Source organism: Desulfuromonas acetexigens (assembly GCF_900111775.1).
In the GTDB taxonomy this organism is placed as follows: domain Bacteria; phylum Desulfobacterota; class Desulfuromonadia; order Desulfuromonadales; family Trichloromonadaceae; genus Trichloromonas; species Trichloromonas acetexigens.
On the sequence record NZ_FOJJ01000008.1, the window covers coordinates 1 to 55344 of the forward strand.

Annotated in this window: 55 protein-coding genes and 1 pseudogene (1 of these 56 only partly in view); 38 read left to right on the forward strand and 18 right to left on the reverse strand. The window is 62.5% G+C overall.

The window, feature by feature from the left end; translation table 11 throughout:
* Window positions 1-314, forward strand: a pseudogene (locus BQ4888_RS17955) (IS4 family transposase); the annotation flags it as partial.
* Between the two features lie 305 nt (window positions 315-619).
* On the opposite strand, the gene tdh reads toward BQ4888_RS17955, so the two are convergent.
* The gene (tdh, locus tag BQ4888_RS05560) at window positions 620-1645 is read right to left on the reverse strand and encodes an L-threonine 3-dehydrogenase (RefSeq protein WP_092054748.1); all 1026 of its coding nucleotides are present in this window, start codon (window positions 1643-1645) and stop codon (window positions 620-622) included.
* Window positions 1646-1656: 11 nt separating this feature from the next.
* Entirely contained in the window at window positions 1657-2847 is a 1191-nt protein-coding gene (locus BQ4888_RS05565) for a glycine C-acetyltransferase (RefSeq protein ID WP_092054751.1), read from the reverse strand.
* A 171-nt stretch (window positions 2848-3018) separates the two neighbouring features.
* Between BQ4888_RS05565 and BQ4888_RS05570 the strand changes: the two genes are divergently transcribed.
* Genes BQ4888_RS05570 through BQ4888_RS05580 form a run of 3 tightly spaced genes read left to right on the forward strand, consistent with a single transcriptional unit; the run spans window position 3019 to window position 6752 of the window.
* Complete coding sequence (locus tag BQ4888_RS05570) at window positions 3019-4263, forward strand: ChaN family lipoprotein (protein WP_092054754.1); 1245 nt, start codon at window positions 3019-3021, stop codon at window positions 4261-4263.
* A 25-nt stretch (window positions 4264-4288) separates the two neighbouring features.
* On the forward strand, window positions 4289-6232 hold the full coding sequence (locus tag BQ4888_RS05575) for an aspartyl protease family protein (protein WP_092054757.1): 1944 nt from the start codon (window positions 4289-4291) through the stop codon (window positions 6230-6232).
* Window positions 6233-6284: 52 nt separating this feature from the next.
* Window positions 6285-6752 (forward strand): LEA/WHy family protein, encoded by a 468-nt coding sequence (locus BQ4888_RS05580; RefSeq protein ID WP_092054760.1) that lies wholly within the window; start codon window positions 6285-6287, stop codon window positions 6750-6752.
* 4 nt (window positions 6753-6756) lie between these two features.
* Here the strand turns inward: BQ4888_RS05580 and BQ4888_RS05585 are convergent, their stop codons facing one another.
* The 4 genes from BQ4888_RS05585 to BQ4888_RS05600 form a co-directional block, all read right to left on the reverse strand.
* Complete coding sequence (locus BQ4888_RS05585; protein ID WP_092054763.1) at window positions 6757-8169, reverse strand: GTPase/DUF3482 domain-containing protein; 1413 nt, start codon at window positions 8167-8169, stop codon at window positions 6757-6759.
* A complete protein-coding gene (locus tag BQ4888_RS05590; RefSeq protein WP_092054766.1) occupies window positions 8162-9688 on the reverse strand; it encodes a DUF2868 domain-containing protein in 1527 nt (508 codons plus the stop codon). Before BQ4888_RS05590 ends, BQ4888_RS05585 begins: the two co-directional genes overlap by 8 nt.
* A gap of 83 nt (window positions 9689-9771) precedes the next feature.
* Window positions 9772-11964 carry a replication restart helicase PriA gene (gene priA / locus BQ4888_RS05595; protein WP_092054769.1) on the reverse strand — a complete coding sequence of 731 codons (2193 nt, stop codon included), beginning with the start codon at window positions 11962-11964 and terminating at the stop codon, window positions 9772-9774.
* A gap of 655 nt (window positions 11965-12619) precedes the next feature.
* Complete coding sequence (locus BQ4888_RS05600; RefSeq protein ID WP_092054771.1) at window positions 12620-13816, reverse strand: FprA family A-type flavoprotein; 1197 nt, start codon at window positions 13814-13816, stop codon at window positions 12620-12622.
* Window positions 13817-13918: 102 nt separating this feature from the next.
* Between BQ4888_RS05600 and BQ4888_RS05605 the strand changes: the two genes are divergently transcribed.
* Complete coding sequence (locus BQ4888_RS05605) at window positions 13919-14776, forward strand: metallophosphoesterase (RefSeq protein WP_170232967.1); 858 nt, start codon at window positions 13919-13921, stop codon at window positions 14774-14776.
* A gap of 10 nt (window positions 14777-14786) precedes the next feature.
* Here the strand turns inward: BQ4888_RS05605 and aroF are convergent, their stop codons facing one another.
* Complete coding sequence (gene aroF, locus BQ4888_RS05610) at window positions 14787-15797, reverse strand: 3-deoxy-7-phosphoheptulonate synthase (RefSeq protein WP_092054776.1); 1011 nt, start codon at window positions 15795-15797, stop codon at window positions 14787-14789.
* Window positions 15798-15967: 170 nt separating this feature from the next.
* On the opposite strand from aroF, the gene BQ4888_RS05615 reads away from it, so the two are divergent.
* Genes BQ4888_RS05615 through BQ4888_RS05640 form a run of 6 tightly spaced genes read left to right on the forward strand, consistent with a single transcriptional unit; the run spans window position 15968 to window position 20994 of the window.
* The gene (locus BQ4888_RS05615; protein ID WP_170232968.1) at window positions 15968-16282 is read left to right on the forward strand and encodes a c-type cytochrome; all 315 of its coding nucleotides are present in this window, start codon (window positions 15968-15970) and stop codon (window positions 16280-16282) included.
* 54 nt (window positions 16283-16336) lie between these two features.
* On the forward strand, window positions 16337-17041 hold the full coding sequence (gene trmB / locus BQ4888_RS05620; RefSeq protein WP_092054781.1) for a tRNA (guanosine(46)-N7)-methyltransferase TrmB: 705 nt from the start codon (window positions 16337-16339) through the stop codon (window positions 17039-17041).
* On the forward strand, window positions 17034-18230 hold the full coding sequence (truD, locus tag BQ4888_RS05625; RefSeq protein ID WP_092054784.1) for a tRNA pseudouridine(13) synthase TruD: 1197 nt from the start codon (window positions 17034-17036) through the stop codon (window positions 18228-18230). The genes trmB and truD overlap by 8 nt, the downstream gene beginning before the upstream one ends.
* Before the next feature lie 60 nt (window positions 18231-18290).
* Window positions 18291-18623, forward strand: a complete 333-nt coding sequence (locus BQ4888_RS05630; RefSeq protein ID WP_092054786.1) for a DUF4212 domain-containing protein — start codon at window positions 18291-18293, stop codon at window positions 18621-18623.
* Between the two features lie 9 nt (window positions 18624-18632).
* Entirely contained in the window at window positions 18633-20156 is a 1524-nt protein-coding gene (locus BQ4888_RS05635) for a sodium:solute symporter family transporter (protein ID WP_092054789.1), read from the forward strand.
* 49 nt (window positions 20157-20205) lie between these two features.
* Complete coding sequence (locus BQ4888_RS05640; protein WP_092054791.1) at window positions 20206-20994, forward strand: sugar phosphate isomerase/epimerase family protein; 789 nt, start codon at window positions 20206-20208, stop codon at window positions 20992-20994.
* Window positions 20995-21204: 210 nt separating this feature from the next.
* Here the strand turns inward: BQ4888_RS05640 and BQ4888_RS05645 are convergent, their stop codons facing one another.
* A complete protein-coding gene (locus BQ4888_RS05645; RefSeq protein WP_092054794.1) occupies window positions 21205-21657 on the reverse strand; it encodes a universal stress protein in 453 nt (150 codons plus the stop codon).
* A gap of 290 nt (window positions 21658-21947) precedes the next feature.
* Between BQ4888_RS05645 and BQ4888_RS05650 the strand changes: the two genes are divergently transcribed.
* Window positions 21948-22730, forward strand: coding sequence for an IclR family transcriptional regulator (locus BQ4888_RS05650; protein ID WP_092054795.1), 783 nt, complete (start codon window positions 21948-21950; stop codon window positions 22728-22730).
* Between the two features lie 126 nt (window positions 22731-22856).
* On the forward strand, window positions 22857-23654 hold the full coding sequence (locus tag BQ4888_RS05655; protein WP_170232969.1) for an alpha/beta hydrolase: 798 nt from the start codon (window positions 22857-22859) through the stop codon (window positions 23652-23654).
* Here BQ4888_RS05655 and coaE read toward each other — a convergent pair.
* Entirely contained in the window at window positions 23629-24222 is a 594-nt protein-coding gene (gene coaE, locus BQ4888_RS05660) for a dephospho-CoA kinase (RefSeq protein WP_092054800.1), read from the reverse strand. The two genes, BQ4888_RS05655 and coaE, sit on opposite strands and share 26 nt — an antisense overlap.
* A 138-nt stretch (window positions 24223-24360) precedes the next feature.
* On the opposite strand from coaE, the gene BQ4888_RS05665 reads away from it, so the two are divergent.
* The 3 genes from BQ4888_RS05665 (at window position 24361) to BQ4888_RS05675 (ending at window position 27929) form a co-directional block, all read left to right on the forward strand.
* On the forward strand, window positions 24361-24933 hold the full coding sequence (locus BQ4888_RS05665) for an isochorismatase family protein (protein WP_092054803.1): 573 nt from the start codon (window positions 24361-24363) through the stop codon (window positions 24931-24933).
* Between the two features lie 67 nt (window positions 24934-25000).
* Window positions 25001-26599 (forward strand): HEAT repeat domain-containing protein, encoded by a 1599-nt coding sequence (locus BQ4888_RS05670; RefSeq protein ID WP_092054806.1) that lies wholly within the window; start codon window positions 25001-25003, stop codon window positions 26597-26599.
* Entirely contained in the window at window positions 26589-27929 is a 1341-nt protein-coding gene (locus BQ4888_RS05675) for an HD-GYP domain-containing protein (protein WP_092054808.1), read from the forward strand. The genes BQ4888_RS05670 and BQ4888_RS05675 overlap by 11 nt, the downstream gene beginning before the upstream one ends.
* Before the next feature lie 81 nt (window positions 27930-28010).
* Here BQ4888_RS05675 and BQ4888_RS05680 read toward each other — a convergent pair whose 3' ends face one another.
* Both BQ4888_RS05680 and BQ4888_RS05685 read right to left on the reverse strand, forming a co-directional pair.
* Entirely contained in the window at window positions 28011-28577 is a 567-nt protein-coding gene (locus BQ4888_RS05680) for a HEAT repeat domain-containing protein (RefSeq protein WP_092054811.1), read from the reverse strand.
* Between the two features lie 94 nt (window positions 28578-28671).
* The gene (locus tag BQ4888_RS05685; RefSeq protein ID WP_092054814.1) at window positions 28672-29100 is read right to left on the reverse strand and encodes a PAS domain-containing protein; all 429 of its coding nucleotides are present in this window, start codon (window positions 29098-29100) and stop codon (window positions 28672-28674) included.
* A gap of 203 nt (window positions 29101-29303) precedes the next feature.
* Here BQ4888_RS05685 and BQ4888_RS05690 point away from each other — a divergent pair, with 203 nt between their 5' ends.
* The 10 genes from BQ4888_RS05690 to BQ4888_RS05735 all read left to right on the forward strand — a co-directional run bounded on the left by BQ4888_RS05690 (window position 29304) and on the right by BQ4888_RS05735 (window position 35831).
* Window positions 29304-29525 carry a hypothetical protein gene (locus BQ4888_RS05690; protein WP_092054816.1) on the forward strand — a complete coding sequence of 74 codons (222 nt, stop codon included), beginning with the start codon at window positions 29304-29306 and terminating at the stop codon, window positions 29523-29525.
* A 12-nt stretch (window positions 29526-29537) separates the two neighbouring features.
* On the forward strand, window positions 29538-29996 hold the full coding sequence (locus BQ4888_RS05695) for an iron-sulfur cluster-binding oxidoreductase (protein ID WP_092054819.1): 459 nt from the start codon (window positions 29538-29540) through the stop codon (window positions 29994-29996).
* Between the two features lie 2 nt (window positions 29997-29998).
* Window positions 29999-30550, forward strand: coding sequence for a hemerythrin domain-containing protein (locus tag BQ4888_RS05700; protein WP_092054821.1), 552 nt, complete (start codon window positions 29999-30001; stop codon window positions 30548-30550).
* Window positions 30550-31230 (forward strand): hypothetical protein, encoded by a 681-nt coding sequence (locus tag BQ4888_RS05705; protein WP_092054824.1) that lies wholly within the window; start codon window positions 30550-30552, stop codon window positions 31228-31230. Before BQ4888_RS05700 ends, BQ4888_RS05705 begins: the two co-directional genes overlap by 1 nt.
* A 163-nt stretch (window positions 31231-31393) precedes the next feature.
* Window positions 31394-33028 (forward strand): ABC-F family ATP-binding cassette domain-containing protein, encoded by a 1635-nt coding sequence (locus BQ4888_RS05710; RefSeq protein WP_092054827.1) that lies wholly within the window; start codon window positions 31394-31396, stop codon window positions 33026-33028.
* A gap of 3 nt (window positions 33029-33031) precedes the next feature.
* Window positions 33032-33232 carry a YwbE family protein gene (locus BQ4888_RS05715; RefSeq protein ID WP_092054829.1) on the forward strand — a complete coding sequence of 67 codons (201 nt, stop codon included), beginning with the start codon at window positions 33032-33034 and terminating at the stop codon, window positions 33230-33232.
* 1 nt (window position 33233) lies between these two features.
* Window positions 33234-33890, forward strand: coding sequence for a methyltransferase (locus tag BQ4888_RS05720; RefSeq protein ID WP_092054832.1), 657 nt, complete (start codon window positions 33234-33236; stop codon window positions 33888-33890).
* 327 nt (window positions 33891-34217) lie between these two features.
* Entirely contained in the window at window positions 34218-34622 is a 405-nt protein-coding gene (locus BQ4888_RS05725; protein WP_092054835.1) for a hypothetical protein, read from the forward strand.
* Between the two features lie 41 nt (window positions 34623-34663).
* Window positions 34664-34876, forward strand: coding sequence for a hypothetical protein (locus BQ4888_RS05730; RefSeq protein WP_092054838.1), 213 nt, complete (start codon window positions 34664-34666; stop codon window positions 34874-34876).
* Window positions 34877-35054: 178 nt separating this feature from the next.
* Window positions 35055-35831: a carbonic anhydrase gene (locus BQ4888_RS05735; protein ID WP_092054841.1), complete on the forward strand. Its 777-nt coding sequence runs from the start codon at window positions 35055-35057 to the stop codon at window positions 35829-35831.
* A gap of 164 nt (window positions 35832-35995) precedes the next feature.
* On the opposite strand, the gene BQ4888_RS05740 is transcribed toward BQ4888_RS05735, so the two are convergent.
* The gene (locus BQ4888_RS05740; RefSeq protein WP_092054843.1) at window positions 35996-36487 is read right to left on the reverse strand and encodes a single-stranded DNA-binding protein; all 492 of its coding nucleotides are present in this window, start codon (window positions 36485-36487) and stop codon (window positions 35996-35998) included.
* 257 nt (window positions 36488-36744) lie between these two features.
* On the opposite strand from BQ4888_RS05740, the gene BQ4888_RS05745 reads away from it, so the two are divergent.
* The 5 genes from BQ4888_RS05745 to BQ4888_RS05765 all read left to right on the forward strand — a co-directional run bounded on the left by BQ4888_RS05745 (window position 36745) and on the right by BQ4888_RS05765 (window position 44691).
* Window positions 36745-37446 (forward strand): lysophospholipid acyltransferase family protein, encoded by a 702-nt coding sequence (locus BQ4888_RS05745; RefSeq protein WP_092054846.1) that lies wholly within the window; start codon window positions 36745-36747, stop codon window positions 37444-37446.
* Window positions 37443-39134 carry a ribonuclease J gene (locus BQ4888_RS05750; protein ID WP_092054849.1) on the forward strand — a complete coding sequence of 564 codons (1692 nt, stop codon included), beginning with the start codon at window positions 37443-37445 and terminating at the stop codon, window positions 39132-39134. Before BQ4888_RS05745 ends, BQ4888_RS05750 begins: the two co-directional genes overlap by 4 nt.
* 185 nt (window positions 39135-39319) lie before the next feature.
* Window positions 39320-40111, forward strand: a complete 792-nt coding sequence (uppP, locus tag BQ4888_RS05755) for an undecaprenyl-diphosphatase UppP (protein ID WP_092054852.1) — start codon at window positions 39320-39322, stop codon at window positions 40109-40111.
* 12 nt (window positions 40112-40123) lie between these two features.
* Window positions 40124-42409: a DNA translocase FtsK gene (locus BQ4888_RS05760; RefSeq protein ID WP_092054855.1), complete on the forward strand. Its 2286-nt coding sequence runs from the start codon at window positions 40124-40126 to the stop codon at window positions 42407-42409.
* Between the two features lie 2 nt (window positions 42410-42411).
* Window positions 42412-44691, forward strand: coding sequence for a GspE/PulE family protein (locus BQ4888_RS05765; protein ID WP_092054858.1), 2280 nt, complete (start codon window positions 42412-42414; stop codon window positions 44689-44691).
* Window positions 44692-44929: 238 nt separating this feature from the next.
* On the opposite strand, the gene BQ4888_RS05770 is transcribed toward BQ4888_RS05765, so the two are convergent.
* The gene (locus tag BQ4888_RS05770; protein WP_092054861.1) at window positions 44930-45463 is read right to left on the reverse strand and encodes a hypothetical protein; all 534 of its coding nucleotides are present in this window, start codon (window positions 45461-45463) and stop codon (window positions 44930-44932) included.
* A gap of 404 nt (window positions 45464-45867) precedes the next feature.
* On the opposite strand from BQ4888_RS05770, the gene BQ4888_RS05775 reads away from it, so the two are divergent.
* The 7 genes from BQ4888_RS05775 (at window position 45868) to BQ4888_RS05805 (ending at window position 53027) form a co-directional block, all read left to right on the forward strand.
* On the forward strand, window positions 45868-46452 hold the full coding sequence (locus BQ4888_RS05775) for a 4Fe-4S dicluster domain-containing protein (RefSeq protein ID WP_092054864.1): 585 nt from the start codon (window positions 45868-45870) through the stop codon (window positions 46450-46452).
* A complete protein-coding gene (locus BQ4888_RS05780; RefSeq protein WP_092054867.1) occupies window positions 46449-47339 on the forward strand; it encodes a CoB--CoM heterodisulfide reductase iron-sulfur subunit B family protein in 891 nt (296 codons plus the stop codon). The genes BQ4888_RS05775 and BQ4888_RS05780 overlap by 4 nt, the downstream gene beginning before the upstream one ends.
* A 95-nt stretch (window positions 47340-47434) precedes the next feature.
* Entirely contained in the window at window positions 47435-49432 is a 1998-nt protein-coding gene (locus BQ4888_RS05785) for a CoB--CoM heterodisulfide reductase iron-sulfur subunit A family protein (RefSeq protein WP_092054870.1), read from the forward strand.
* Between the two features lie 85 nt (window positions 49433-49517).
* A complete protein-coding gene (locus BQ4888_RS05790) occupies window positions 49518-50021 on the forward strand; it encodes a hydrogenase iron-sulfur subunit (RefSeq protein ID WP_092054900.1) in 504 nt (167 codons plus the stop codon).
* An 84-nt stretch (window positions 50022-50105) separates the two neighbouring features.
* Window positions 50106-51053 carry a 4Fe-4S dicluster domain-containing protein gene (locus BQ4888_RS05795; protein ID WP_092054873.1) on the forward strand — a complete coding sequence of 316 codons (948 nt, stop codon included), beginning with the start codon at window positions 50106-50108 and terminating at the stop codon, window positions 51051-51053.
* Window positions 51054-51102: 49 nt separating this feature from the next.
* A complete protein-coding gene (locus tag BQ4888_RS05800; protein WP_092054903.1) occupies window positions 51103-52110 on the forward strand; it encodes a 4Fe-4S dicluster domain-containing protein in 1008 nt (335 codons plus the stop codon).
* Window positions 52111-52181: 71 nt separating this feature from the next.
* Window positions 52182-53027 (forward strand): FAD/NAD(P)-binding protein, encoded by an 846-nt coding sequence (locus BQ4888_RS05805; RefSeq protein WP_092054876.1) that lies wholly within the window; start codon window positions 52182-52184, stop codon window positions 53025-53027.
* An 88-nt stretch (window positions 53028-53115) separates the two neighbouring features.
* On the opposite strand, the gene BQ4888_RS05810 is transcribed toward BQ4888_RS05805, so the two are convergent.
* From BQ4888_RS05810 to BQ4888_RS05830, 5 genes are all read right to left on the reverse strand, one after another.
* Window positions 53116-53370, reverse strand: coding sequence for a Txe/YoeB family addiction module toxin (locus tag BQ4888_RS05810; RefSeq protein ID WP_092054879.1), 255 nt, complete (start codon window positions 53368-53370; stop codon window positions 53116-53118).
* Complete coding sequence (locus tag BQ4888_RS05815) at window positions 53367-53621, reverse strand: type II toxin-antitoxin system Phd/YefM family antitoxin (RefSeq protein ID WP_092054882.1); 255 nt, start codon at window positions 53619-53621, stop codon at window positions 53367-53369. Before BQ4888_RS05815 ends, BQ4888_RS05810 begins: the two co-directional genes overlap by 4 nt.
* A 97-nt stretch (window positions 53622-53718) precedes the next feature.
* Window positions 53719-54117: a type II toxin-antitoxin system VapC family toxin gene (locus tag BQ4888_RS05820; RefSeq protein ID WP_205748050.1), complete on the reverse strand. Its 399-nt coding sequence runs from the start codon at window positions 54115-54117 to the stop codon at window positions 53719-53721.
* Window positions 54105-54329: a type II toxin-antitoxin system Phd/YefM family antitoxin gene (locus tag BQ4888_RS05825; RefSeq protein WP_092054885.1), complete on the reverse strand. Its 225-nt coding sequence runs from the start codon at window positions 54327-54329 to the stop codon at window positions 54105-54107. Before BQ4888_RS05825 ends, BQ4888_RS05820 begins: the two co-directional genes overlap by 13 nt.
* Before the next feature lie 96 nt (window positions 54330-54425).
* Window positions 54426-55344, reverse strand: the 3' portion of a protein-coding gene (locus tag BQ4888_RS05830) for a TPM domain-containing protein (protein ID WP_170232970.1). It continues 104 nt past the right edge of the window; the window shows 919 of its 1023 coding nt (coding positions 105-1023); its start codon lies off the right edge, out of view — the gene reads right to left on this strand; it ends in the stop codon at window positions 54426-54428.

A 55344-nucleotide genomic window follows, 5' to 3' on the forward strand; every position in this document is an offset into this window, starting at 1 on the left:
TTCAGAGCCGCAGCTACGATGCGCTGGTCGCCCATACGACGATTGTTTTCTCCCGCTATATCATGCTGGAGGTTGCCCGGCGCACGCACAACGATCCGCGCACCCTGGGAACCTTGTTTCATGCCGGATGCGATGAGTTGAGGCAGGTCAGTTTTGCCGAAGCACTCCGACTGCTCTTGAGCCATCTGGAGCAGGGATTGAAGGCCTTCGCCGAACTCCCGACCGCCTCGCTAAGGGGGATGCTGGAGGACTTCATGGCCCAGATACCGGCCTTGTTACGACGAGCAACGCTACTTCCGGCCCATGTCTTTTGAAAGATCATCTTGATTTCAGGGCCTTAGGCCCTGTCATACTGCTGCGAAAGTTGAGTTACTTATCTCCCTACCCTTCGGCCCCGACTTGCCCCATTTAGCCGCAGAAAGCCAAGGCTACAATTTTTTTACCACGCGAGTCAGGTCAATTCTCAAGCAGTCCCGATTTTCGACCTATCCCCCCGCAACGCATAAGCCCACGCCAATCTATCCCGGCCGGCATAGCCCGTCAAGTCGGGGATTTACCTAATTTTTATCCTCCCCCTTCCATGCGGTTCGCTTCGCTCACCGGCATCCTACAGACCTCCTCACTCCCACTCCAGCACGACCTTCCCCGATTCTCCCGAGCGCATGACCGCGAAGCCTTTTGCGAAGTCGTCGATGGCGAAGCGGTGGGTGATGATGGGGGTGGGGTCGAGGCCGGCTTGGACGAGGCTGGCCATTTTGTACCAGGTTTCGAACATCTCGCGGCCGTAGATGCCTTTGAGGGTCAATCCCTTAAAAACGACCTGGCTCCAGTCGACGGCCATGGTGCCGGGGGGGATGCCGAGCAGGGCGAGTTTGCCGCCGTGGTTGATGGTGTCGAGCATCTGCGCCAACGCCGCCGGGGCGCCGGACATCTCCAGGCCGACATCGAAGCCTTCGCTCATGCCGAGGTTGGCCATCACCTCGCGCAGGGATTCCCGATCGACCCGCACCGTGCGGGTGGCGCCGAGGCGTTCGGCCAGGGCCAGGCGGTAGGGGTTGACGTCGGTGACGACCACATGCCGGGCACCGGCGTGGCGGGCGACGGCGGCGGCCATGGCGCCGATGGGACCGGCGCCGGTGATGAGCACGTCCTCGCCGACCAGATCGAAGGAGAGCGCGGTGTGTACGGCGTTGCCGAGGGGATCGAAGATCACCGCCTGCTCGTCGCTGATGGAGTCGGGCAGTTTGAAGGCGTTGACCGCCGGGATCACCAGATATTCGGCGAAGGCGCCGGGGCGGTTGACGCCGACGCCGACGCTGTTGCGGCAGAGGTGGCGGCGTCCGGCCCGGCAGTTGCGGCAGTGGCCGCAGGTGACATGCCCCTCGCCGGTGACCCGGTCGCCGAGTTCGAAGCCGCTCACCTCCTGGCCGATGCCGGCGACGACGCCGACGTATTCGTGGCCGATGATCATCGGCACCGGGATGGTCTTGCGCGCCCACTCGTCCCAGCCATCGATATGCACGTCGGTGCCGCAGATGGCGGTTTTACGGATTTTGATGAGCAGGTCGTTGTGCCCCATTTCCGGCAGCGGCGCCCGGTGCAGTTCCAGTCCCGGCCCCGGGGCGAGCTTGCCGAGGGCCTTCATCGTCGTTGGCGTCATGAAATCACCCCCAGTTCCCGGCCGACGCGGGCAAAGGCGGCGACGGCGGCATCGAGTTGTTCGCGGTTGTGGGCGGCGGACATCTGGGTACGAATGCGCGCCTGCCCTTTCGGCACCACGGGAAAGGAAAAAGCGACGACAAAAATTCCCTCCTCCAGCAGCCGCGCCGCCATCCGGCTCGCCAGATGCGCGTCGCCGATCAGCACCGGGATGATCGGGTGCTCGGCCCCGGCCAAAGAGAAACCGGCCGCCTGCATCCGCTCGCGGAAATAGCGGCTGTTCTCGCGCAGGCGCAGCCGCAGGTCGTCGCCGTCTTCGAGCAGATCGAGCACCCGCAGCGAGGCGGCAACGACCGCCGGGGCCAGAGCGTTGGAGAAGAGATGGGGGCGGGAGCGCTGCCGCAGCCAGTCGACCAGCTCCCGTCGTCCGGCGGTGTAGCCCCCGCTCGCCCCGCCCAGGGCCTTGCCGAGGGTGCCGGTGAGGATGTCGATACGCCCGAGCAGGCCGTGGTGCTCGTGGCTGCCGCGTCCCTTGGCGCCGAGGACGCCGACGCCGTGGGAGTCGTCGACCATCAGCAGGGCATCGTAGCGCTCGGCCAGGTCGACCAGGCACGGCAACTCGGCGATGTCGCCGTCCATGGAGAAGACCCCGTCCGTGGCAATGAGCCGGAAGCGGGCGTCGCGGCTCTGGCGCAGGGCTTCTTCGAGCTCAGCCAGGTCGTTGTGGGCATAGCGCAGCCGTTTCGCCCGGCAGAGGCGAATACCGTCGATGATGCTGGCGTGGTTGAGGGCGTCGCTGATGACCGCGTCTCGCTCATCGAGCAGGGTCTCGAAGAGGCCGCCGTTGGCGTCGAAGCAGGAGGAATAGAGGATGGCCGCCTCGCAGCCGAGAAAGGCGGCGAGGCGCCGCTCCAGTTCCAGGTGAGCATCCTGGGTGCCGCAGATGAAGCGCACCGAGGCCATACCGAAGCCGCGTTCGTCGAGGCCCCGTTTGGCCGCCGCGAGCAGTTCGGGATGATCGGCCAGCCCCAGATAGTTGTTGGCACAGAGGTTGAGCAGTTCCCCCCCGCCGCCGATCCGGACCCGCGCCGCCTGGGGGGAAGCCAGAGGGCGTTCCTCCTTGTACAGCCCCTCCCCCCGCAAATCCTCAAGCTGATTATGGAGATATTCGTAGAATGAGTGACTCATGAGCCCTCCCCTTCGCGTGTGCCGTCAATCTTAACCGAGGATGGCGCTCTGACAAGAAGCGATCGCGAGCCACGGCCGGCTCCCCTCGCCGCTCCGGCGGAGGTTGGCAGAACCCTCCTTTTGTGGTCTAATCCTTCCAGTCGATTTCGCCACACTTTTGAGGAGACCCGCATGTTTTCTATCCGTAGCCTCTCTCTTTTGCTGCTCACCCTTGCCCTTTGCGCCTGCGCGCCGAAAACCATGACCGCCAATCCCGAACAGCCCTATCCCCTGCCCCGGGAACCGCAACTGGGGCAAATCGTGCACCTGCCCACCGGCGTTCTCGTCGACGAGGCGCGCATGCAGGCCATCGCCGGCGACGCCCGTATCGTCTATGTCGGCGAAACCCACGACAACCCCGCTTCACACCGCCAGCAGGTGGCGCTGCTGCGTGCTCTGGCCGAGCGCCATCCGGGGAAGATCGCCCTCGGCATGGAGATGTTCGTCCCCTCCCAGCAGCCGATTCTCGACCGCTGGAGCGCCGGGAAACTTTCGGAGAAGGAGTTTCTCAAGGAATCGCGCTGGTACGAAACCTGGCGCATGGATTTCGACTATTACCGGGAACTGCTCGAACTCGCCCGGGATCTGCGGATTCCGCTGATCGGACTCAACGCCGAGAAGAGCCTGGTCGCGGCGGTGCGGGCCAAGCCGACGGCGGAACTGACGGAGGCAGAGCAACGGCAGGTGCCGGAGATGGATCTTGACGATCCCTACCAGAAGGCCATGACCGAGGCGATTCTCGGCGACCACGGCAAGCACGGCGCGATTCCGGCGGACGGCTTTCATCGCGTCCAAACCCTGTGGGACGAAACCATGGCAGCAAGCGTTGTCCGCTACCTGAGCGACCCGGATCACGCCGACCACCGATTGATGGTGGTCGCCGGGGGGAACCATGTGCGCTACGGCTTCGGCATCCCGCGCCGAGTCTTTCGCCGCCTGCCGACCTCCTACGTCCTCGTCGGCAGCACCGAAATCGTCGTCCCCGCGGATAAAAAAGACCGGCTGATGAATGTCAAAAAGCCCAAATTCCCCATGGTTCCCTACGATTTTCTCCTCTTCACCGAATACGAGGATCTCGGCAAGCAGGAGGTCAAGCTCGGGGTGATGCTCGGGGAGGGAGAAGACGGCGTGGTCGTCGAGGGGGTCATGCCCGCCTCGGTGGGGGAAACTGCCGGGCTGCAAAAAGACGACCGGATTCTCGCCATCGACGGCGAGCCCGTGGCGGAAAATTTCGACCTTATTTATGAGGTAAAACGCAAAAAGCCGGGGGATCGCTCGACCCTGAAGATTCGACGCGGCGAGGAAGAGCTGGACGTCCCCGTGGAATTCGTGCTGCCTCCGGCAGGCGATCCGCACGGGGGAATGCCGAAAAAATAGAGGTATCCCGCCGTAGGGGCGCAGCATGCTGCGCCCCTACAAAACAACGCCCACCCATGCCTCATCACACCCCGATGCGGTTCCTGTCGTCACCGCATCCTACACCGGGGAAATCATGCCGACGCTACCGCGCCGCCTCATCCTTGGCCTGCTCCTGATCCTCTTCGTCGCCTGGCCCGTTTGCGCCGAAGAGGTGATTGATCCTTATCGTTTCTTCGCCGCCCACTACGAGGCGATGGGCGGGTTGGAGCGCTTCAAGCGGATCAACTCCGGCTGGAGCGTCGGCACGGTCCGCTACGATGGGCTGGAGGGTACTTTTGAGGCATGGGCGGAGAAACCGCTGCGTTACCGGCTCGATGAGGATTTCGGCATCATCCGCCAGAGCGAGGGGGATGACGGCAATCTGCGCTGGCGCCGGGATACCAACGGCCAGGTCGAGGAAGTGCGGGATGAGGAGACCCTGAAGCGCCGCCGGATCGCCGAACTGCTGGAAAATTTCGAACATCTGAACCCCGACTCCCCCTGGTTCACCCTGAGCGACGCAGGGCTCGCCGAGGTGGAGGGCGTGCCCTGTCGGGTGTTTCGCCTGGAGAACCGCATCAACAGCGACGTCAGCCGCTTCTTCATCGCTCTCGACGATCTGCGGGTGGTGAAGACCGTCGACACGGAGCCGGACGTGGAGGTTCACACCCGTTACCACGACTACCGGCGCATCGACGGCCTGCGCCTCCCCTTCCGCCAGGTCGCGGATATCCACCCCCGCAACAAGCGACGGGAAATCGCCATCACCGCCCAGCGCATCAATCCAACCGTGGACCGGCGGCGCTTCGCCAAACCCGCGCCGGCAACGGGCGCCATCGGCTTTCCCGCCGACGACCGGGCCGAAAATATCCCCTTTCACTTCAGCGAAAATCTCATCTACCTGCCGGTCACCCTTAATGGCGACACCCGCTGGTGGATTCTCGACAGCGGCGCCTCCATGTCGGTGATCGACGCCGAATACGCCGAAAGTCTCGGCCTCAAACTTGTGGGGAGCATCGGCGGCTTCGGCTTCGGCGACCTCTTCACCCTCGCCTTCGTGCGCCTGCCTCCCTGCCGGGTGGGGAAACTCACCCTGCCGGCGCAGACCATCCACGCCTACAAGGGACTCGCCGAAAGCAGTTACGAGCCGGTACGCGTCGGCATTCTCGGCTACGATTTCCTCTCCCGCTTCGTCACCCGCATCGATTACGCCCGCCGCACGGTCTCCTTCTATCGCCCGGAAAGCTTCGTCTACCGGGGCACCGGCAAAGTCGTCGACGCCCCCCTCAAGTACCGCACCTTCTCCCTGCCGGCGAGGGTCGACGATCTTCCCGAGGGCCGTTTCAGCCTCGACCTCGGTTCCCATCGCAGTTCGCTGCACCATCCCTTCGCCGCCCGCCACGGCCTGCTGAAACGGCCGGGGGTGGAGACGGTCAGCAAAGGGATGGCGGGTTTCAGTTTCGAAACCTTGAGTGCTTTCGAGCGGATGGAGATCGCCGGCTTCGTCATCGACCGGCCGCTCCTGACCATCCCCGACGAGGCCGGGCCGGGGACGGCGGCGGTGGGGGAGTTGGCCGGCAACCTCGGCAACTCGCTGCTGCGCCATTTCGTCCTCACCCTCGATTACGGCAAGCAGCAGGTGATGATCGAACCGGGCACCGAGTTCAACGGGACCTTTCCCGAAGATCGCAGCGGGCTGCTCGTCGGCCAGGGGGAGGACGGCGGGCCGATGGTCTCTTTCGTGGCGGCGGGGACACCGGCCCAGGAGGCGGGATTTGTCGCCGGCGATGTCATCGCGGCGGTTGATGGCCGACCGGTGGCCGAGTATGGCGGGGTGCTGCCCATCCGAGAACTGTTGCGGCAAGCGCCGGGGACGCGGCTCGATTTCACCCTGCTGCGGCAAGGGCGGCAGTTTCATATCGAACTGGTCTTGCGGGAGATTTTTTGACGGGATGAGGTAAAAGAGAGGAACAGGGTTTCATCAACAAGGAGAGAACACCATGCGTTTATGCAAATGGATACTGATGCTGGCGGCGATACTTTTTCTGGGGGGATGCCTGGCTATGAGCCCCGGTTTTGAAACACCGACGGTGGGGCTCAAGTCCTTCCGTTTCCTCCCCTCCGACGGGGGCGTGCCGCGCTTTGAAATCGGCCTGCACGTGGTCAACCCGAACCGCTCGGCACTCAAACTGGAAGGGATCGTCTATTCGGTGGTCCTGGCCGGGCACAAGGTCATCACCGGCGCTTCCGCCGACCTGCCGGTCATCGACGCCTACAGCGAGGGGGATGTCACCCTGACGGCGACCGCCGACCTGTTGCGCAGCATCGGCCTCTTCTCCTCCCTGTTCAAAAATCCGCAAAAGCCTTTCAGCTACGATCTGGAAGCGCAACTGGACATCGGTCGCCTGCACCCGCGGATCAAAATCCATGAAAAAGGGGAAATCTCCCTGCAGGACGCGGCGAAATAAGGGCTCAGGTCGACTCTTCGGCCATCACCCGCACCAGCGTCCGACGCAGTTCGGGGCGCAGGGCGTCCCTCTTGCCGGTTTCCCCTTGGCGCAGAGCGGCGAGGAAGCTTTCGAAAAGGCGGCGGCGCTCACGATCCCAGCCCGCCGTCAGCCCCTGTTTCCCTTCGGGGAGGGCCAGGGTCGGACTTTCGCGGCGGGCGTGGGCCCAGTTGCTGACACACTGGAAGTAGATGAGGGCGCGGTCAAGCAGGACAAACATCAGCTGCGGATTTTTCAGGGGGCCGACCTGGATGCGGCAACCGCCCAACTCCCGGGAGAATGGGCCGATATCGACCTTGAGCCGTGACAGGGGGCGGGTACCCGACCAGCCGGCAAGAGCGCCGAGCGCCCCGGCGCCGAGGGTGAAGACGCCGAAGCTGATACCGGCGGCGGCCACGTCGAGGGCCGCGCCGGTCGCCGCACCGACCGTGGCCAGGGCGATGCTCAGCTGCTTGCGGGTCAGGCCCAGCGCCTCCCAGGTCTCCTCGGAAAAAAGATCCTGCGCCGCCACCGTTTCGGCGGCGAGGTCGACAGCGAAGACGTTGTGCAGAAAACGCCCCTTGAGCTCCCTCCGGCAGGCCTCTTCGAGCCGGGCGAGCTTCTTTTGAAACTCTACCGTGAGCCGTTCGCGCACCCGCTCACGTTCCCCTTCCTCCTCCGCGCGGCTGATCTCTTCCAGCGTCAGGGTCAGCGCCTTTTCCAACATAAGCAAGATGGCATCGGCGCAGGCTTCCAGGCGTCCGTTCCAGTCCTCCCTGAGGGCCGTCACCACCCGCTTGAGGGGCGCGCCCCATTCCTGCTCGATGTGCCGCAACGCCTCCAGCAACTCGATCCGCTCGCGAAAGGTCGCCCGGTGGGCGTTGAACTGAAGATTGACGTTAAAAGTCTTGGCGAAGGCCGCCTTCCACTCGTCGAGATAAGCGGTCTCGTCGCTTTTGGCGTTGATTACCGCCATGCGCGGCCGTCCGGTGAGGCGCAATATCTCCATTTCCGCCTCGTCGTTGGCCCGCGGGGGGCGCGAGCCGTCGACCACGTAGATGATCCCGGCGTTATCCAAGAGCGGCTGCAACAGCTCGCATTCGTCGGCGAAGCGGGGATCTTCCCGGTGCAGGCGGATGAAATCCTCCAGCAGGCGCCCCGGTGGACCGGAATAGCTCTTCATCCAGCGCAAGGTCGGCAGCGGCATCTGGAAGCCGGGGGTGTCGACGAAACGGGCCAGCGGCTCGCCGTCGAGGGTGATGGCGTAGCTCACGCAGCGGCGAGTTTCCCCGGGCACCGCGCTGATCGGGACGAAATCGTCCTCGGTCAGGGTCGAAACGACGGAGGATTTGCCTTCGTTGGGATGACCCATCACGGCAAAGACGGGAACCTCAGTCATGGGCGGACCTCCAGTTGCGAACCAGGAGCGCGCCGTCGCCGAGGGTGGCGAGACGGCCGCGCCAGATAGCGAATTCCTGCGCGGGGGTCGGCATCCTGGCGCCCTCCCCGCCGTCGCGACCGACCAGCACCAGGGTCAGCAGCCGCTCCTTGCCGAGGGCGCGGCGCAGCGCTTTGAGATATTCGAGGGTGGCGGTGATGCAGGGCTGCCAGCCTTCGAGCACCAGCACCGGCGAAATTTCCGTCGGTTCCGCCGCCAGCGCCGCCAACACCGCGGCATCCTCCTCTTCATCGAGCCGCACCGCCTCGATCCCCGTCACCTCGCCGCAAAACTGCTCCGCCAGCGCCGCGCGCCAGGCTTCCGCCCGTCCCTCCGCCAGCAGTTCTTCGGGGATCAGCACCCGCAGCCGAAACAGTTCCGGTTCGGGGGACGTCTCCACATAGTCCGCCAAGGGGGCGGGCCCGCCGACTGGAGTATTCTCCTTGCCGATCCGCATTTGCCCCTGGCGCATGCGCCGCAGCAGCGCCTCGCAGCGGGCATCAGTGAAGGCGAGGCGGCCCTTGGCGCGGGCGCTGCCGAAGAGGGCGACGGCGAGAAGCAGCAGACGGGGAAGAAAGGCATAGACGAGAATCGCCCAGAGGAGGAAATACCACCAGGCCTGAAGATCGGCGTTGGCCAGATGTTCCAGACCCTCCTTGAGAAAGACCCGCGAGCCTTCGACCTGCGCCAGGGTCGGATGGGAACGGGGGGGCTCCGCCAGCGCCGACCAGGGCCAGGCGATCCACGTCGCCAGCCGGTAGACCTGCTCGGCGGAAACCTGGGCCGTAGTCTGCCAGCTGAAGGCGAGATCGGCGACCCAGCCGCGCAGCAGCACCGTCAGCCACAGGCCGAGAGCGAAACCGAGCCCGGCAAGCTGCATCCAGGCGAAGATCAGCCGACTCAAAATCCCGGCATGCAGGCTCCCCCGGGCGCGCAGACTGCCCCAGACCGAGGCGCCCTGCCCCTTCCCGGCCAGGAACCGGCCCAGCCGGGTAAAGAGGGCGCCGGTCAGGGCGGTGACGACGGGACCGGAAACATCCCCGCCCGTCAGACGCCGCGCCAGGGGCAGGAAGGCCGAGGCCAGGGCCAGCAGAAAGGGGAGAAGAACAAGCAGCAGAAGCGCGACGAATAGATTGATCGGCCGGGCACCGGCATAGCTCAGCACCCCCCAGGCCAGTCCCGCGCCGGAGATCAGGGCGCCGCCGAAGAGAAGCAGCGGGAGCAACCGGACCAGCGCGGCCACGGCGGCGCCGGGAAGCCCACCCTCCCCGCGCGCCAGCGCCGCGTCCCGCCGCAGTTCCAGCCAGCGCCGCAACAGCACGCGCCGGGGCAGCGGCGGCGATTGCTGCAGACGGCCGCGATAGAGTTCCCGGTCGCGAACGGCGAGATCCTCCTCGTCGGCCTCGGCATCCCGGCCGAGAAAATATTCCAGATCGGCCAGCGCGGCGAGATCCCAATCTTCTTGTTTTTGTTTTGCCATCAAATCCCCAGAACCCAAAAGACACCTTGTCTAGATGAAACAACATACATTATGCCATCCGTACCCGCACCCTGCCCACCGCATTAAAGCATATCGACCGGATCGACGTCGACGGCGAGGGCGACGCCGGCGGGGATTTTTTTGCGCAGCGCGGGCAGTCGGGCGAGGAGGCGGCGCAGGGAGGGGCGCGTCGGGGATTTGAGCAGGATCTGTATCCGGCTTTTCCCCCGCAGCTTGGCCAGGGGACAGGGAGCGGGGCCGAGGACTTCGACTTCCCCGGCAGCCTGAAAGAGGGCGGAGACCAGTTCCTGCGCGGCGGCAGCGACCCGCTCGCCGTCGTTGCCGGAGAGAACGAGATTGACCAGATGGCCGAAGGGGGGATAACCGAGTTCCTGGCGGAAAGCGGCTTCCTGCTCGTAAAACCCGCGATAGTCGTGGCTCGCGGCACAGGCCAGGGCGTAATGGTCAGGGTTGCGAGTCTGGATGATGACCCGTCCCGGCAACTCCCCCCGCCCGGCCCGCCCGGCGACCTGGGTGAGGAGGGCGAAGGTCCGCTCGGCGCTGCGAAAATCGGGAAAGTTGAGGGTGGCGTCGGCGTTGACCACCCCGACCAAGGTGACGCCGTGAAAGTCGTGTCCCTTGGCGACCATCTGGGTACCGACGAGAATGTCGATCTCGCGGCCGGTCATGCGCTCCATCAGGGACTGATGCGCCCCCTTGCGGGCGGTGGTGTCGCGATCCATGCGGGCGATGCGCGCCTCGGGAAAGCGCTCGGCCAGCTCGCTTTCGAGGCGCTCGGTGCCAATCCCCTCGGGATGGATGTTGCCCCCGTTGCAGTTGGGGCAAAGCTCCGGCGGCGTCTGCTGATAGTCGCAATAATGGCAGCGCAGCAGCCGGTTTTGCCGATGGAAGGTCAGGGTAATTTCGCAGTTGGGGCAGCGGAAGGTCGCGCCGCAGTCGGCGCAGAGGAGATAAGGGGCAAAGCCGCGGCGGTTGAGCAACAGCAACGACTGTTCGCCCCGGGTCAGATTCTCTTCCAGAGCGGTCAAGAGCGGCGCGGAGAGGTGTTCGCCGAAGGGGGTGGCGGCCAGATCGACCAGTTCGATTTGCGGCAGTTCCCGGGAAAGAACCCGGCCACGGAGTTCCAGATAGCCGGTCTGGCCGCTCTGCGCCCGCTGGAAAGTGGTGACGGCGGGAGTGGCGCTGCCGAGCAGCACCGTCGCGTAGGCCATCTGGCCGCGCAGCAGGGCGAGATCGCGGGCGTGATAGCGAAAGCCCTCCCCCTGCTTGTAGCTCGCCTCGTGTTCCTCGTCGACGACGATGATCCCCAACTTATCGAGAGGGGCGAAGACCGCCGAGCGGGCGCCGATGACGATCTGCACTTCGCCACGGGCGATGGCCCGCCAGGCGTCGTAGCGCTCGCCGTCGGAGAGCCCGGAATGAAGCACGGCGATACTCGCCCGACCGCCGTGGAAGCGAGCGCGAAAACGCCCCACCAGTTGCGGCGTGAGGGCGATCTCCGGCACCAGCACCAGCGCCCGTCGCCCTTGGGCCAAGATCTGGTCGATGGCGCGCAGGTAGATTTCGGTCTTGCCGCTACCGGTGACCCCGTGCAGCAGAAACGGAGCGAACTCGCCGCCGGAGAGCGCCGGTTCAAGCCGCGCCAGTACAGCCGCCTGCTCGGCGGTGGGGGTCGCCGACGCATCGGGCGTGACCGGCAGATCGAGAAAGGGGTCGCGCCGGCGCTCGGTTTCGCTCTCTTCGAGATAGCCGAGTTCCACCAGCCGCCGCAGAGCGCCGTAGGGGGCGGCCACATGCGCCCGCAGTTCGCTCACCGTCAGCTGCCCGGCGGCGCGGACCAGGGCCAGCACCTCCTTTTGCAAAGCGCTGCTCGGCTGTCCGGGCAGGTCTGTAGCCGTATAGAGCTTTTCCCGGAGAATGGCGATTTCCGCGCCCCGTCCGGAGAGTCCGGCGGGCAACGCGGTGCGGATCACCTCGCCGAGGGGATGGCCGTAGTACTCGGCGGCGCGGGTGAAAAAGGGGACCAGTTCGGGCGCGAAGAGAGGGGCGGCGTCAAGTACCTCGGCCACCGGTTTGAGCCCGGCGGGATCGCCCTCGGCCAGGGCCAGGAGATAGCCGACCGCCTGCCGCCGCCCGAGGGGGACGCGCAGCCGCACCCCGACCCGCGCCGACTCTCGCAGGGAGTCGGGGACGAGGTAGGAGAGAGGTTTGTCGATGGGGGCGGCGATGGCCACAGTGGCAATGAGTGAGGACATATCCAATATCCGAAAAGCAAAATCTTAGAACCGTCGGGACTCGCCCCGACAGGCGACTTACTTTTTTGTAAGCCGACAAAAAAGTAAGCAAAAAAGCGGCTCCACTGCGTGGGGCATGAAGAGCACCGGCGCGAAGGACGGTGAACGTAATCACCACCGTGGCGAAGCCGGCGACCGTGCTTCGTAGCGCAACTGCCACCAACGGTGGTGGCTTCAGCAGCTTTCCCGGCTGAACAAACGCCGGGCTACCGGAAAAGCAAAACCACAACCGAAAATCTGTAGGGTTTAGGGGTTGAGGGTTTTTACTCAAAAACGCGATTGCCGCGCTGGTTGTCCAAACACCGCCGCCGAAGCCTCGACACGCGCTAGCGCCCGGGGAGGTGCCACGAAGTACCGCCGTTGTTGCCGTCGACGAAAGCGGATTGAAACCCTGCCGACAGCGACCGCCATGCCCCACGCAGTGGCAAGTTTCTTTTGGTTACTTTTCTTTGCGTTCAAAGAAAAGTAACCCGGCTGTCGGGCCGGGACCCGACGGTTTTATGAGAGGTCCCACAGACCCACCGGCATCCGTGCGAGTCCCGATGGTTCAACCCCTTGCCGCAAAGGAAAAGGCCGGCAGACACCGGCCTTTTCCCTTCACAAAACACGGCCAATTCTATTTTTCCCCCAACAACGCCGCCGCCACCTGCTCCCCCATCTTGACGCAAGCGGCAATATCCTCCGCCCCCGGGGTAAAGCGATAGTGCAACCCCGGCGCCGCCAGGGTGTACTTGAGCCCAACCAGCCGTTCCTCCACCAGCTTGACCGCCTCGCCGCTCCAGCCGTAAGAACCGAGCACCGCGCCGATCCGTCCCTTCGGCGTGACGGTGGAAATCAGCGCCAGGGCGTGCCAAACCGGCGGCGGCGCGTCGCGGTTGATGGTCGGGGTGGCAACAACCAAGGCATCGGCACACTCCAGAGCGTCACGGATTTTCCCGGCATCGGCGCCGTACATGGCTATTTCCGCTACCGCCACCCCGCGACTCTCCAGCCCCCGCCGCACGGCGGCGCCCATATTCCGGGTGTTGCCGTGGGGGGAATGGGTCAGAATCAACGCATGCTTCTTGCCATCCTCGGGGGGCGCAGCAGCCAGCGTCTTGTAGGCGGCGATGACCGCCTTGGGATCGCGGCGCAGCAGCGGGCCGTGAGACGGGCAGATCATCCGCAACTCGAGATTTTCGACCTTGGCCAGGGCCTCGCGGATTTTATCCTTGAAAGGCCGCATGATGACGTCGAAGTAACTGATGAAATCTGCGGAAAAATCGGGAGACTCGTCGTCGAAGAGCTTTTCCGGGCAGAAGTGGGCGCCGAAGGCGTCACAGGAAAAGAGGATTTTCTCTTCCGGCAGCAGGGTGAAGATGGTATCCGGCCAGTGCAGATAGGGGGCGAGAAGGAAACGCAGGGTCTTGCCCCCCAGGTCGATCTCCTGCCCTTCGTTCACGGCGTGGGTCTTCATCGGCACGTCGTGAATCTGCTTGAGAAAATTTTCCGCCGCTTTCGAACAGTAGATCTCGATATTCGGATTGCGCTTGAGCAGCTCACCGAGGGCGCCGGAATGGTCGGGCTCGGTGTGATTGACCACCAGCAGATCGATCTTGTCGAGGGGGACCAGGGCCGCGACCCGATCGAGATAGACTTCGGTGAAGGGTCCCTTGACCGTATCGATCAGCGCAGTTTTGTCTTTGCCTTTGATCAGATAGGCGTTATAGGTGGAGCCGTTGCTGGTGGGAAAGAGTTCGTCAAAAACCTGCAATTGGGGATGTTTGGCCCCGAGCCAGTAGACTTCGGGAGCGATCTGGATGATTTCGTTCATAACCTCAAACCTTTCCTGGAACAAGTAAAGGGCTTCGGGTTAGAATACCCAAGGCCACCGCAACTCGCAAGCTCCCAACCCAAACCGATACCCCGACGACCCATGACGACACCCGAAACGACTTCGGAAAAATCCACCCTGCCGCTGACCCGCCGCCGCCTGCTGACGGCCGGCACCCTGGGACTCGGCGGTCTGCTGGCGGGGGATGTCCTGTGGCGGGAACCGCGCTCCTTCAAGATCGAGGAACTGCATCTGCCGCTGGTAAAGATTCCGCCGGGACGGGAGCTGCGCCTGGTGCAGATCTCGGACCTGCATATCCAGGCCTTCTCGGATTACCACCGCCGTGTGGCGGAGGCGGTCAACGCGCTGAAGCCGGAAGCCATCCTGATCACCGGCGATTTTCTCGAAAAGGATCGCAACCTCGCCGATGTCCGCCAGTTTCTGAAACTGCTGCGGGCGCCGAAAGGGATCTTCGCCGTGCAGGGCAACTGGGAATACTGGTCACGCCTCGAAGGGGAAAATCTGCGCCGTCACTTCGCCGGGGTCGGCGTCACCTTGCTCATCGACGAACGCTTCGACCTGGAGGCCGGCGACGTGCCCCTCTCGATCCTCGGCCTAGACTACCCCTCCCCCGTCGATCATCTCCTTAAGCTGCAACAGCAGGCCGACCCCGGCCGGGTCAACCTGCTGCTCTCCCATGTCCCGGCCTTCCAACATCAGCAACTCGACGGCCGCGTCGATCTGATTCTGTGCGGGCACACCCACGGCGGTCAGGTCAAGATCCCCTTTGTCGAACCCTTCTACCTGCCCCGTTTCTCGTACCCCTTCGTCGCCGGGCTTTACCGCGTCGGCCCGAGTTCCACCCCCCTCTACGTCAACCGAGGCATCGGCACCAGCGTCCTGCCGGTACGCTTTCTCTGCCGTCCGGAAATCACCCTGCTGCGCCTGCACGCCGCCTGAGCGTCCGCGCTCAATAGCCGAGATATTTGAGCAGCCCGGAAAGCTCACCCATGAGCGTCGCGAAGCCCTCGCCGGTGAGGCTCTGGGCGCCGTCGCACAGGGCTTTCTCCGGTTCGGGATGGACTTCGACCATCAGCCCGTGGGCACCGGCGACTAGGGCGGCCTTGCTCATCACCGGGACCAGGGCGCGGATACCGGTAGCGTGGCTGGGATCGACGATGATCGGCAGATGGCTCATCTTGCGGATGAGCGGCACGATCGACAGGTCAAGGGTGTTGCGGGTCGCCTTCTCGAAGGTACGGATGCCGCGTTCGCAGAGGATGACCTGGCCGTTCCCTTCGGCGACGATGTATTCGGCGGCGGCCAGGAATTCTTCAAGGGTGGCGCTCATCCCCCGCTTGAGCAGCACCGGATGGCGCCGTTTGCCGACTTCCTTGAGCAGATCGAAGTTCTGCATGTTGCGGGCGCCGATCTGCAGGATGTCGGCGTAGCGGCAGACATCGTCGAGCTGCTCGATGCGCATGACCTCGGTGACCACCGGCAGCCCCGCTTCGTCCCCGGCCCGACGCAGATATTTGAGGCCTTCGACCCCGAGACCCTGAAAGGAGTGCGGCCCGGTGCGCGGCTTGAAGGCGCCGCCGCGCAGAATCTGTGCCCCGGCCGCTTTCACCACCCGCGCCGAGGCGAGCATCTGCGCTTCGCTTTCGATGGAGCAGGGACCGGCCATGACCACCGGCGGCAGACCGTTACCGATTTTGACCGGGCCGACTTCGACGATGGTCGGTTCGGGATGAAAGTCGCGGGAGACCAGCTTGTAGGGCTTGCTGACGTGGATGCACTCGACCACGCCGGGGAGTTCGCGGATCGTGCTGTCGTCCACATAGCCCTGATTGCCGAGGACGCCGATGGCGGTGCGCTCGCTGCCGGGGATCGGCGAGGCTTGCAGGCCCATGGCCTCTACCGCCTTTTCGACGGAGCGGATCTGTTCTTGGGTGGCGCTGTGATTCATGACGATCAACATGGCGGGTTCTCCTTTATCTGAAATGCTTTTCCACAGGCGGTAGGGGGATGATTCGCAAGGGGCCAGCTTAACCAGCGCCGGGGATTATTTCAACTCAATTTCCGGCGAGCGCATTGCACCGCAAGCGGCTTCATTGTATGCTGCGCCCCAACCCTATCCGGGAGGATCGCTTGTCCCGCCCTTGCCGTCGCACCTTCATCCTGTCGCTGCTCTTCTTCTCGCTCCTGGCCGTCGCCGCCTTTGCCGCCGACGACCGGCCCGAAGGAGAGACGATTTTTCTCGCCCTCGGCTGCCGGGGCTGTCATCGCCTCGGCGCGGACGGCGGCAGTCGCGGTCCGGCCCTGGACGGCGTGGGCACGCGCCTGGCCGGGTCCCGGCTGCGGGAACTCCTGATCCGACACGACCCCCAGGCGGCGATGCCGACGTTCAGCCATCTCACCGAAAGGGAACGGGAAGCGCTGCTGACTTATCTGCGGGCCCTCTGACCGACCTGCCGCCCCGAAACCCTCGCCATTTAATTTTCACAAAGGACCACCCGCATGACCCAGAGGATGATCGAAATCACCTCCCCCATTTTCTTCCCCCTGCCGCGCGCCCCCGAAGAGGGCATGGACCTCTCCGCGCTCTTTCCCGAAAAGCGGCCGCTGGCCCTGGAAATCGGCTGCGGCATTGGCGACTTCATCGTGCAACTGGCCCGTCTGCGGCCGGAGCTGAATTTTCTCGCCATCGACATCTACAACAAGGGCTGCCTCAAAACCTGCAACCGCATCGAACGGGCAGAGCTGAGCAACGTCCGGGTGCTGCGCGCCGAGGCCCGCTACCTGCTGACCCACTATCTCCCCCCGGAAAGCCTGGCGGCGATCTATATCAACTGCCCCGATCCCTGGCCGAAAAAACGTCACCGCGACCGGCGCCTGGTGCGACAGGAATTTCTGCAAACGGCCCTCTATTATCTGCGCCCCGGCGGCGACTTCTATTTCAGCACCGATTTCCAGGATTACGCCGAGGATGTCGCCGCGCTGCTGCCGGAGATGACCGGTTACGTCAACGTTCTCGACCAACCGCTGGTCACCGAGTTGCCCGGTTATCCCCTTTCCAAATACATGCGCCGCTTCCTCCAGCAGGGGCAGCCGATCCATTTCATCCATTACCGCCGGGATCCGCACCTGCCGCCGGAGGGTGTCGCGCCCCCGACCATCGACACCGGTTTCCGACTCCATTGGAGGCGCGTCGAACATGCCTAGTTATCTGACTGCCAAGGTTCCCGGCACCGGCGGCACCATCAAAGAATCGCCCGAAGATTTCCTGGTTGAGGAATTGCCCCTCTACACCCCCTGCGGCGAGGGGGAACATCTCTACCTGCTGGTGGAAAAAGAGGGGATCACCACCCACGAACTGCTGCATCGTCTGGCCAAGGCGCTGGGGCTGCGCGAACGGGATATCGGCTACGCCGGGCTCAAGGATGCCCGGGCCACCACCCGGCAGACGGTCTCGGTCACCGGCGTCACCCCGGAGCAGGCCCTCGATCTGCAACTGAACAACATCCGCGTGCTCGACGCCCGCTTTCACCGCAATAAGCTGCGTCTCGGCCACCTGGCGGGGAACCGTTTCACCCTCCGGCTGCGCCAGGTTAAGGACGGTGCCCTGGAACATGCCCTCGACACCCTGCACATTCTGCAGCAGACCGGCGTCCCCAACCGCTTCGGCGAACAGCGCTACGGCGTCCTCGGTAATTCCCATCGCATCGGGCGGGCACTCTTGCGGCGGGATTTTCCCGAAGCCATCCGCGAGATCATCGGCGATCCTGCGCTTATCGCCAACGAACGCTGGCGCAGTGCCGCCGAAGCCTTCGGCCAGGGGGATCTCGACGGGGCGCTGGCCGCCTTTCCCGGCCGCTTCCGCGACGAACGGGCGCTCCTGCATGCCCTGCGCGACGGCAAAAGCCCCGAGGCATCGCTGATGGGCTATCCCCGCAAGCTGCTGCGCCTCTATCTGTCGGCCTACCAGTCCCATCTCTTCGATCGGGTGCTGGCCATGCGCCTCGATTCCATCGATCTCCTCTGGCCCGGCGACCTGGCCTATAAACATGTCAACGGCGCCTGCTTCCTGGTGGTCGACCCCGCCGCCGAGCAGCCCCGCGCCGACGCGATGGAAATCAGCCCGACGGGACCGATGTTCGGCTTCAAGATGACCCCGGCACAGGGGCAGGCGGGACTGCTCGAACAGAGCCTGCTTGACAAGGAAGGGTTGAGGCTGGAGAATTTTCGTCTATCCGACGGTCTCGGCATGGAGGGGGAACGGCGGCCGCTACGGGTGCCGATCGAAAACCCGACGGCGCGCCGGGAGGGGGAGGATCTGCTCCTCGAATTTTCCCTGCCGCGCGGCAGCTATGCCACGGCGGTCCTGTACGAAATCGTCAAAGACGCCCCCTGAGACGTCCGCCGACATTTTCCGCCCGCGCCCGACCGGCGGACTGAGCACCAGGAGCGAGCCATGACCGACACCCCGCCGCCCCGCCCGACGCCCAATCCCGATTATCGGGTCAACTTCTTTCGCCCCCGCCCCGGCTACCTGCGCCAGAAGGTTCGCTACACCTGGGTACTGCTCATCAGCTGGGCCTTCTTTACCCTGGGCTTCCAGTTTCTGCTGCTCTTGACCCAGGACACCCCGGAAGGGGACAGCCTGATCACCGAAACGATTCTCTTCGGCTTTCCGCTGCATTACTGGTTTTCCGGCCAGTTCCTCATCGTCTGGTTCATCCTTCTCTGTTGTCTCTTCAATCTCTTCGTCGACCACCTGACGCGCATCCACCGCCAACGCCGATAGGAGACCGCCATGCCCAGCGAAGGCATCAAACTCGCTCCGGCCCTGCTGCTGGCCTGCATCCTCGCCCTGTCGCTTCTGGTCGGCCTCGCCGGCCGCACCAGCAAAGGCGCCTATTATCTCGTCTCCGGCCCCTCCATCGGGCGCGCGGGGATCGGCGCGGCGATCGCCTCGAACTGGATGAGCGCCGCTTCCTTTCTCGGCATCGCCGGCATCTTCTACCTGCAGGGCTACATGGCCTTCGCCTATGTGGTCGGCTGGACCGGCGGCTACGTTCTGCTCCTGATCCTGATGGCGGCCCAGATCCGCCGTTTCGGCAAATACACCGCCCCCGAATTTGTCGAAGCCCGCTACGATTCCCCTGCGGCCCGCTGCCTGGCGGCGACGATCACCATCCTCATCACCCTGATCTACTGCACCGCCCAGTACAAGGGGATCGCCCTGGTCTTTTCCTGGATCTTCGGCCTCGACTACACCCCTTCCCTGCTCCTCGGCACGGCCGTCGGCATTGGCTATCTGGTCCTCTCCGGAACCCTCGGCGCCTCCCGAAATCAGCAGTTCCAGTACGGCATCCTCATCCTCTGCTTCATCATCCCGCTCATGGTCATCGCCAAAAAGCTCGGCTATTTCTGGCTTCTACCCCAACTCGGCTACGGCCGCGCCCTCTGCGAACTGGGGCAGGCGCCGCACCATCTCTCCCTCGCCCCCTGGACCTCGGGCACGCCTTATGAGTGGATCGCCCTCTGCTTCACCCTGATGGTCGGTACCGCCGGACTGCCCCATGTCCTCTCCCGCTTCTACACTGTCCCCAACCTGCGTGACGCCCGCTGGAGCGTGGTCTGGGGGATTTTCTTCATCGGCCTGCTCTACTGGAGCGCGCCGGTCTATGCCATCCTCGCCCGCATCGCCCAGGGGAGCGCGGCGTCACCGACGGACCCGGAAGCAACTCGCGCCCTCGCCGACCTCATCGTCCTCAAGGCGGGGGAATGGGCGGGACTGCCCTCCTGGCTCATCGGTATCATCGCCGTCGGTGCCGTCATCGCCGCCTTTTCCACCGTCACCGGCCTGCTCATCACTGGTGCCGGGGCCTTTTCCTACGACATTTACCACCGCCTGATCAATCCTGCCGCCGACGAAAAGAAACGCATGTACGTGGCCAAGGGCGCCACCTTGGTTCTGGCCTTGCTGGTGGTGGTGCTGGCGGCCAATCCGCCCTGGCTCATCGCCCAGATCACCGCCGTCGCCTTCGCCTTGGCCGGAAACACCCTTTTTCCCGTCTTCCTCCTCGGCATCTGGTGGGACCGCACCAGCAAACAGGGCGCCATTGCCGGCATGCTCACCGGCTTGGCCGTCACCTTCGGCGCCCTGCTCCTCGGCCCCCTCGTTCCCGGCCTCAGCATGATCCTGCCGGCGACCTCCTCGGCGCTGATCGGCGCCCCCCTGGTGATTTTGGTGATGATCGGCGTATCGCTGGCGACCCCGCCGCCGTCGGAAGAGATCCGCCGCTTCCTGGCCGAGGAAGTCCACGCTCCCTGAGGCGGGGGCACAGCACAGAAAAAGAACAACGTTCTATTTTGGATTTTCCATGAAACTGGTCTTGTCGGCGGGCAGCCTCTACACGCTCCCCCTGGAAAAAATCTTTGAGCTCGCCCACGACACCGGATTCGACGGCGTCGAGGTGATCATCAATTACGATTTCCAGTACCAGGACAACCGCGCCCTGCTCCTCGACCTGGCGGCAATCCTGCCGATCCGCTCCCTGCATGCGCCCTTCATGGAACTGGATGGCTGGGGCAACAAGATCAATCAGACTTTGCGCACCGCCGAACTGGCCCTGGAATCGGGCATTCCCCTGATCAACTTCCACCCCCCCAGCTGGCTCGGCTGCGAACTGAAATTCTGGAACTGGCTCAAGCGCCTCGACGACTGCCAGCGGGACATCGGCCGCGACCAGGTCATCATCACCATCGAAAACATGCCCAGCACCGGCCCTTTCGGGGTCAATCCCTACCTGCTCGGGCAGACCGAGCGACTGATCCGCTTCATGGAAGAGCACCACCTCTACCTGACCTTCGACACCGCCCACATGGGCTCGTCCAAAGCCGATTTCCTCGGTGATTTCCACCGCCTGTACGATACCGGCCGCATGCGCAACATCCACTTTTCCGACTTCGGCCACGGCCGCGAACATCTGCTCCCCGGGCGCGGCATCCTCCCTTTGACCCGCTTCCTCAACCACCTGCGGGAAACGGGCTACAACCAGGCCCTGACCCTGGAGCTCTCCCCCCACGAATTCCCCAAGGAAGAAGAAGGGATCCGCGCGAGCCTGGCGGAACTTTTAGAGTATTTGCGGAAGGAGACGAAGGGAGTTTGAGGAACGAGGAACGAGGAACGAGGAACGAGGAACGAGGAACGAGGCGTGAGGTGAAGATAGAGTGTTAGTGGTAAATCCACGTTAAATCAGGCTGAGCAAAAATGCCCAGATGCAAGGCGCCCGAAATTCGAGGAGTGAGGCGTACCGGAAGGTACGTCGCAGCGACGAGGATGAGGGCAACGCCGCAGATGGGCGTTTTTCCTCAGCCGCCTAGCGCACGATGTAGACGGAGCAGCGGGCCTGCTCCGCAATCCGACTGGAGACGCTGCCTAACAGCGCGCGCTTGACCCGGCCGGCGCCGGAAGAGCCGATGACGATGACGTCGATCTCTTCCTGTTCGGCAAATGACAGGATCTCGTCGGCGGCTTCACCGTATACGACCTCGACCTGTAGAGGAATGCCGGCCTCGGCGGCGGCTTTTTCCACGACGTAAAAAATCCGCTTACGTTTTTCTTCCCAGTCGGGACGCTCGGTTGCGGGGGGGGAGGGGAAAAAATCGGTAAAAGAAGGGGCCCTGGTTCCCGGAATAACGAGAATGGCGTAAATTTTGCTTTTGAACGGAGGTCCGGCAACGCTCGCCAGGCGCACGGCCTCCTCGGCCGCCTTGTCCGACTGGGGGGAACCATCGATCGCCACCAGGATTTTTTTGCCGGGGTTGAGCATAAGAGAAGTCCGTTCGGCCAGGAAATGTTGAGCGTCAGACTAGCCCACGCGGGTCATTCTGTCAACCGCACCCCAGGGAGAGCTCGGACCGAAATTGTTTGGTTGCTGACCAATAGAGTTGACTTTTGTAAAACGTTATTTTATATTCCCCCAAACGCTGGACCAGGCGGATTCGTTTGCCCACAGACCCAGATTTCGCAATATTTCCCATAATGCTTGACATGCGGTGCGAAATTTATAAGATGAGGGCGCATTTTGCTCTGTAATTCACCGGAGAAAGAACGTACGACATGGCGAAAAAAGAAAAATCCGAATATATTATCCAAGCCGTCTCCCACGCCCTCGACCTGCTCGAACAGTTCCACGGCGAGGTTGACGAGTTGGGCGTCACCGAACTGAGCAAGCGTCTCAAGCTGCATAAAAACAACGTTTTTAGGCTGCTTGCCACCCTTGAATCCCGGGGCTACATCGAGCAGAACCGGGCGACGGAAAACTATCGCCTCGGGCTCAAGTCCCTGGAACTGGGGCAGACCTTCATCAAGCAGATGGGGCTGCTGCGCCAGGCCAAGCCGATTCTCGAGCGGCTGGTCGGTGAGTGCAACGAGACCTCCTACGTGGCGATCTTCAAGGAAGGCTACGTGGTCTACCTGGACGTGGTCGAAACTGACCTGACCGTGCGGGTGGTCTCCCGCGTCGGCTCACGGCTACCCGCCCACTGCACCGCTTCGGGCAAGGTGCACCTGGCCTACATGACCGAGGAAGAGATCCTCGCTCTCATCCCGCAGCGGGAGATGAAGCAGTTCACGACGACCACCATCACCGATCGCGACGAGCTCGTCAAGGAACTGGCCCTGGTCGCCGAGCGCGGCTACGCCATAGACAACGAAGAGATGGATCTGGGCGTGCGCTGCGTGGCCGCGCCGATTCGCGACTATACCCGCCGCATCGTCGGCGCCGTCAGTATCTCCGGCCCGTCGATGCGCTTTACCGACGAGCGCATCGAAAAGGAGTTGATCCCTCTGGTCATCAAGGCCGGAGACGATCTCTCCACCCGGCTGGGCTTCCACAAGTAACCCCAGGCTTCCCCACGCCCCGGAATCGCCATCGCGCTTCCGGGGCGTTTCATTTTGGCCTTGCCGACGGCAATTCGCCCTGCCGCCGGCCTGAACGTTCAGGATTCCATCCCCAGGGGAGAGCCCTTGCCCGAAGAATCCGCAGCCCCCCCCGCCATCAAGCTCCCCGCCCCACCCGTATGTCCTGAAAACCGCCCCTTCCTTCTCGAACCGCAACAGCCTCCCAAAGGCGCGGCGCTGCTGGTCCACGGCTTCACCGCCAGCCCCTGGGAGATGCGTCCACTCGGGGAGGCCCTGGCCGCTGCCGGTTATCTGGTGCGGTGCGTACTCTTGCCGGGACACGGTACGACCGTCGCCGACCTGGCCGCTCGCCGTTACGAGGAATGGCTGGCGGCGGTGCGGGAGGGATACGGGCAACTGGCGGAAACCGGCCTGCCCGTCTTCGGGGTCGGCATGAGCACCGGTGCCTTGTTGCTGCTGGCCCTGGCCGAAGAGGAAAAATTCGCTGGGCTGGCCCTGCTCTCCCCCTTCTTGCGCCTGCGCCACCGCCTCGCCCCCCTGGTCGGGCTGCTACGCCATGTCAAACGCCACCAGCGGCGCCGGCTGCCCGAACATCTGGCCCCTTATTACTACGACCAACGCCCCCTGAACGGCATCCATCAGATCCGCCGCCTCATCCGCCGGATTGAGCCGACCCTTGAGAGCATCCATACCCCGGTTCTGGTGCTCACCGCCCTGGGGGACCGCACCGTCGACGCCGCCAGCGCCCATCGCCTCTATCAGCGGCTGGGCAGCCCGCGCAAAGGACTGCACCAGTTCGACGCCGAGATCGGCCATGACCTGGCGACCCGGGGGAATCCCCGCTGGGAGGAAACCCGGAAGCGCATTCTCGATTTTTTCAGCGGGCTTCCCGCAGGCGCGTGAAGAGTTCCCGAACTGCTTGCTCGGCCGCTTCCGGTCCCTGGGAATTATCGATAACGTAGTCACTGCGGCGGACCTTTTCCGCCAGGGGCATCTGGGCGGCGATACGGGCCCGGGCCGCCCCTTCGTCGACGCCGTCCCGGGCCATAAGGCGGCGCAGTTGGGTCTCGTCATCGGCGGTGACGACGAGCACGGCGTCGACCCGTCCCTCGGCCCCGGCCTCGAAGAGGAGCGGCGCTTCATAAACCACCAGGGGGGAGCGGGCGGCCAGTTCCCGCAACCGGGTTTCGGCCAGGGTGGCGATGGCCGGATGCATGAGGCCGTCAAGATCCCGCCGCGCCTGGGGATCGGCGAAGATGATGGCGGCCAGCGCCGGGCGGTCGAGCCCGCCGTCCTCGCGCAGCACTGTCGCGCCGAAGCGCTCGGCCAGGCGCGCCAGCAGCGGCGAGCCGGGCGCCACCACCTCGCGCGCCAACTCGTCGGCACTGAGAACAGTCGCCCCAAGTTCACGAAAGATTTTCGCCACGCTGCTCTTGCCCGTGGCGATGCCGCCGGTTATACCGAGAATCATGAAAACGCCCCCCGTCGCGGCCGGAGTCCGGCTCCGGCGTAAATGGGGTGATCTTAGCAGGCCGTTCCGGCCGGAGCGAGTCTTTTCCGGTGTCGCGGCCGACCGAGAAATGCCTCTTGCGCGAAAAGGAGAAAGATTATGACCGAGAGACGTGAACGACTCTGGCTGAACCGGGAAGGCACGGTCCTTGTGGTAGTCGACGTGCAGGAACGACTGGCGCCGGCCATGCCGCCGGAGGTGCTGGAGCGGGTGGTGAAAGGGATTAGAACCCTCATCGACGCGGCGGCCCTCCTCAAGTTGCCGGTCATCACCACCGAGCAGTATCCGGCGGGAATCGGCCAGACCATCGCCGCCCTGGCCCCCGGCGAACAGGGAGAACTGGTGGAGAAAACGAGCTTCAGCTGCTGCGGCGAACCGGCCTTCCTCGCCGCCCTCGCCCGTCACGACGCTCGACGGGTGCTGCTGGTTGGGATGGAAGCCCACGTCTGCGTTTTTCAGACCCTCCTCGACCTCCGTGCCCATCATTACGACGTGCACCTGGTGCGGGACGCCATCTGTTCCCGCCGCAAATCCGACTACCGGGCGGCCCTGCATCTCGCCGACGCCGCCGGAGCGACCCTGACCACGGTGGAGATCGCCCTCTTCCAGCTCTTGCGCCACAGCCGCGCGCCGGAATTCAAGGCGGTCTCGGCCCTCATCAAGCAGCGTTGATTATTTTCCCGCAAACCCTTATGCTGAAAAAGTTATTAAACCCCAGCGCGACAGGAGACAGCAGACCGTGGCCGGACCGACCCTGACAACGGAATATCTCGAATCGGCCCTGCGCGCCCTCGATGTCCTGCTCAAGGCGACGCGCTTCTACCCGCCCGGCCATCCGGCGCTGAAGACCGCCGTCGAACAGGCTCTGCTGCGTTTCGCCCCCCTGCTCATGGGGCGCGAATCCATCCTCTTTTCGGTACATAAAGAAGGCTTTCGCGTCGACGACACACCGGTTTCCAGCGACCGCCTGGTTCTGAAAAGCTTCGCCGTCCAGCTTTTTGCCCGCCATGTCCGCAGCCTGATGATTCTGGCCGACCTGTCGGCCCGCGACCTGCACGCCTTCGCCCGTACCCTGGCCAAAGAACCGGTGGAAATCCAGGAAGCGGGGGGAGCGCAGGGGCTGCTGCAAGCCGCCGGCGTTTCCACCATCTGGATCAACGAAATCGATCTTTCCTCGGTACTGAGTCGCAAAGAGGAGATCGAAAGCCACCGCCCCGAGGAAACCATTGGCGGCGGGGACGAGACGAGCCCCGAAGCGGGAATGCAGGAAGGAGCCCCGGTTGCGGCCGCCCCCGCGTTGCCGGAGACCCGCGATCTGGAGGCGCTGCTGCGCGATCTGGAGCGGACCGAGTCGGACCAGCACTTCGCCGTTCTTGCGCAGGAACTTCAGCCAGCGCTCCTCGCTCACCTGCATGACGAGGGTGCCCATCTGGTCATTCGCGCCCTGCAACTGATGCGCCGCTATGGGGAAGATCCCAAACTATCCTCCAGCCGGCGACGCACCGCCCAGGAGACCTTGGATACCCTCGGCCGCGAGGATGTCTTTGACTTCCTTATCCATTGCCTGTGCCACAACCCGGATGTTCGCGAATCCCGGGAGCGCCTGCTGTCGCTCATCGCCAGCTTCCCCGGCAAGATCGAAGCACCCCTGATGCGCCATCTGGCCGGCGAAGGGGACGCCCAGGCACGCAAGGTGCTGGGTACGGCCCTGATTCGCCTCGGCGCCACCGCCGCCCCGGTCCTGACCGACTACCTCAGTGATGCGCGCTGGTTCGTGGTGCGCAATGTGATGGTCATCCTCGGTGAAATCCGCGATCAGCAAACGACGGCGCAGATCGTCCCACTCTTGAACCACGAAGACATTCGCGTGCGGCGGGAAACCCTGCGCGCCCTGACCAAGATCGGCGGCCGCGGCGCCGAAAGCAATCTGATCCGCATCCTTGAAAATGACGATGCGGAAATGCGTCGCCAGGCCATCCTCTCCCTGGGTGCGCTCAAATCGGCCCTGGCCCTGCCGGCCCTGACGGAGTTGGCGAGCCGCAAGGAGAACAAAGGAGTCTCGCAGGAAGAGCGTAAGGAAGCGATCGTTGCCTTGGGTCAGATCGGCGCGGCCGAGGCGCTCCCCTGCCTGGGCGGTATCCTCAAACGACGCCGCTTCTGGTTTGGCGACAGCGATGAGGAACTGCGTGAAGCCGCCGCCGCGGCCCTCGGCAAAATTTGCGATGAGCGCAGCCTGACCCTGCTGCGCGCCGCCGTCGATGACCGTTCCCCGGCGGTGGCACGGGCCGCGCGCCTTGCTCTCAACCGATTGGAGAAAGCCCTGAACCATGCAACTTGACCAGCTGAAAAAAATCATTTACGGCATGAGTGGTGTTCACAAGGGGCTGCGTCTCTACCCGGCGGCCCATCCGGCCATCCAGCAGCAGGCGCAAAATCTGGCCAAGGATTTCCTCGCGGCCTTCCAGAAGAAACCCCGGATCAGGCTGGGCATCCTGGAAGATACGCTCTTTTTCGAAAAACACATGTTTGTGCTCAGCGAACCGGCGATAGAAGAGGTCCGCACCCTGATCGCAGAACGGGGACTGGAAGGGCTCGAATTCGAAGTGGGGCTGAGCGCCCAGGAAATCCAGCGCTTTTTCCAGATCCTGCACGAATCGGAGGTCGGCGGCGAGGCCTTGGCCCAACTTCTCACCGACCAGGGCATCACCCACATCCAACCGGTGGTGCTGGAAACCCAGGAAGCCGACGAACGGGCGGAACCGCCCCGAAAAATCTACCAGCGCGCCCTGACCGTAGTCAGTCATATCTTCAACGACGTGCGTATGGGGCGCATCCCCTCGACCGCTGAAGCGATCGAAGTGGTCGGGAGCATGGTCCGCTCGACCCTCTCCGAACCCCACGCCCTGCTCGCCCTCTCCCTGCTCAAGGACTACGACAACTACACCTTCACCCACTCGGTAAATGTCTCGGTCATCGCCCTGGCCGTCGGTCACGCCTGCGGACTGTCCGAAGAAAAGATGCGCACCCTGGGGCTCGGCGCCCTGCTCCACGATATCGGCAAGCTGATCATCAACAAGGACATCATCAACAAGCCGGGGCGCTTGACCGAAGCGGAATACGAAGAGATCAAGAAGCATCCGGCTTCCGGCTCGGTGATCGCCGGGCAGATGGAAGGGATCAGCGAAGAGGTGGTCGACATCATCCTCGGACATCATCTCAATTACGATCGCAGCGGCTATCCCGCTGACGCCCGAGGCCGAAAGATTTCTCAGCTGGCCGATATGGCGACCATCGCCGACACCTACGACGCCATGACCACCCTGCGTTCCTACCAGCGCCCGGTGACGCCGCGCATGGCCGTCAAAAATCTGATGGACCTCTCCGGCACCACCCTGCATCCGATACTGCTGCAAAAACTCGTCGATTATCTCGGCCCCTACCCCGTTGGCAGCCTGGTGCGTCTCGACAGCAACGAACTGGCGGTGGTGACCAAGGTCGGAGATCGGCAGGGGGGAAACTCCGTCGATCTGAAGATCATCACCACCAGCGAGGGCAAGAAACTCCCCCAACCGACCCTCGCCACCCTGTCGGGCGCCGATCTCGCGCGCATCATCGCCGAGGTCGATCCCGTCGGGCGGAACATCGAAGTTACCGAATATTTCGACTGACGCCACCAGAAATCTTCCTCTTATAATGCAAAAAAGCCGGCAAAAGCCGGCTTTTTCGTTTCTGTTTTCCCTCGGATTCCGTTAAAGCTCCAGCTGCCCCAAGGCCCTTGTCGCCTCCCGGCGAACCCCGGCGTTTTCATGCCCCAGCCGGGCGATGAGAGTCTCCTCGGCATTTTTGCAGCCGATCGCCCCAAGGGAACGGATCGCCGCCTTGATCAGTTCAATATCCTGTTCGTCAAGGAGCGCGGTCAGATGGGGGACGAGGCGTGGGTCGGAGAAGTGGCCGAGGGCTTCGGCGGCGTGGACCCGCACCGCCGGATGGGTATCCCCCAGACATTGCACCAGATTGCCCATGACCTTGGGATTTTTCTTACGCCCCAGCACCTGAACGGCGGTGGAGCGAATATCTTCGTCAGGAAAGCTCAGCGCCGCCAGCAGCGGCGGAAAGACCTCGACGGAATTGATCCGCTCCAGGGCCAAAAGGGCCTTGACCCGCTGCCCCCGGCTTCCCCGCTTGAGCAGATCGAGAATCTCGGTCAGGTCGAGGGCCGACTCCAGCGCATCAAGGGCCGAAGCCGCCGCCTGGCGCACCCCTTCATCCGGATCCTTGAGTCTTTCCCGCAGCGCCTGTTTGCGATCTTCCAACATTTATTCGATTCCACTTTCCCGGCCACAGGCCTCATTTCAAAACCGTGCAACATCCCAGTGACATTAGCAAAACCTGACCCGCAGCGCAATCATTTCATTTCCGCTCCGACTCCAGGACCGCGATCCTTTCCTTGAGCTCCTTTTCCCGTTGCCACTGGGCGCTCACATCCCGGAGAATGGCGGCAACCCCCAGCGGCTGCCCGGACTCATCTTGCACCAGGACAATGGAAAACTCGCTGGAGAACTGCTCGCCGTCCCCCTTGAGGGCCGGAACCCGTAACAACTGACGACCATAACGGGTTTCGCCCGTCGCCATCGTCTGATGATAGCCCTGCCAATGGCGCGCCCGCAGCCGTTCGGGAATGATCAGATCGAGCGAACGCCCCAGCGCCGCCTCTTTCGCCACCCCGAAAATCCACTCCGCCCCTTCGTTCCACAGCTGGATGACCCCCTCGTGATCGGCGAACATGACGGCATCCGGCGCTTTCTCCACAATGATTTCCCGCAGTCTTTCTTCGTTCATGTCGGCATCTCTCCTCTATTCCGGGCGTTTTAATTTATATCCAAGGATAGCAGAAACCCTGCGGCATTTCGCTTGTCTGTCCTCTTTCCCGGAGAAAAGATGACAATTTTTATCGGGCTTTTGACCTCGGTCATGTTTTGCTTCGCGCTCTTTGGCTATGCTGGCCTCACGATCACGACGGAAAGGACGAAAGGAGCCCGACCATGAATCTGCCTGAGGAAATCGGCAACCAGCCGATCAATAAAACCATCGAACAGCATCCGCGCATCGGCGAAATCCTGCAGAAGTACGACATCGGCTGCGTCACCTGCGGCGTCGGCATCTGCCTGGTCAAGGATGTGGTCTCCATCCACGCCTTGGGCGATGAAACCGAAGCGAAAATCGAAACGGAAATCCGCGACTATCTCGCAACCCTCGACGCATAAAGGAGAATCCCCATGAATAAACTCGCTTGCGGCTGCCCCGGCAGCCATGTTCAAACCATCGAGCGCAACGAAACCAACACCAACGCAGCGACCGGCCGTCTGCCCAGCGAACTGCGCCAGTGGCCGACTCAGCTGCATCTGGTGCCGCCAAGTGCCCCCTGGCTGCAAAATGCCCACCTGCTCATCGCCGCAGACTGCGTCCCCTTTGCCTACGGCGACTTCCACCGCGACTTCATCAAGGACCGGGTGCTGGTCAACGCCTGCCCGAAACTGGACGACACCAGCCCCTACGTGGAAAAGCTGGCGGCGATCATCCGTCAGAACGATATCCAGTCGATCACCGTCACTATCATGGAAGTTCCCTGCTGCCGGGGACTCGGCCTGATGGCCCAGGAAGCGGTCAAACAATCGGGCAAGGATGTGCCCCTGGAGATCGCGGTCATCGGCATCGACGGAACCCGGAGGAGTTGACCATGAAAACGAACGTCACTCAAGTGATGATGGAGGAGCACCAGCTGATTCTGCGCATGATCGCCCTGGTCGAAAAGAACGCCGGCCGGGTGGCGCGGGGCGAGTTCCGCAACTGGCGCTTTTTTCTCGACGCCGTCGACTTCATCCGCAACTATGCTGACCGTTTTCATCACGCCAAGGAAGAAGATGTTCTCTTTGCCGCCCTGGTGAAGAACGGCATGCCGGAAAAGCAGTCCCCCATCGAAGCCATGCTCATGGAACATGACGCCGGTCGCGCCCATGTGCGAGGGATGGAGAAAGCGGCACGCCAGGCGCTGGACGGGGACGAGAGCGATATTCCGTCCCTGCTCGAACACGCCCGGGGCTACGCCGAGCTGCTGCGCGGCCACATCGATAAAGAAGACACCATCCTCTACCCCCTGGCCGAGCGGGTTCTGCCGGAGGATCTCCGTCCGGCCATGCTCGACGCCTACCAGGCCGCCGAGGGCCGCACGCCGGAGTTGGCCGAAACCTACCGGCAGATGGTGGAAGACTACGAAAAGGAGACAATCTGATGATTTTTCGCGCCCTGATCCTTTTGGCGCTGCTCTTGGCGGCGGGGCCGGTCCTGGCCGGTCCCATGTCGGCAGTCACCTGCCACTGTTTCACCGACCGCAGCTACGACGCGGCCCGTCCCGAGGCGGCCGACGCCTATTATCTGGCGGCAACCCAGAACACCTTCTTCGCCCAGCTTTTCAAGACCGAGAAGAAGCTGCTGGTGCGCGGCAAGCAGAAAGGGATGCTCATGGCGGACTTCTGGGTGGCCCATTATGTCGCCGAACAAACGAACAGCTCGGCGGAGACGTTGCTGAAAGCGCGCTACGAGCACCCCAACTGGAGCGCGACTCTGGCGGCTCAGGGGATCGACGGCCAAGCCTTGGAGCTTTTTTTCGCCAACGCCCTCGCCTCGGAAGCCTCGGGCACCCAGCTCGACCGGGTGATCATCGATGAACTGCTGCCGCGCCACGGGGTGCTGACCAAAGAGGATATCGCCCCATTGCGCCAGGGGGGCCTGGAAAATCAGGAGATGCTGATGGTCGCCCTGCTGGCGAAAAAGACCGGCAAACCGGCGCAGACGATCGCCCAGGAAAAAAAGGATAGCGGCAAGAGCTGGAGCGGACTCTTCCACGAAGCCGGCATCGACATCGCCCGCATCGACACGGAAATCACCACGCTGCTGGGCACACTCGGCTAGAACAACTCGGGAGCTGGTCTAACCGAGCGAGTATTTCATCCGCCTAAAAAGATCAGCGAATCGCGCCTTTACTCTCCACTCCATTAATGCTATAAAGCCTCACCGTGAATCGCCGGGTTGTCCCGGCGGTTCTTTTCTTTTTTTACGCGAGGAAAGCAAAAACATGATCAGCGCCCACAATATCGCCCTGGCCTACGGCAAGCGGGTGATTTTCAAAGACGTCAACATCAAGTTCACCCCCGGCAACTGCTATGGTCTGATCGGCGCCAACGGCGCGGGGAAATCGACCTTTCTCAAGATCCTCGCCGGGCAGTCCGAAGCCGACAAGGGAGAGGTCATCGTCAGCCCGGGCGAACGCATCGCCATGCTGCGCCAGGACCAGTTCGCCTTTGACGAGGAGACGGTCTTTCATACCGTCATCATGGGGCATAAACGCCTTTTCGAAGTGATGCGCGAGCGCGAGGATCTCTATGCCAAAGGGGATTTCAGCGAGGAAGACGGCATCCGCTCGGGCGAGCTGGAAGCGGAATTCGCCGAGATGAACGGCTACGAAGCGGAAGCCGAAGCGGCGGTGCTCCTCGACGGTCTCGGCATCCCCGAGGAATTGCGCCACAAGCGGATGAAGGAGCTGGAACCGGGGGACAAGGTGCGGGTACTCCTCGCCCAGGCCCTGTTCGGCAATCCCGACATCCTCTTGCTCGACGAGCCGACCAACCATCTCGACCTGAAATCGATCGCCTGGCTGGAGGATTTCCTCTTCCGCTTTCCCAACACGGTCATCGTCGTTTCCCATGACCGCCACTTTCTCAATCAGGTCTGCACCCATGTGGCCGACATCGACTTCGGCAAGATCACCGTCTACGTCGGCAACTACGATTTCTGGTATCAGGCCAGCCAGTTGACCCTCAAGCAGAAGCAGGACGAAAACCGCAAGGTCACCGACAAGGCCAACGAACTCAAGGAGTTCATCCAGCGTTTTTCCTCCAACGCGAGCAAGGCCAAGCAGGCGACCTCGCGCAAGAAGCTGTTGGAAAAGCTCACTGTCGAGGAACTGCCGGTCTCGTCGCGCAAATACCCCTTCGTCGTCTTCAAGCCCGAGCGCCCCTGCGGCGACATCATCCTTGAAATCAAGGGACTGTACAAAAAGATCGACGGCGTCGAACTCTTCGGCGGCCTCGATCTCTTCGTCAACAAGGGGGACAAAATCGCCTTCGTCGGCGCCAACGCCCTGGCCAAGACCACCCTTTTCCAGATTCTCGCCGGCGAACTGGAACCGGACGCCGGCAGCTGCCGCTGGGGGGTAACTATCACCCCAGCCTACTTCCCCAAAGAGAACAGCCGCTATTTCGACAACGATCTCAACCTGATCGAATGGCTCTGCCAGTTTCCGCCCTGCGACGGCGAGACCTTCGCCCGCGGCTTTCTCGGGCGCATGCTCTTCTCTGGCGATGAAGCGACGAAAAAAACCCGCGTCCTTTCCGGCGGCGAGCGGGTGCGCTGCATGCTCGCGCGGATGATGCTCAAAGGGGCCAACGCCCTGGTTTTCGACGAGCCGACCAACCACCTCGACCTCGAATCGATCACCGCCCTCAACAACGGTCTCATCGCCTTTTCCGAAGCGATCCTCTTCACCTCCCACGACCATCAGTTCATCGAAACCCTGGCCAACCGCATCGTTGAATTTTTGCCGGAGGGCTATATCGACCGCGCCATGAGTTTTGAGGAATACCTGGAGAGCCCCGAAGTGGCCCGCGAGCGGGAACGGCTCAGCCCGGACCACGCCGACCTGAAGCTCTAGACCATGGCCGGCGAAACGCGCGCGGATATCGCGCCCGGCATGACCGTAGCGATCGTGCTGAAAAAGGATCAGAAGAGCGGCACGCTGACCTGGGGCGTGGTCAAGAACCTGCTCACCAGCGCCCCCTATCATTCGCGGGGGATCAAGGTGCGTCTGGAGGATGGGCAGGTGGGCCGGGTTCAGATCATCGGAGAGCCCGACTGAAATGAATCGCGCCTCCCGCAACCGGCTGACCACCCAACTGCTCCCTCAGTTTCCCGGGAACAACCTTTTCGATCGGGTCGCCCGCGCCTGTTGCCGGGCGGGCTGCCTGCCACGCAAGGAGTTGTTCGAGGCCTGGGAAACGGCGCGGCGGACGCGGCGGCGGCTGCGCGGAGGGCGGGTGGTCGATCTGGCCTGCGGCCACGGGCTGCTCGCCCAACTGCTGCTTTTGCTCGACGACAGTTCACCGGAAGCGCTGGCCGTGGACCTGCGCCTGCCGGCGAGCGCACCCCGACTGGCGGCGGTGCTCGGCGAAGACTGGCCGCGCCTGGCGGGGCGGGTACGGTTCATCGAAGCCGACCTGAATACCGTCGAACTTTCCGCCGACGATCTGGTCGTTTCGGCCCACGCCTGCGGCGGCCTCAGCGATCAGATTCTGGACCGTGCCCTGGCCGCCCGCGCCCGGCTGGCCCTGCTCCCCTGCTGTCACGACCTCAAGGGCGCCGACCTCGGCGGCCTGCACGGCTGGCTCGACGGCTCCCTCGCTCTCGACGTGCTGCGCGTCGAACGCCTGCGCCGCGCCGGCTATCGGGTCCACACCCAGACCATCCCCGGCGACATCACCCCGAAAAATCGTCTACTGCTGGCCGAGCCGCGCTGACGGCGGCCCGCCGCCCCCCATCTCCCTTCCCGCCTCTCCACAAACCCCTGCCGTCTGCTGCCGGCCGAAAAGGTTTCCCCTCAAGCTATCGGTATCTTTTATCCGTGGGAGGGTGTAGTATTAAGCATTGATCCGCCCCCCACCCCACCCTCGCCCCTCTTCCCCTTCACTGCCGTAATGAACTGAGTTTACGGTCTGAAGCGGCCCGTTGCCTGCCAACGGGTGTTCCAAGCATGCCAATTGGTCAAGCTTGCCCCTTAGATTCCGATCAGCATCCCGGTTTTTATCGGCCATCCTTCGGCTAGTTGCCAACCAGGGAGTTACACGATGCGAAAACCCACGTTTTCCCAAGGCAAAGCGATCGAAACCCGTTGTACCAAATGTCGCAAGGTCACCTCTCACCTTATCCTCGCCATGAACGAATCCACCCCGGGAAAGGTTCTCTGCAACATCTGCGGTCGCCAACATGATTACCAGACAAACGCCACAACCCAGAAGACCGCCGTGCGGCAAAACAACCAGCTCAAGGCCGCCGAACGCAAGGAGTGGGAAGAGTTGCAGCCGACCATCGCGAACGGCGAGGCAACGGATTACTGCATGACCTCCCATTACAAAATCAGATCGCTGATCAGTCATCCGACTTTTGGCTTTGGCTTTGTCCAGCGCATTGTCGGTCCGCAAAAGATTGAGATTCTTTTCGAGGGCGGCAAGAAAACCATGCGCTGCAAATAAGCCTTAGCATTTTCACGAGGAGAGAGATCCAGGAGGCCAGGATGGAAATCTGCGCGCTTTGCGAAGAGCAATCGCGAAAAACCCGCAACGGAAAACCCCACGAGTTTTTAGTAAAAATCGATTCCCTGCGAAAGTTTAACGGGGTAAACCCGCGTGGCTTTGAAGAACAGGATTATCAATGCCTGACCTGCAAGGCAAAATTTACCCAGAGTACCGACAAGAACAATCTCGCCTGGACCCTCTGGCAGGGGTGAGGATTTCCGGCATGTATTTCGACAGGGTGCATAACGGACGGAAGCCAGGATCGGCCGGGGACTCTGAGCAAGTCGCGCCAAAAACTTAGCCATATCTCATTTTTATTATTTTTTTTCTCCGTAACTTTCGCTATCATTCGGCAGCTTTTCCCGAGACCCATTCAACAGGAGGAAGAAAATGAAAAAAGTGTGTATTGTGCTTTCGGTGGTAGCGGCGATGCTCTTGGCAAGCGGAGCGCCGGTGCTGGCTTCGAGCACGGCGAAAAAGCCCTCCCCCGACGAAGCCATCGCCATGCTCAAAGCGGGGAACCAGCGTTTCGTCTCCGGGCAATCGGCCCACCCCCATATCGACGCCAAGCGCATTGCCCAGGCCGCCAAGGAAAACCAGGGGGACCACGCCTACGCTACGATCATCAGCTGCTCCGACTCCCGCGTTCCCGTCGAAGCGATCTTTGATGCCGGCATCATGGACATTTTCGTCATTCGCGTCGCCGGCAATGTTGTCGATACCGACGAAGCCGGTTCCATCGAATACGGCCTGGCCCACGTCAACACCCCGGTGATGGTGGTTCTCGGCCACACCCAGTGTGGCGCGGTAACCGCTGTAACCCACGCCCTGCACGGCGAAGGACACGCTCTCGAGCGCAACATTCCGACCCTGGTCGATAACATCGAGCCAGCAGTGAAGCGCGCCGGCCAACAGTATCCCCAGGTTCACGGCGATGCCATCATTCCCTACGCCATCGAAGAAAACGTCTGGCAGGCCATCGAGGACCTCTTCCGCGAAAGCCCGGCGACCCGCGAAATGGTCAAATCAGGTAAAGCCAAGGTCGTCGGCGCCATGTACGTGCTCGAAACCGGAAACGTCGAATTCCTGCCCGAGGAAAAGGTGCAGAAAATCCTCGCCCGGGTCGAGTCCTCGCGCAACAAAGCCATGGACGCCATGGCCCACTGATCAAGACAATCGCTTCACTTTCTGCACGAAAAAAAAACGCCTGACGACCGGAGCATTCCCGGCCGTCAGGCGTTTTTTTATCCCATTTCCCAACCTTCCCCCCCAAAAAAAACGCAACCACAGAGGGTTGCGTCTTAAAGTTTACAGTTTGAAACGACCGGTTGCTAAAACGGGATGTCGTCATCGGGATTGAAGGGCGGATCGGCGAAGTCTTCGTAGGCCGGGGTTGCCGGGGTTGAGCGCTGGGCCTGCTGGGCCGGGCGACTTTCCTGGCGGTTGCCGCCCCGGGGAGCATAGCCGCCTTCGCGCTGGCCACCGCCTTCGTCGCCGCGCCCGCCGAGCATCTGCATCTGGTCGGCGACGATTTCGGTGATGTAGCGCTTGTTGCCATCCTTGTCGTCATAGGAGCGGGTCTGGATTTTCCCCTCGATATAGACCTGCTTGCCCTTGTGCAGATATTTGCCGCAGATCTCGGCCAGTTGCCGCCAGGCAACGATGTTGTGCCACTCGGTCTTTTCCTGCTGCTGACCTTCGCGGTCCTTGTAGCGCTCGGACGTGGCCAGGGAAAAGGTCGCGACGGCAGCCCCGGAGGGGGTATAGCGAAGCTCGGGATCCTTGCCGAGGTTGCCGACGAGGATGACTTTGTTAACGGACATATGATTCCTCCTTACACGCGGTAAAACGAACGAACGCAAAGCTCGCCAAAACAGGTAAGCATGATACACGGTGAAGATGGGGAATTAAAGCTCTTTCTCCACGCTCCCCAAGACGACGGCGCCTGCGAACATGGAGGATTAAAACCTCCTTCCCGCCGGGAACATGGCGCTTTCAGCAAAGCCGCGAAAAGGTTTGACTCCCTCTGCCGGTGCCACTAAACTAACCTATTCGAGCATTTGCGGAGACTTATCAATCCATGATTCGTACCATTTTTTATTTCGCCACCCTCATCCCCTGGACCCTGTTCGTCATCGTCACCGGCGTTCCCCTGTCTTTCATCAGCCCTGACTATCTGCACAACTACGCACGGCTCTGGGCCAGGGTCGGCTTGCTGCTGGCCGGGGTGCGGCTGAAGGTCAGCGGCCAGGAGCATCTGCGCGCCGGCCAGCCGGTCATCTATATGTCCAACCATGCGAGCAATTTCGATATTCTGGCGCTTTTTGCCGGACTGCCGGGACAGTTTCGCTGGCTGGCCAAGGAAGAACTCTTTCGCATTCCCCTGTTCGGCTTGGCCATGCGCCGCGCCGGCTACATTCCCCTCGACCGTTCGGACCGCAGGAAGGCCCTGCACAGCATGACCGAAGCGGCCAAGCGCATCCGCGACGGCGCTTCGGTGGTGATCTTTCCCGAAGGCACCCGCTCCGCCGACGGCATCCTGCAACCTTTCAAGAAGGGGGGCTTCCTGATCGCCCTCAAGGCCGCCGTGCCGGTGCAGCCGGTAGCGATTTCCGGGAGCTTCGCGATCATGCCCAAGACCAGCCGCCGGATTCACGGCGGGCTGATCGAGGTGCGGATTCTGCCGGCCATCGCCACCGCCGAATTGACCTCCGCCGACACCGAGAAGCTGCTTGCGACCGTGCAGGAGCGGATCGCGGCAGCCCTGGAGGCTTGCCCATGAGCACTCTCGCCCATTCTCCCGAACTGCATCCCGACGCCCTGCGCATTCTGCCCCTCGGTGGGCTGGGCGAAATCGGGCTGAACCTGATGGTCCTCGAATGCCGGGGGGATTTGCTGCTCATTGACTGCGGACTGATGTTCCCCGAGGCCTACATGATGGGGATCGATCTGGTCATTCCCGATGTTTCCGCCCTGGCCGGGCGGGAAGCGGATATCCGCGGCTTGGTTCTGACCCACGGCCACGAGGACCACATCGGCGCCATCCCCTTTCTTTACGAAACCCTCGGCTGCCCGCCCATCTACGGCACGGCCCTGACGCTGGGGCTGCTGCGGGGCAAGCTGGAGGAGCACAAGCTCGCCGGTCGCGCCCGCCTGGAGACGGTTTCCCCCCGCCAGAGCGTTCAGCTTGGGGTTTTTGCGGTGGAATTCTACCGCGCCGCCCACTCCATCGTCGACGGCGCCGGCTTGATCATCCGCACCCCGGCGGGGACAGTCATCCATACCGGCGACTTCAAGCTCGACCAGACCCCGGTGGACGGCGAGCCGACCGACCTCCCCCGACTGGCCCAGTGCGGGGAGGAGGGCGTGCTGCTGCTGCTGGCCGACTCGACCAACATCGAAAAGGAAGGCTACACCCTCTCGGAGCGGGTGGTCGGTGAGGCCTTTCAGCAGATCCTCCCTCAGTGCAGCGGCCTGGTCATGGTCGCGACTTTTTCCTCCAATATCCACCGCATTCAGCAGGTAGTGGATGCGGCCGTTGATTGCGGGCGCAGCGTACTGATCAATGGCCGCAGCATGGTGACGAACACCGACATCGCCCGCAAACTCGGCTATCTGAACATCCCCGATTCGGCTCTCATCGAGCTGCGTGATCTGCGGGACATCCCCCGCGACCAGGTGCTGGTCATCACCACCGGCAGCCAGGGGGAACCCCTCTCGGCCCTCGCCCGCATCGCCATGGATGACCATAAGCAGCTTTACCTGGAGCCGGGGGATACGGTCATCCTCTCGTCGAAATTCATCCCCGGCAACGAGAAGGCCATCTCCGACCTGATCAACCACCTCTACCGGCGCGGCGCCGAGGTCTTCTACGAGACGACGAGCGAGGTTCATGTCTCCGGCCATGCCAGCCAGGAAGAACTCAAACTCGTCCATTCCCTGGTCAAGCCCCGTTATTTTGTGCCGGTGCACGGCGAATACCGGCATCTGGTCAAACATGCGCAACTGGCCCGGCGCATGGGGGTGGCGCCGGAACACGCGGTCGTCCTGGAAAACGGGCAGCCCCTGCTGGTTTCGGAAAACGGCCTGCGCCTCGAAGAACGGCTGGAGAGCGGACGGATTTTCGTCGACGGCAAGGGGGTCGGCGATGTCGGCGTCATGCAGCTGCGCGACCGCAGCCATCTGGCCAATCACGGCATGGTCATGGTGATTCTGGCGATGAACCAGAAAACCGGCGAGATCCTCTACGGGCCGGAGATCCACAGCAAGGGTTTCGTCACCGAGGACGAAAGCGGTGAATTCATGGAACTGGCCCGACAGGCGGTGTGCGACACCCTCGCCGAACACAGCCTGGCCATGCTCGGCGACTGGGAGGAATTGCGGGTCGAGGTCCGCAAAACCCTGCGCCGCTTCTTCAACCGCACCATCGAACGCCGGCCGATGATCCTGCCGGTAATTCTGGAACTTTAACCGGGCGGGTCACGAACCGTTCCGCCGTCGGGGCCTCCCGGTGTGCGCCCAGGGGGAAACGCATTATGCATCGCCTTGTACGGGCGCAGCATGCTGCGCCCCTGCGAAGAGAAGCGTATTCAGCCGGAAAAGACGGATGCGGTCCGTCCCCGACATAAAACCAACTTACCGAATCAAGGATTTCCATGACGCTGCTGCACGCTGTTCTCCTTGGCCTGATTCAAGGCATGACCGAATTTCTGCCGGTTTCCTCCTCGGGACACCTGGCCATGACCCAGCACATGCTCCCCGGCTTCGAGCAGCCGGGCATTCTCTTCGACGTGCTGCTGCACCTCGGCACCATGCTGGCGGTGGTTCTCTATTTCCGCCGCGACCTCGCAAACCTGCTGAGTTCTCCCTTCCGCAAGGACGAGGAGGCGGTCCTGCACCGTCGACTGCTGCTGCTGCTCATCGCCGGTTCGGTGCCGACGGCCATTATCGGATTGACCTTCAAAGACTATTTCGAGGGGATGTTCGAGAACATCCCGCTGGTGGGGCTGATGCTGCTGGTCACCGGCTCCGTGCTCTTCGTTTCGGAAAAATTCCGGCGCGGAAATCGCAAGGAGAAGGATCTGACGTTCCTCGACGCCCTGGTGGTCGGAACCGTTCAAGGTTGCGCCATCATCCCCGGCATCTCCCGCTCCGGCTCGACCATCGCCGCGTTACTGCTGCGGGGCGTCGACGGTGAGACGGCGGCGCGCTTCTCCTTTTTGCTGGCGCTCCCCGCCGTTCTCGGCGCGGCTCTCCTCTCCTTGCGCGACCTGCACGCCGTCCCCGCCGGGGAGTTCCCCCTCTATCTGACGGGAACCGCCGTCGCCTTCGCCGCCGGCATGCTCTCCATCCATTTTCTGCTGGCGGTCATTCGCAAGCGCCGGCTCTTCGCCTTCGCCCTCTACTGCTGGCTGGCGGGCAGCCTGGCTTTGACCCTCACTCTGTAATCGGACGCGCTAATGCCTCAGAACAAACCGCCACTGATCCGGGAACATCTGCAAAAGGAGATCGCCGGCGTCCTCTGCCTCGCCGTCGGGATCTTTATCCTGCTCAGCCTGGTGTCTTTTCATACGTCGGACCCCTCCTTCAACAACAACATCACCTCTGCCACTATCCGCAACTGGGGGGGGGTGGTCGGCGCCAATCTCGCCGATCTGCTCATCCAGATTTTGGGGCTGGTCGCGCTGGTGCTGCCTTTGGCCTGCTTTCTCTTCGCCTGGCGCCTGCTCAAGTTCCGTTCGGTCAAGGTGCGCCTCTACAAAGGGGGGGCGATCCTGATGCTGATCCTCTCCCTGGCCGGACTCATCGCCCTGCGCTTTCACGAGGTCGTCATTTTCGGGCAGCGGATCGAGGAAGCCGGCGGCGCCGCCGGACGGCTGCTGGCCGAGGTCCTCTCCCGTTATCTGAATGTCACCGGCGCCGGCATCTTCCTCTTTGTCTTCTTTCTCATCTCCCTCATGCTCGGCGCCCGCTTTTCGATGGTGCTCTTTCTCGAAGGTATGGCCACCCGAGTCGGCGGCCAGATGGAGCGCCGCCGCGAGCAGCGTGCCGCCGAACGGGAACTTCGCGCCCGCAAACGCAAGGAGAAACAGGAGCAGCCGACCATCATCGCGCCGCCAGTGCGTCCGACCCTGGAGGTAACGCCGCCGGCGAAAAAGAAGAAACGCAAGGACGAGCCCCCACCCGAGCAGGAAGCCTTTGAGTTTCTCGAACCTTCGGGCACCTATCACAAACCCTCCCTGTCGCTGCTCGCCCACGAGGGGGAGGCTCCCCTCCCCATCGACCGCGACGCGCTCATGGCCAACGCCAAGATTTTGGAGAGCAAGCTCAAGGATTTCAACGTCGACGGCGAAGTGGTCGAAGTCAAGCCGGGGCCGGTGGTGACCATGTACGAATTTTCCCCGGCACCGGGGGTGAAGGTCAACAAGATCGCCGGCCTCTCCGACGATCTCTCCATGGCCCTGCGCGCTCTCTCGATCCGCATCGTCGCCCCCATTCCCGGGCGCGGCGTGGTCGGCATCGAAATCCCCAACAAAGAGCGAGAGACGGTCTACCTCAAGGAGATCTTCGAGTCGGAAGAGTTCCAGAAAACCGGCGGCAAGCTCCCCATGGCTCTGGGCAAAAACATCTTCGGCCGCACCGTCGTCTCCGATCTGGCGAAGATGCCGCACCTGCTCGTCGCCGGTTCCACCGGCAGCGGCAAGTCCGTCTCCATCAACACCATGATCCTCTCCCTCCTCTATCGGGCCACCCCCGAGGAGGTGCGCATCATCATGGTCGACCCAAAGATGCTGGAACTCTCCATCTACGAGGGGATTCCCCACCTGCTGCTGCCGGTGGTGACCAACCCGAAGAAGGCCGCCCTGGCGCTGAACTGGGCGGTACGGGAGATGGAGCGGCGCTATAAGCTGATGTCCGACAAGGGCGTGCGCAACATCGACGGCTACAACAAGAAGATCGCCAAGGAAGAAAAGGACAAGGCCGAGCTTAAGGCCCAGGAAAAGCTCATCGTCGAACCGGTGGAGGTGGAGGAGGATGAACTGCCGCCGGTGACCATCGAAGAGGGAGAAGAGCTGGAGCACGGCCACCTCCCCTATATCGTCGTCATCGTCGACGAGCTCGCCGACCTGATGATGGTCGCCGGCCGGGAGATCGAGGAATCGATCGCCCGCCTCGCGCAGATGGCCCGGGCCGCCGGTATTCACCTGATTCTGGCCACCCAGCGGCCGTCTGTCGACGTCATCACCGGCCTCATCAAGGCCAACTTCCCAACCCGAATCAGCTTCAAGGTCTTCTCCCGCATCGACAGCCGCACCATCCTCGACCAGATGGGGGCGGAAACCCTGCTCGGCATGGGCGATATGCTCTTTCTGCCGCCGGGAACCGGTGCCGTGCAACGGGTGCACGGAGCCTTCGTCTCCGAACTGGAAGTGCAGCGGGTCGTCGATTTCCTCAAGAAACAGGGGACGCCGGAATACGACAAATCGATCCTCGCCGCGCCTCCCGCCTCGGACAATGGCGGGGATGGGGAGGAAGAATATGACGAGAAGTGGGACGATGCCCTGGCCCTGATCGCGGATACTCGCCAGGCCTCCATCTCCATGCTGCAACGGCGGCTCCGTCTTGGCTACAACCGGGCGGCGCGCATGATCGAGAAGATGGAGCAGGAAGGAATCGTCGGCCCCTCGGACGGCACCAGCCGCCCCCGCGAAGTCTTTGTCAACAACATCCAAAGGCCTGACTGACTATGCGCGAAGAACGGATCACCCTGAAATTCATGGATGGGGAAGAACTCACGGCCACCCTGGCCGAAAGTTTCGACCCAGGCAAAAACGACGTCGAGGTTCTGCTGGAAGATACCGACATCCGCCTCGGCTATCCCCTGCCCGATTTGATCTGTATCCTTTTTCACCGGGACCCGTCGAGCGGCGAGCTGCCTCCGGCCAAATTCGACGCCATGGAGGAAGTGGAAACGATCAGCGGTGTGCGCTATCAGGTGAACATCCCTCCCCGCCAGGAAATTTCTGGGGGCTTCTTCGCCGTCCCCGTCGATACCGGCAGCCCCTGGCTGCGCATCTTCTTCTGCAACCATGGCATCAAGGACCGCAAAAATCGCAAGTTCCTCGGCGATTTTCTCGAAGCCAAGGGGCTGGTTTCCCCCGACGAAATGAAAGAAACCCTGGAGGTGCAGCAGAAACTGCGCACCCGTCGGGTCGGAGAGATCATCGCCGAACAGAACGACATTCCCCAGGAGACCATCGACAAGACCGTGGCCAACGCCACCGACCGGGGGCGGGCGCTGGCCAAGGCCCGTATCGGCGACATCCTCGTTGCCGCCGGCCTGGTCACCCGGCAACAGGTCGAGGAAGCCATCTCCACTCAGAAGGATGGCAAGAAAAAACGCATCGGCGAACTTCTCATCGATCGCGGGCTCATCACCGAGGATCAGTTGCTCAATGCCTTGGCGGAAAAATTCCGTCTGCGCCACGTCGATCTGGAGAAGATCGTTCCCAGCCAGGCGGCCCTGGCGACCCTGACCGGGGAGATCGTTACCCGCCTGCAGGTGCTGCCCATCGAAAAAAAGAACGACCTGCTGGTGGTGGTCACCTCCTCCCCCACCGACCCGAATCTCATTGACAGCCTGCGCTTCAGCGCCAACTGCCGCATCGAGTTGGGCGTCGCCACCCGCGCCCAGATCGCCAAGGCGATCGAAGAATATTACCCCGCGGCCACGGCGCCCAAGGACGATGTCGGCACCCTCATCGGCGAACTGGCCGAAGAGGTCGTTACCGTCGAGGAGGAAGTGGAGGAGAACAGACTCTCCGAGGCGGACAGCCAGATCATTCGCCTGGTGAACAACATCCTGATCGACGCCTATCAGAAAAACGCCTCGGATATCCACTTCGAACCGGGGATCGGCAATGCGCCTTTTCGTATCCGCTACCGTATCGACGGCGTCTGCCGCGTCGCCCACCAGGTCTCCGCGACCTTCAAACAAGCGATTCTTTCTCGCCTGAAGATTATGTCGCGCCTGGATATCGCCGAACGCCGGCGGCCGCAAAGCGGCAAGATCATGATCCGCTCGGGCAAGCGCAATCTCGAATTCCGCCTGGAGATCACCCCCTCGGTCGGCGGGCAGGAAGATGCCGTGCTCCGCCTGCTCGCCAACGCCAAGGCGTTGCCCCTGGACGACCTGCGCTTTTCCGCCGCCAACCTGAAGAACTTCAAGGACTGCCTGGCCAAGCCCTACGGCGTGGTCCTCTGTGTCGGTCCCACCGGCTCGGGGAAGACGACCACCCTCCATTCGGCCCTGGGGCATATCAACACCCCGGACCGCAAAATCTGGACCGCCGAGGATCCGGTGGAAATCACCCAGGCCGGCCTGCGCCAGGTGCAGGTCAACGCCAAGATCGGTTTCACCTTCCAGGCGGCGCTGCGCTCCTTCCTCCGTGCCGACCCGGACGTCATCATGATCGGCGAGATGCGCGACGCGGAAACGGCGAAAACGGCGATCGAAGCCTCCCTCACCGGCCATCTCGTCTTCTCCACCCTGCACACCAACAGCGCCCCGGAAACGGTTGTGCGCCTCATCGAAATGGGCATGGACCCCATCAACTTCGCCGAGGCAATGCTCGGGGTCCTCGCCCAGCGCCTGGCCCGCAAACTCTGCAACGAATGCAAGCAGCCCTACCATCCGGGGCGGCAGGAGTATGAGGATCTGGTGCTGCACTATGGCAAGGAGTGGTTTGAACTGCACAACATGCCCCCCTACAGCGAGAACCTCACCCTGATGCGCAAGGTCGGCTGCGACCGCTGCGAAGGCTCGGGCTACTCGGGACGTCTGGGAATTCACGAACTGCTGATGGGGACGGAAAACCTCAAGCGCGCCATCAAGCGCCAGGCCACCGCCGAGGAACTGCGGCACATCGGCCTGGAAGACGGCATGACCACCCTGAAAATGGACGGCCTGGCCAAGATCTTCATGGGGATCACCGACCTCGAACAGATTCTGCGCGTCTGCCTCTAACCCCCCATAAGCGAGGCTGATCAAAAATGCCCAGATGCAAGGCGGACGAAATCCTGAGGAATAAGGCGTACCTGAAAGGTACGTCGTTGACGAGGGATGAGGACAACGCCGCAGATGGGCGTTTTTCATCAGCCCACGAACAAAAAACGACCCCCCATCCGGTCATTTGCCGGACGGGGGGTCGCGATTAAACCGACTATTTAATCCGCCTCATTGGCCCTTGCCAAGAGGCCGAAGGCTACATTTGCGCCAGCCGGCGATGGCGTTCGATGGCGGCTTTCTCCTCACGCACGGCGGCGCGACAATGAATCAGGACGCCGACATACTCCAGGCTCAGCAACAGCGCGCCAACCGCGAAAACCGCCCAGAAATTCACCTCCAACGCCCCTGCGTAGAAATAAAATCCGTAAAAACACGAGACATAACCGAGCATCGACCAGCCGCGATAACGCTCGCCGCCATCGACGATGCGCGGCATGGCCAGCACCAGCGCTGAAAAGCAGTAAATCACCAACGCCAGGCTGATCAGCGAAACAGGGGGCGAAGGACCGAGCAGGTCGAACATTTTCGGCGAGATAAGCACTGTCGACGCCGGCGCGGCATAGATGCCGGCGCTGAGCAGGGCAAACAGGGTCAAGCCCCAGAGCCCCTGGCGGGAACGGGCCTGCAAGCCGACGATACGCTCCCGGCATTGCTCCTCGAAACCCGCCACATAGCTGTTCGGTCCGTTGAAGTCCTGCAAACAGGCTGTCTCTTCCCCATGCATGGTCATAATTCCTCCTGCTGTTGTGCCTGAGTCAAAAATCCCCGAAGATAAAATTCCTCTTATTTTTCAAGTCATTTGCGTTCCTCTTGGCGGTTCATTAATGCACGGACAGTGCCAAACTCAAGTATAACCTGAGCTTTCAGAGCCGCATTTATCAGCGTTCATCTCAGACACCTCGAGCTGACGAATAAGTGACCGGCCTACTCGTTTCTACTACTCAAATGAGAATAAAATTTACTTGAATTTAAATTTTACCTCAGAATGCATGAAAAAAATCTTATTTGACAAAGGACTAAAACGGCGTTTATATACGAAAAAACAGTAAAACACTTACTATCACAGAAAAAGGATAAACCCTCTCAGATCGCCGGCCCAAACAACTTTTTTAGTTTTACTAAATAGGCGTCGCCATGAAAAACTCTAAAATGACCCTCTCCGCCGAAACGATGAATCTCGACTTCGTGCGCAAGGTGGAAAAGCTCTCCGGCAGCTCGGTGAGCCGTTGCTTCCAGTGCGGCAAATGCTCGGCCGGCTGCCCGATGCGCTCCTACATGGAACATCCCCCCAACCGCATCGTCCGCCTCCTGCAGTTGGGACAATTCGAACGGGTACTGGCCGGACGCTCCATCTGGTACTGTGCCTCCTGCGAGACCTGCACCGCCCGCTGCCCGAACAAGGTCGACCTGGCGGCGATCATGGACGCCCTGCGCAAGTGCTCCTGGGATGCCAAAGGGGCGTCCAAGGAATCGTTGGTGCAACTGGCCAATAAAATCTTTCTGGAAAATATTCGCACCTACGGCCGCCAGTATGAAATGCGCCTGGCGGCGGTCTTCAATCTGCAAAGCGGTAAGCTGCTCAAGGATTTCATGCTCGGCCCGAAGCTGATGAGCAAGGGCAAGCTCAAGATGTTTCATCAGAAAAACAAGAACATCAAAGAGATCGAAAGGATCTTCCGGCGCATTGAAGAGTTGCGCGAAAAGGGAGAAGCGCTGTGACCCCGAGCAAGCCTGTGTTGAGCTATTCCTACTACCCCGGCTGCTCGCTGCACGCCTCGGCCAAAGAATATGACGAGTCGACCCGGGAACTCTTCCGGGTGCTGAAGATCGGCCTGAAGGAAGTGCCGGACTGGTTCTGCTGCGGTGCCACCCCCGCCCACAATGTGGATGAACTCCTTTCCCTCGCCCTTTGCGCCAAGAATCTCGTTCTCGCCGAGCAGGTCGAGGGGGACATGGCGGTGGCCTGCGCCTCCTGCTTCTCCCGCCTGAAGACCGCCCAACACCGGCTCGGGGAGGATGAAGAGAAGCGGCGCCAGGTCGAATACGCCATCGACGGCAAATTCGACAAGAGCAAGCCGGTCAAGCACCTGCTGGAGATTCTCGCCAAGGATTACGGTCTGGAGCAACTGGCAGCGGCGGCGAAGAAACCGCTCGCCGGGTTGAAAGTGGCCTGCTATTACGGCTGCCTGCTGACCCGCCCGCCGGAAGTGCCGGAGTTGGACTGCGTCGAGGCGCCGACGATCATGGAGCGGGTCATCGCCGCTGTCGGCGCCGAGCCGGTGAGCTGGAGCCATCGCCTGGAATGTTGCGGTGCCAACTTCACATTGTCGCGCCCCGGTGTGGTCATCAAGCTTTCCGGCGATATTCTCGCCTCGGCTCGGGAGGCGGGGGCCGACTGCGTCATGGTCGCCTGCCCCCTGTGTCACGGCAATCTCGACATCCGCCAGCAGGAAATCGAGGAAGCCACCGGCCGTCGCTTTAACATGCCGATTTTCTACATGACCCAGCTGCTCGGCCTCGCCGCCGGAGTCCCGCCCGGCAAACTCGGCCTCGACAGCATGATCGTCGACCCGCTACCGCTGTTGAAGAAAAAGAACTTATTTTAGGAGACTGAAGGCTGAAGTCCGAAGACTGAAGGGAGAAACTATCGACTTTTCCTTCAGTCTTCGGACTTCAGTCTTCAGCCCCAAAAGGTTTCCTTATGTCCCGAATCGGCGTTTTTGTCTGCCATTGCGGTGAGAACATCGCTCGCACCGTCGACGTGGAGCGGGTGGCCGAGGCGGCCCGCGGCCTCTTCGGCGTCGCTTACGCCACCGACTATAAATACATGTGCTCCGACCCCGGCCAGAGCCTGCTGAAAAAGGCGGTGGCCGAGCACCGGCTGGACGGCGTGGTGGTCGCCGCCTGCTCGCCGCGCATGCACGAAAAGACCTTCCGCAAGGCAGTCCAGGCGACGGGCCTGAATCCTTACCTCTGCGAAATGGCCAACATCCGCGAGCACTGTTCCTGGGTCCACGAAGACCGGGAAGAGGCGACGGCCAAGGCCATCGCCATCGTCACCATGCTGGTGGAGCGGGTCAAGCGCAACAAAAAGCTGGCACCGATCACCGTGCCGGTCACCAAGCGGGCCTTGGTCATCGGCGGCGGCATCGCCGGCATCCAGGCGGCCCTCGATATCGCCGACTGCGGCCACCAGGTAGTATTGGTGGAGCGGGAGCCCTCCATCGGCGGGCACATGGCCCAGCTCTCCGAGACCTTCCCGACCCTCGACTGTTCCCAGTGCATCATGACCCCGAAGATGGTCGACGTCGTCAACCACCCCAACATCACCCTGCACACCTATGCGGAAATCGAGCAGGTGGACGGCTACATCGGCAACTTCGCGGTGAAGGTACGCAAGAAGGCGCGCTCGGTCGATATGGCCAAATGCACCGGCTGCGGCGTCTGCATGACCAAATGCCCGCAGAAAAAGATTCCCAACGCCTTCGACCGCAACCTGGGGACGCGACCGGCCATCTATGTCCCCTTCCCCCAGGCGGTGCCCAACACCCCGGTCATCGACCGGGAACACTGCACCTGGTTCCAGTCCGGCAAATGCGGGGTCTGCGCCAAGGTCTGCGGACCCGGAGCCATCGACTACACCCAGCAGGATGAGTTCATCGTCGAGCCGGTCGGAGCCATCGTCGTCGCCACCGGTTTCAAGCTCTACGACATCAGCGAAAAACCGAAGGGTTCGGCGATCAAGGGCTACGGCGAATTCGGCCACGGCAAGATTCCCGACGTCATCGACGGCCTCACCTTCGAGCGGCTGGCCTCGGCCTCCGGCCCCACCGGCGGCAAAATTCTGCGCCCTTCCGACGGCAAAGAACCGAAGGCGGTCGTCTTCATCCAGTGCGTCGGCTCCCGGGCGCGGGAAAAGGGGATCTCCTACTGCTCGAAAATCTGCTGCATGTACACCGCCAAACACACCATGCTCTACAAACATAAGGTGCATGACGGCCAGGCCTACGTCTTTTTCATGGATGCCCGCACCCCCGGCAAGGGCTACGACGAGTTCTGGCGGCGCTCCATCGAGGAGGAGGAAGCGGTCTACATTCGCGGCATGGTCAGCCGCCTCTACCAGAAGGGGGATAAGGTGGTAGTGATGGGGAGCGACATCTCCGTTGGCATCCAGGTGGAGATCGAGGCGGATCTCGTCGTGCTGGCCACGGCGGTGCAGCCCCGCGAAGGCGCCGACCAGCTCGCCCAGAAGCTGGGCATCTCCTACGACCAGTACCATTTCTACTCGGAGGCCCACGCCAAGTTGCGGCCGGTGGAGTGCGCCACCGCCGGCGTCTATCTCGCCGGCGCCTGCCAGGGGCCGAAGGATATTCCCGACACCGTCAGCCAGGCGAGCGCGGCAGCGGCCAAGGTGATGACCCTCTTCGCCAGAGAGCAACTGGAGCGGGAGCCGATCGTCGCGACCGTCAACGAGCGCTTCTGCGTCGGCTGCCTCGCCTGCAAAAAGGTCTGCCCCTACGGCGCGGTGGAAGAGAAAGAAATCCGCGACCGCCAGGGCAACCTGATCAAGGTGGTGGCCTGGGTCAACCCCGGCGTCTGCGGCGGCTGCGGCACCTGCCAGGCGACCTGCCCCTCGAAATCCGTCGAACTCGACGGGTATACGGACGAGCAGATCATGGCGCAAATCGAGGCTCTGTGATCTTGGTGATGTAGGGGCGCAGCATGCTGCGCCCGCCTATGCCCCAAAAACAAGGCGCAGCATGCTGCGCCCCTACGAGGACCAGATGCACACCGAAAAACACCATCACGCCTTCGAACCGAAAATCGTCGCCTTCGTCTGCACCTGGTGCACCTATGCCGGGGCTGACCTGGCGGGGACCAGCCGCATGCAGTACCCGCCCAACGTGCGGGTGGTCAAGTTTCCCTGCACCGGGCGCATCGACCCGGTCTTCATCCTGCGCGCCTTCCAGAAGGGGGCCGACGGGGTGCTGGTTTCCGGTTGTCATCCCGGCGACTGCCACTACATGGCCGGTAATTTCCACGCCCGCCGCCGCTTCGCCGCCTTTCGCGCCCTCCTCGATTTCGTCGGCGTCGACCTCAACCGCCTCCAATTCTCTTGGGTCTCGGCGGCGGAAGGGGGCAAATGGGTCGAGGTGGTGACGGAACTGACCGAGCGGGTGCGCGAGATGGGGCCGATGCGGGAGTTTCTGGAGTTGGAGATGGAAGAACACTGGTCGGCGCTACCGACTGCACCGGAACTGCAAGCAGCGTACAACGCCATCCCGTAGGGGCAGGACCCCGTGCCTGTCCAAAATCCGGAACCATAGCCAATAGGGCGAAACCAGAATTCGCCCCGACCAAGGCCTGACGAAATGAACCAAACCGCACAAAAAGCCGAGTCGGCCCCGCTGGTGGATGAAACCTATTACGCCGCCGTAACCGAGGCGATCCGCAACGAGGCGGCACGGCTGCTGCAGGAAGGTGCCGTCGCCGCCGTTATCGGCTACGTCGCCGGTCGCCGCGCCGGGACCGCCCTGCCGGCGGTCGTCACCACGCCGGAGCGGACCGCCGAGTTGATCTTCTCCCCCGCCTGCCGCAACAACCTTAGCCTCTATCTGACCAAGGCCAAGCAGGATGCCGTGCCCACGGGGAGACTGGCGATCATCGTCAAGGGCTGCGACCTGCGCGCTCTGGCCGGGCTGCTGGGGGAATCGCAGGTCAAGCGCGAAAAACTCCATATCATCGGTATCGCCTGCGCCGGAGTCTTCGCCGCCAATGCCGACCAGAGCCTGCCGCTGAGCGCGGAAACCATCGCGAAAAAGTGTCGGGAATGCACCGTCCAGCTGCCTGCGGAGGTCGACTTCACGGCGGGAGCGCTGCCGACGCTGCCGCGACTCACCCCCGTCGAGGCCGAGGAACTGGCCCGGCTGGAGGCCCTGACCCCGGCGGAGCGCTGGGCCTTCTGGAAGGAGCAGTTCTCCCGCTGCATCCGCTGCCTCGCCTGCCGTCAGGTCTGCCCCTTCTGTTTCTGCGCCCAATGCCTCTGCGACCGCAACCGGCCGCAGGCGGTGGAAAACTCGGTGCGGCCGGCGGGCAATCTGAGCTGGCACATCGTCCGCGCCATGCACCTGGCGGGGCGCTGCGCCGGTTGCGCCGAATGCGAACGGGTCTGCCCCATGGACATCCCCCTGAACCTGCTCAACCGCAAGATGGCCGAGGAGTTGAAGGAACGCTTCGATTACGAGGCGGGCCTGACGCCCCAGGAAAAGGGGCCGCTGACCAGCTACCAAGAAGACGACGACGAGTCGTTCATTAAATAATTCGTAAGGGCGCAGCATGCTGCGCCCCTACCGCCGGGACGACACCATCATGCCCAGAACCATCACCGCAGAAAACCTCCAGGCCCTTATCGACGCCCTCGTCGGCGCGGGGATAAGGGTGGTCGGTCCGAAACGGGTCGACACCATGACCCTCTACGCGCCGCTGACCCGGGGGGAGGAGTTGGAGCTAAGCGAACAGCCGCGCCGCTCGGCCAAGGAGACGTTCTTTCCGCCCTGCGAGGAGATTCTGAGCTTCGAGCGGCAGGGGACGAATACCAGCGTCCGCGATCCGGACCTCTCCCGCCTGCCGGCCACGGTGCTGATCGGCCCGCGCCCCTGCGACGCGGCGGCGCCGGAAATCCTCGACGCGGTCTTTTCCTGGGACTATCAGGATGACTTTTTTCTCGAACGACGGCGCAAGATGACCATCGTCGGCATCGCCTGCACCCGCGCCGATGACGCCTGCTTCTGCACGGCGGTCGGTCTGGCTCCCGACAACCGCGAGGGCTCCGACCTCTTCCTCATCCCGCTGGAAGGGGGCGGCTATGCCGCCGAGGCCCTGACCGACAAAGGGGCGGCCCTGCTGGAGCGCCACGGCGAACTCTTCACCCAGGCCGAAAGCGCGCCGCGCCTGCCCCTGGCGGAACCCCACGCGGCAGAATTGGACCTGGCAAAAATCAAGGATTGGCTGGACGGGCACTTCGAAAGCCCCTTCTGGCGGGAAATCGCCGCCCACTGCATCGGCTGCGGCGCCTGTGCTTTCCTCTGCCCGGCCTGCCACTGCTTCGACATCGTCGACGAGGGGAGCGAGGCCAAAGGCTGCCGGCGCAAATCCTGGGACGCCTGCGGCTTCGGCAAATTCACCCTGCACGCCTCCGCCCACAATCCCCGCGATGCCCAAGCCAACCGCTACCGCAACCGGGTTATGCACAAGTTCAAGTACTACCACGACAAGTTCGGCCGCACTCTGTGCACCGGCTGCGGCCGCTGCATCCGCGCCTGCCCCGTCGGCATCGACCTCGCGGCGGTGCTGGAAGACATTAACACTAAAGGATAAAGGTGCGAGGAACGAGGTTCGAGGAAAAGCTTATCCTCGGTCCTCGGTCCTCGTTCCTCGGACCTCAAAACATGCATTTTCCTGATAAAAACATCTACAAGCCTCATCTTGCCGTTATCGAGGCGACCATTGACGAGACCTACGACGTGCGCACCTTTCGCTTGGTCTTTCAGGACGAGCGCATCCGCGACAGCTTCACTTTCCGTTCCGGCCAGTTCGCCGAATATTCGGCTTTTGGTTACGGCGAGGCGACCTTCTGCATCGCCTCGTCGCCGACCCGCACCGGCGCCATCGAGTGCTGCTTCCGCGCCGCCGGGCGGGTCACCGAGGCGCTGCGGCGACTGGAGGTGGGGGATACCATCGGCGTGCGCGGTCCCTACGGCAACTCCTTCCCTATCGAGGAGTTTTACGGCAAGAATCTGGTCTTTGTCGCCGGCGGCATCGCCCTCCCCCCCCTGCGCACCCTGATCTGGAACTGCCTCGACCAGCGGGAGAACTTTGGCGACATCACCATCGTCTACGGCGCCAAGAGCGAAGCGGATCTGGTTTACAAACGGGAATTGGCGGAGTGGCAGGAGCGCGCCGACGTGCGTCTGGTGAAGACCGTCGATCCCGGCGGCGACGGCCCGGGCTGGGACGGCAAGGTCGGCTTCGTGCCGACGGTGCTGGAAGAGGCGGCGCCCGCCGCCGAGAACAGCATCGCCCTGGTCTGCGGGCCGCCGATCATGATAAAGTTCACCCTGCCGGTGCTGGAAAAACTCGGCTTCGCCGACGACGCCATCTACACCACCCTGGAAAACCGCATGAAATGCGGCCTCGGCAAGTGCGGCCGCTGCAACGTCGGCAACGTCTACGTCTGCAAAGACGGCCCGGTTTTCACCGCCGCCCAGGTCAAAGTCATGCCCCAGGAGTTTTGAGGAGAATCCCCTTCCGATACAGAAAAAGCCGGCCGCTCGGAGATGCACCGAGCGGCCGGCTTTTTTGTTATATCAGCGACCGACACTGTCAGTAATGGTAGCGACACTGAGCGATGAAAATCGCGTTCTCCGTGACTTTATAGACCAGACGATGCTCCCGGTCGATCCGCCGCGACCAGTAGCCGGCCCAATGGTGTTTGAGGGGTTCCGGATCGCCGATCCCGGTAAAGGGTTGCCGCTTGATCTCGGTGAGCAGCGTGTTGATCCGCTTCAGCGTCTTCTTATCCGTCTGCTGCCAGTACAGATAATCCTCCCAAGCCTTTTCCGCCCAGGACAGAATCATTCTTCAATCAACTCGTGCCGTTGCGCGCATCCAGCCTCGATTTCGGCGATGGCCTGATTCAGGCGCGCGGCATTTTTCGGGCTGGCCATCAGATAGGCGGTTTCTTCGTAGGCCTGAAAATCCTCCAGGCTGATGACCACGGCGGGCTTGCCGTTTTGGCGGGTAACCAGAACCGGCTTGTGATCGTCATTGACCTTGTCCAGGACACGGGCAAGGTTGCTTCGGAAAGACGAATAATTGATGGTGTCCATGGCGTTCTCCCTCTAAGTTTACGTACTCGAAATTGTACATGTACGCATAATTGTACGCAAGGGATTTATCGAAACGACAGACAACCTTGGCGGGAATTCACCAGAGAACTTGCGTGCCGTAGTCCCTAAAGACGGGGTCAACGGTCACCACCGGGTAGCCGGTGATGAAGGACTGGGCGATAAGCATGCGATCGAAGGGGTCGCGATGGGGACCGGGGAGAGAGCCGGCCCTGAGACTCTGCTCGATGGTGATGGGCAATTCGAGAAAGCGGGCCTTGCGCAGGTAATGGGGCAGTCTGTGCGGCACGTCGCCGGCTTCAGGCAGTTTGCCGAGCCGGGCCTTGGTGGCGATTTCCCAGACCGAGGCGGCGCTGACCCAGATCCGCCGCTCCGGATCGGCGATGGCCTGGCGGGCGCACTCGGAAAGATGCGGATCGTCGAACAGCCACCAGAGCAACGCGTGGGTGTCAAGAATCAGCTCACTCAGGCTTCCCACGACGCCAGCTCCTCCTCGGGCAGGGGCTCGAAAAAAGCCTCCGTCACCCGTCCCTTGGCCAATCCCGGCCGCCGCGGCTCGGCCTTTTCGAGGGGCATCAGCCGCGCCAGCGGCTTCCCCGCCCGGGCGATGACGATCTCCTCCCCGGCCGCCGCCGCGCCGACCAGTTCGGAAAGGTGGGTTTTCGCTTCGTGCAGATTGACAGACCGCATAGACTTACTCCTTTTTTCAACCAACTTGTTAAACCAAGTCTACAGCAAAGAGCCTTCCCGGTAAAGCGCAACATCTGGCCCCCTGCCCCCCCCTTCTCAGCGATAGGGAAAACCGTTCCCATCGAATTTGACATCGTCAAAGGCGAAGATGAATTCGTGATCGACGGCGCGGAAGAACCACTGGTTTTTGTGGTTGAAGCCGATCAGGCGGCTCATGGCGGCCATGTCCAGTTGCCAGCCTTCGGCCGATTGTCGCAACAGATAGGGGGCGGCCTGGCGGTTGTCGACGGGAAAGCGCAGTACGGCCAGATCGCCGGCGATGCGCTCCTCGACGGCGGGCAGGTTCGCTTCCAATCCCTTGCGTTCGTTATTCTGCTGAGCATCGGTTACCAGCCACTTGGCAAAAAAGGCACGCGTCTCCGGGGTATAGAGGCTGAGCTGCGGATCTTTCACCTGCTCGCGCAAGACTTCCAGATAGCGCTCCAGGGTCTGTCGCGGCGTCGGCTGGGCGACGAAACGGCCGCGATCTTCGACAAACCCCTTGGCTTCACTGCCGGAACCGATGGCCACAACACTGCGCGCCCCACCCCCGCCGCTCAGGTGCTCCAGCTTGACCGCCCCGCGATAGTCGGCGGGAACCTCCCCCAGCGCCCGCCCCACCAGCAGCTCCACCGTCGCCTCGATGCCGTCGGCCACCCGGCCGGCGGCGAAAAAGGGCGTCAGCTGTTCCCGTTCAACATAACCGACAAAGCCGTCGGGAAAGATTCCTTCCAGATCGTAGCCGATTTCCAGCCGTACCTGCCCGCCCCGAGGATCGACAAGCAGCAGCACCCCACGCGCCCCACCGGTGGGTTCCCCCAACCGCAACTTCTCGAACAGCTCGACGGCCGCCTGATCCAGATCGCCGGGGCTTTCATCCAAGATGGTCAAGTGGAAGTGGATGTCGAGATCCCGCAGCAGGTGGTCATGATAAGCCGTGAGGCGGCCGACCCGCTTCGGGGCGAGCAGCCCGGCA

Excerpts from the sequence above, each read along its gene's own strand:
- BQ4888_RS05650 (WP_092054795.1), top strand. The coding sequence starts at position 21,948 with ATGGCGAAAAAAGAAAAATCCGAATATATTATCCAAGCCGTCTCCCAC.
- uppP (WP_092054852.1), top strand. The coding sequence starts at position 39,320 with ATGACGCTGCTGCACGCTGTTCTCCTTGGCCTGATTCAAGGCATGACC.
- BQ4888_RS05645 (WP_092054794.1), bottom strand. The coding sequence starts at position 21,657 with ATGCTCAACCCCGGCAAAAAAATCCTGGTGGCGATCGATGGTTCCCCC.
- coaE (WP_092054800.1), bottom strand. The coding sequence starts at position 24,222 with ATGATTCTCGGTATAACCGGCGGCATCGCCACGGGCAAGAGCAGCGTG.
- BQ4888_RS05630 (WP_092054786.1), top strand. The coding sequence starts at position 18,291 with ATGACCGACACCCCGCCGCCCCGCCCGACGCCCAATCCCGATTATCGG.
- BQ4888_RS05685 (WP_092054814.1), bottom strand. The coding sequence starts at position 29,100 with ATGAACGAAGAAAGACTGCGGGAAATCATTGTGGAGAAAGCGCCGGAT.
- BQ4888_RS05690 (WP_092054816.1), top strand. The coding sequence starts at position 29,304 with ATGAATCTGCCTGAGGAAATCGGCAACCAGCCGATCAATAAAACCATC.
- BQ4888_RS05575 (WP_092054757.1), top strand. The coding sequence starts at position 4,289 with ATGCTGCGCCCCTACAAAACAACGCCCACCCATGCCTCATCACACCCC.
- BQ4888_RS05565 (WP_092054751.1), bottom strand. The coding sequence starts at position 2,847 with ATGAGTCACTCATTCTACGAATATCTCCATAATCAGCTTGAGGATTTG.
- BQ4888_RS05695 (WP_092054819.1), top strand. The coding sequence starts at position 29,538 with ATGAATAAACTCGCTTGCGGCTGCCCCGGCAGCCATGTTCAAACCATC.
- BQ4888_RS05680 (WP_092054811.1), bottom strand. The coding sequence starts at position 28,577 with ATGTTGGAAGATCGCAAACAGGCGCTGCGGGAAAGACTCAAGGATCCG.
- BQ4888_RS05760 (WP_092054855.1), top strand. The coding sequence starts at position 40,124 with ATGCCTCAGAACAAACCGCCACTGATCCGGGAACATCTGCAAAAGGAG.
- BQ4888_RS05765 (WP_092054858.1), top strand. The coding sequence starts at position 42,412 with ATGCGCGAAGAACGGATCACCCTGAAATTCATGGATGGGGAAGAACTC.
- BQ4888_RS05580 (WP_092054760.1), top strand. The coding sequence starts at position 6,285 with ATGCGTTTATGCAAATGGATACTGATGCTGGCGGCGATACTTTTTCTG.
- BQ4888_RS05640 (WP_092054791.1), top strand. The coding sequence starts at position 20,206 with ATGAAACTGGTCTTGTCGGCGGGCAGCCTCTACACGCTCCCCCTGGAA.
- BQ4888_RS05665 (WP_092054803.1), top strand. The coding sequence starts at position 24,361 with ATGACCGAGAGACGTGAACGACTCTGGCTGAACCGGGAAGGCACGGTC.
- BQ4888_RS05710 (WP_092054827.1), top strand. The coding sequence starts at position 31,394 with ATGATCAGCGCCCACAATATCGCCCTGGCCTACGGCAAGCGGGTGATT.
- BQ4888_RS05715 (WP_092054829.1), top strand. The coding sequence starts at position 33,032 with ATGGCCGGCGAAACGCGCGCGGATATCGCGCCCGGCATGACCGTAGCG.
- BQ4888_RS05740 (WP_092054843.1), bottom strand. The coding sequence starts at position 36,487 with ATGTCCGTTAACAAAGTCATCCTCGTCGGCAACCTCGGCAAGGATCCC.
- BQ4888_RS05720 (WP_092054832.1), top strand. The coding sequence starts at position 33,234 with ATGAATCGCGCCTCCCGCAACCGGCTGACCACCCAACTGCTCCCTCAG.
- BQ4888_RS05825 (WP_092054885.1), bottom strand. The coding sequence starts at position 54,329 with ATGCGGTCTGTCAATCTGCACGAAGCGAAAACCCACCTTTCCGAACTG.
- priA (WP_092054769.1), bottom strand. The coding sequence starts at position 11,964 with ATGTCCTCACTCATTGCCACTGTGGCCATCGCCGCCCCCATCGACAAA.
- BQ4888_RS05785 (WP_092054870.1), top strand. The coding sequence starts at position 47,435 with ATGTCCCGAATCGGCGTTTTTGTCTGCCATTGCGGTGAGAACATCGCT.
- BQ4888_RS05775 (WP_092054864.1), top strand. The coding sequence starts at position 45,868 with ATGAAAAACTCTAAAATGACCCTCTCCGCCGAAACGATGAATCTCGAC.
- BQ4888_RS05735 (WP_092054841.1), top strand. The coding sequence starts at position 35,055 with ATGAAAAAAGTGTGTATTGTGCTTTCGGTGGTAGCGGCGATGCTCTTG.
- BQ4888_RS05800 (WP_092054903.1), top strand. The coding sequence starts at position 51,103 with ATGCCCAGAACCATCACCGCAGAAAACCTCCAGGCCCTTATCGACGCC.
- BQ4888_RS05815 (WP_092054882.1), bottom strand. The coding sequence starts at position 53,621 with ATGGACACCATCAATTATTCGTCTTTCCGAAGCAACCTTGCCCGTGTC.
- truD (WP_092054784.1), top strand. The coding sequence starts at position 17,034 with ATGCCTAGTTATCTGACTGCCAAGGTTCCCGGCACCGGCGGCACCATC.
- BQ4888_RS05790 (WP_092054900.1), top strand. The coding sequence starts at position 49,518 with ATGCACACCGAAAAACACCATCACGCCTTCGAACCGAAAATCGTCGCC.
- aroF (WP_092054776.1), bottom strand. The coding sequence starts at position 15,797 with ATGTTGATCGTCATGAATCACAGCGCCACCCAAGAACAGATCCGCTCC.
- BQ4888_RS05795 (WP_092054873.1), top strand. The coding sequence starts at position 50,106 with ATGAACCAAACCGCACAAAAAGCCGAGTCGGCCCCGCTGGTGGATGAA.
- BQ4888_RS05810 (WP_092054879.1), bottom strand. The coding sequence starts at position 53,370 with ATGATTCTGTCCTGGGCGGAAAAGGCTTGGGAGGATTATCTGTACTGG.
- BQ4888_RS05600 (WP_092054771.1), bottom strand. The coding sequence starts at position 13,816 with ATGAACGAAATCATCCAGATCGCTCCCGAAGTCTACTGGCTCGGGGCC.
- tdh (WP_092054748.1), bottom strand. The coding sequence starts at position 1,645 with ATGAAGGCCCTCGGCAAGCTCGCCCCGGGGCCGGGACTGGAACTGCAC.
- BQ4888_RS05730 (WP_092054838.1), top strand. The coding sequence starts at position 34,664 with ATGGAAATCTGCGCGCTTTGCGAAGAGCAATCGCGAAAAACCCGCAAC.
- BQ4888_RS05745 (WP_092054846.1), top strand. The coding sequence starts at position 36,745 with ATGATTCGTACCATTTTTTATTTCGCCACCCTCATCCCCTGGACCCTG.
- BQ4888_RS05750 (WP_092054849.1), top strand. The coding sequence starts at position 37,443 with ATGAGCACTCTCGCCCATTCTCCCGAACTGCATCCCGACGCCCTGCGC.
- BQ4888_RS05725 (WP_092054835.1), top strand. The coding sequence starts at position 34,218 with ATGCGAAAACCCACGTTTTCCCAAGGCAAAGCGATCGAAACCCGTTGT.
- BQ4888_RS05770 (WP_092054861.1), bottom strand. The coding sequence starts at position 45,463 with ATGACCATGCATGGGGAAGAGACAGCCTGTTTGCAGGACTTCAACGGA.
- BQ4888_RS05570 (WP_092054754.1), top strand. The coding sequence starts at position 3,019 with ATGTTTTCTATCCGTAGCCTCTCTCTTTTGCTGCTCACCCTTGCCCTT.
- BQ4888_RS05675 (WP_092054808.1), top strand. The coding sequence starts at position 26,589 with ATGCAACTTGACCAGCTGAAAAAAATCATTTACGGCATGAGTGGTGTT.
- BQ4888_RS05700 (WP_092054821.1), top strand. The coding sequence starts at position 29,999 with ATGAAAACGAACGTCACTCAAGTGATGATGGAGGAGCACCAGCTGATT.
- BQ4888_RS05585 (WP_092054763.1), bottom strand. The coding sequence starts at position 8,169 with ATGACTGAGGTTCCCGTCTTTGCCGTGATGGGTCATCCCAACGAAGGC.
- BQ4888_RS05605 (WP_170232967.1), top strand. The coding sequence starts at position 13,919 with ATGACGACACCCGAAACGACTTCGGAAAAATCCACCCTGCCGCTGACC.
- trmB (WP_092054781.1), top strand. The coding sequence starts at position 16,337 with ATGACCCAGAGGATGATCGAAATCACCTCCCCCATTTTCTTCCCCCTG.
- BQ4888_RS05635 (WP_092054789.1), top strand. The coding sequence starts at position 18,633 with ATGCCCAGCGAAGGCATCAAACTCGCTCCGGCCCTGCTGCTGGCCTGC.
- BQ4888_RS05705 (WP_092054824.1), top strand. The coding sequence starts at position 30,550 with ATGATTTTTCGCGCCCTGATCCTTTTGGCGCTGCTCTTGGCGGCGGGG.
- BQ4888_RS05805 (WP_092054876.1), top strand. The coding sequence starts at position 52,182 with ATGCATTTTCCTGATAAAAACATCTACAAGCCTCATCTTGCCGTTATC.
- BQ4888_RS05590 (WP_092054766.1), bottom strand. The coding sequence starts at position 9,688 with ATGGCAAAACAAAAACAAGAAGATTGGGATCTCGCCGCGCTGGCCGAT.